The sequence below is a fragment of the Pseudomonas sp. Irchel s3a12 genome, assembly GCF_900187485.1.
Lineage (GTDB): Bacteria > Pseudomonadota > Gammaproteobacteria > Pseudomonadales > Pseudomonadaceae > Aquipseudomonas > Aquipseudomonas neuropathica.
The window spans coordinates 113,257-170,927 of sequence record NZ_FYDN01000014.1 but is presented as its reverse complement, the minus strand read 5'-3'; the positions used below and the strand labels follow the sequence as shown (position 1 = coordinate 170,927).

52 protein-coding genes, 1 tRNA gene and 2 pseudogenes (2 of these 55 only partly in view) are annotated in these 57,671 nt (G+C 59.2%); 32 read left to right on the top strand and 23 right to left on the bottom strand.

What is annotated here, in order from left to right; all coding sequences use genetic code 11:
• A protein-coding gene (locus CKW14_RS23075) for an OprD family porin (RefSeq protein ID WP_095126192.1) crosses the window boundary here: on the bottom strand, positions 1-220 show its 5' portion. The gene continues 1,145 nt to the left of window position 1, outside the view; the window shows 220 of its 1,365 coding nt (coding positions 1-220); its start codon is at positions 218-220; the stop codon falls past the left edge of the window.
• Between the two features lie 891 nt (positions 221-1,111).
• Here CKW14_RS23075 and CKW14_RS23070 point away from each other — a divergent pair.
• Positions 1,112-1,537 (top strand): HIT domain-containing protein, encoded by a 426-nt coding sequence (locus tag CKW14_RS23070; RefSeq protein WP_077574284.1) that lies wholly within the window; start codon positions 1,112-1,114, stop codon positions 1,535-1,537.
• Between the two features lie 3 nt (positions 1,538-1,540).
• On the top strand, positions 1,541-1,747 hold the full coding sequence (locus CKW14_RS23065; protein ID WP_093430493.1) for a SlyX family protein: 207 nt from the start codon (positions 1,541-1,543) through the stop codon (positions 1,745-1,747).
• A 70-nt stretch (positions 1,748-1,817) separates the two neighbouring features.
• On the opposite strand, the gene CKW14_RS30320 is transcribed toward CKW14_RS23065, so the two are convergent.
• Positions 1,818-2,420: a cold-shock protein gene (locus CKW14_RS30320; protein ID WP_008080216.1), complete on the bottom strand. Its 603-nt coding sequence runs from the start codon at positions 2,418-2,420 to the stop codon at positions 1,818-1,820.
• Positions 2,421-2,732: 312 nt separating this feature from the next.
• Here CKW14_RS30320 and CKW14_RS23055 point away from each other — a divergent pair, with 312 nt between their 5' ends.
• The 19 genes from CKW14_RS23055 to nadA all read left to right on the top strand — a co-directional run bounded on the left by CKW14_RS23055 (position 2,733) and on the right by nadA (position 17,799).
• Complete coding sequence (locus CKW14_RS23055) at positions 2,733-3,203, top strand: Dps family protein (protein WP_038366640.1); 471 nt, start codon at positions 2,733-2,735, stop codon at positions 3,201-3,203.
• A gap of 184 nt (positions 3,204-3,387) precedes the next feature.
• Positions 3,388-3,726, top strand: coding sequence for a ribbon-helix-helix domain-containing protein (locus CKW14_RS23050; protein ID WP_095048215.1), 339 nt, complete (start codon positions 3,388-3,390; stop codon positions 3,724-3,726).
• 131 nt (positions 3,727-3,857) lie between these two features.
• Positions 3,858-4,079 (top strand): FmdB family zinc ribbon protein, encoded by a 222-nt coding sequence (locus CKW14_RS23045; RefSeq protein WP_093430491.1) that lies wholly within the window; start codon positions 3,858-3,860, stop codon positions 4,077-4,079.
• A gap of 100 nt (positions 4,080-4,179) precedes the next feature.
• Positions 4,180-5,955, top strand: coding sequence for an aspartate--tRNA ligase (gene aspS, locus CKW14_RS23040; RefSeq protein WP_093430490.1), 1,776 nt, complete (start codon positions 4,180-4,182; stop codon positions 5,953-5,955).
• A gap of 130 nt (positions 5,956-6,085) precedes the next feature.
• On the top strand, positions 6,086-6,832 hold the full coding sequence (locus CKW14_RS23035; protein WP_007912738.1) for a YebC/PmpR family DNA-binding transcriptional regulator: 747 nt from the start codon (positions 6,086-6,088) through the stop codon (positions 6,830-6,832).
• Between the two features lie 158 nt (positions 6,833-6,990).
• Positions 6,991-7,518: a crossover junction endodeoxyribonuclease RuvC gene (gene ruvC, locus CKW14_RS23030; RefSeq protein WP_007962095.1), complete on the top strand. Its 528-nt coding sequence runs from the start codon at positions 6,991-6,993 to the stop codon at positions 7,516-7,518.
• Positions 7,519-7,632: 114 nt separating this feature from the next.
• A complete protein-coding gene (ruvA, locus tag CKW14_RS23025) occupies positions 7,633-8,241 on the top strand; it encodes a Holliday junction branch migration protein RuvA (protein ID WP_034153418.1) in 609 nt (202 codons plus the stop codon).
• On the top strand, positions 8,242-9,303 hold the full coding sequence (gene ruvB / locus CKW14_RS23020) for a Holliday junction branch migration DNA helicase RuvB (RefSeq protein WP_007912736.1): 1,062 nt from the start codon (positions 8,242-8,244) through the stop codon (positions 9,301-9,303).
• A 127-nt stretch (positions 9,304-9,430) separates the two neighbouring features.
• A complete protein-coding gene (ybgC, locus tag CKW14_RS23015; protein ID WP_095048214.1) occupies positions 9,431-9,898 on the top strand; it encodes a tol-pal system-associated acyl-CoA thioesterase in 468 nt (155 codons plus the stop codon).
• On the top strand, positions 9,888-10,583 hold the full coding sequence (gene tolQ, locus CKW14_RS23010) for a protein TolQ (RefSeq protein ID WP_008080223.1): 696 nt from the start codon (positions 9,888-9,890) through the stop codon (positions 10,581-10,583). Before ybgC ends, tolQ begins: the two co-directional genes overlap by 11 nt.
• A 23-nt stretch (positions 10,584-10,606) precedes the next feature.
• On the top strand, positions 10,607-11,059 hold the full coding sequence (gene tolR / locus CKW14_RS23005; RefSeq protein WP_161806672.1) for a protein TolR: 453 nt from the start codon (positions 10,607-10,609) through the stop codon (positions 11,057-11,059).
• Complete coding sequence (gene tolA, locus CKW14_RS23000; RefSeq protein ID WP_095126191.1) at positions 11,059-12,135, top strand: cell envelope integrity protein TolA; 1,077 nt, start codon at positions 11,059-11,061, stop codon at positions 12,133-12,135. The genes tolR and tolA overlap by 1 nt, the downstream gene beginning before the upstream one ends.
• 17 nt (positions 12,136-12,152) lie before the next feature.
• Positions 12,153-13,433, top strand: a complete 1,281-nt coding sequence (gene tolB / locus CKW14_RS22995; RefSeq protein WP_095126190.1) for a Tol-Pal system beta propeller repeat protein TolB — start codon at positions 12,153-12,155, stop codon at positions 13,431-13,433.
• Positions 13,434-13,485: 52 nt separating this feature from the next.
• A complete protein-coding gene (pal, locus tag CKW14_RS22990; protein ID WP_003178634.1) occupies positions 13,486-13,983 on the top strand; it encodes a peptidoglycan-associated lipoprotein Pal in 498 nt (165 codons plus the stop codon).
• Between the two features lie 6 nt (positions 13,984-13,989).
• The gene (gene ybgF, locus CKW14_RS22985) at positions 13,990-14,823 is read left to right on the top strand and encodes a tol-pal system protein YbgF (protein WP_007912724.1); all 834 of its coding nucleotides are present in this window, start codon (positions 13,990-13,992) and stop codon (positions 14,821-14,823) included.
• A gap of 166 nt (positions 14,824-14,989) precedes the next feature.
• Entirely contained in the window at positions 14,990-15,637 is a 648-nt protein-coding gene (gene queE / locus CKW14_RS22980; protein ID WP_095048211.1) for a 7-carboxy-7-deazaguanine synthase QueE, read from the top strand.
• Between the two features lies 1 nt (position 15,638).
• Positions 15,639-16,331 (top strand): 7-cyano-7-deazaguanine synthase QueC, encoded by a 693-nt coding sequence (queC, locus tag CKW14_RS22975; protein WP_095048210.1) that lies wholly within the window; start codon positions 15,639-15,641, stop codon positions 16,329-16,331.
• Positions 16,332-16,393: 62 nt separating this feature from the next.
• Positions 16,394-16,469: transfer RNA gene (locus CKW14_RS22970), tRNA-Lys, on the top strand.
• A 271-nt stretch (positions 16,470-16,740) separates the two neighbouring features.
• Complete coding sequence (gene nadA / locus CKW14_RS22965; protein WP_016773509.1) at positions 16,741-17,799, top strand: quinolinate synthase NadA; 1,059 nt, start codon at positions 16,741-16,743, stop codon at positions 17,797-17,799.
• 135 nt (positions 17,800-17,934) lie between these two features.
• On the opposite strand, the gene CKW14_RS22960 is transcribed toward nadA, so the two are convergent.
• From CKW14_RS22960 to arcD (CKW14_RS22905), 12 genes are all read right to left on the bottom strand, one after another.
• Positions 17,935-18,423, bottom strand: a complete 489-nt coding sequence (locus tag CKW14_RS22960; RefSeq protein WP_095048209.1) for an RDD family protein — start codon at positions 18,421-18,423, stop codon at positions 17,935-17,937.
• Positions 18,424-18,519: 96 nt separating this feature from the next.
• Positions 18,520-18,732: a cold-shock protein gene (locus tag CKW14_RS22955; RefSeq protein ID WP_003227496.1), complete on the bottom strand. Its 213-nt coding sequence runs from the start codon at positions 18,730-18,732 to the stop codon at positions 18,520-18,522.
• Positions 18,733-19,135: 403 nt separating this feature from the next.
• Positions 19,136-20,260: a glycine cleavage system aminomethyltransferase GcvT gene (gcvT, locus tag CKW14_RS22950; protein WP_095048208.1), complete on the bottom strand. Its 1,125-nt coding sequence runs from the start codon at positions 20,258-20,260 to the stop codon at positions 19,136-19,138.
• A gap of 134 nt (positions 20,261-20,394) precedes the next feature.
• Entirely contained in the window at positions 20,395-21,771 is a 1,377-nt protein-coding gene (locus CKW14_RS22945; protein ID WP_095048207.1) for an L-serine ammonia-lyase, read from the bottom strand.
• Between the two features lie 201 nt (positions 21,772-21,972).
• A complete protein-coding gene (gcvP, locus tag CKW14_RS22940) occupies positions 21,973-24,825 on the bottom strand; it encodes an aminomethyl-transferring glycine dehydrogenase (protein ID WP_095126189.1) in 2,853 nt (950 codons plus the stop codon).
• A gap of 11 nt (positions 24,826-24,836) precedes the next feature.
• Positions 24,837-25,220, bottom strand: a complete 384-nt coding sequence (gene gcvH / locus CKW14_RS22935) for a glycine cleavage system protein GcvH (protein ID WP_095126188.1) — start codon at positions 25,218-25,220, stop codon at positions 24,837-24,839.
• 437 nt (positions 25,221-25,657) lie between these two features.
• Positions 25,658-27,166: a sigma-54-dependent transcriptional regulator gene (locus CKW14_RS22930; protein ID WP_007908048.1), complete on the bottom strand. Its 1,509-nt coding sequence runs from the start codon at positions 27,164-27,166 to the stop codon at positions 25,658-25,660.
• A gap of 403 nt (positions 27,167-27,569) precedes the next feature.
• Positions 27,570-27,932: a DUF5064 family protein gene (locus tag CKW14_RS22925; protein WP_095048204.1), complete on the bottom strand. Its 363-nt coding sequence runs from the start codon at positions 27,930-27,932 to the stop codon at positions 27,570-27,572.
• A gap of 62 nt (positions 27,933-27,994) precedes the next feature.
• On the bottom strand, positions 27,995-28,924 hold the full coding sequence (arcC, locus tag CKW14_RS22920; protein WP_034153407.1) for a carbamate kinase: 930 nt from the start codon (positions 28,922-28,924) through the stop codon (positions 27,995-27,997).
• A gap of 141 nt (positions 28,925-29,065) precedes the next feature.
• Complete coding sequence (locus CKW14_RS22915; RefSeq protein ID WP_008086805.1) at positions 29,066-30,076, bottom strand: ornithine carbamoyltransferase; 1,011 nt, start codon at positions 30,074-30,076, stop codon at positions 29,066-29,068.
• 69 nt (positions 30,077-30,145) lie between these two features.
• Positions 30,146-31,402: an arginine deiminase gene (gene arcA, locus CKW14_RS22910; protein ID WP_038366599.1), complete on the bottom strand. Its 1,257-nt coding sequence runs from the start codon at positions 31,400-31,402 to the stop codon at positions 30,146-30,148.
• A gap of 33 nt (positions 31,403-31,435) precedes the next feature.
• Positions 31,436-32,863, bottom strand: coding sequence for an arginine-ornithine antiporter (gene arcD / locus CKW14_RS22905; RefSeq protein WP_095048202.1), 1,428 nt, complete (start codon positions 32,861-32,863; stop codon positions 31,436-31,438).
• A gap of 438 nt (positions 32,864-33,301) precedes the next feature.
• Here arcD (CKW14_RS22905) and arcD (CKW14_RS22900) point away from each other — a divergent pair, with 438 nt between their 5' ends.
• Both arcD (CKW14_RS22900) and CKW14_RS22895 read left to right on the top strand, forming a co-directional pair.
• Positions 33,302-34,729: an arginine-ornithine antiporter gene (gene arcD / locus CKW14_RS22900; protein WP_095048201.1), complete on the top strand. Its 1,428-nt coding sequence runs from the start codon at positions 33,302-33,304 to the stop codon at positions 34,727-34,729.
• Complete coding sequence (locus tag CKW14_RS22895; protein WP_095126187.1) at positions 34,726-35,589, top strand: DNA-3-methyladenine glycosylase; 864 nt, start codon at positions 34,726-34,728, stop codon at positions 35,587-35,589. The genes arcD (CKW14_RS22900) and CKW14_RS22895 overlap by 4 nt, the downstream gene beginning before the upstream one ends.
• Positions 35,590-36,058: 469 nt before the next feature.
• Here the strand turns inward: CKW14_RS22895 and CKW14_RS22890 are convergent, their stop codons facing one another.
• The 9 genes and pseudogenes from CKW14_RS22890 to gap all read right to left on the bottom strand — a co-directional run bounded on the left by CKW14_RS22890 (position 36,059) and on the right by gap (position 46,723).
• On the bottom strand, positions 36,059-37,408 hold the full coding sequence (locus CKW14_RS22890; RefSeq protein ID WP_095126186.1) for a CoA transferase: 1,350 nt from the start codon (positions 37,406-37,408) through the stop codon (positions 36,059-36,061).
• A gap of 206 nt (positions 37,409-37,614) precedes the next feature.
• Positions 37,615-38,142 (bottom strand): annotated as a pseudogene (locus tag CKW14_RS30560) (methyl-accepting chemotaxis protein); the annotation flags it as partial.
• Between the two features lie 378 nt (positions 38,143-38,520).
• A pseudogene (locus CKW14_RS30555) lies at positions 38,521-39,480 on the bottom strand (chemotaxis protein); the annotation flags it as partial.
• Positions 39,481-39,965: 485 nt separating this feature from the next.
• Entirely contained in the window at positions 39,966-40,355 is a 390-nt protein-coding gene (locus CKW14_RS22880) for a YbaN family protein (RefSeq protein ID WP_095048197.1), read from the bottom strand.
• A gap of 166 nt (positions 40,356-40,521) precedes the next feature.
• Positions 40,522-41,118: a biliverdin-producing heme oxygenase gene (locus tag CKW14_RS22875; protein WP_095048196.1), complete on the bottom strand. Its 597-nt coding sequence runs from the start codon at positions 41,116-41,118 to the stop codon at positions 40,522-40,524.
• A 111-nt stretch (positions 41,119-41,229) separates the two neighbouring features.
• Positions 41,230-43,815 (bottom strand): TonB-dependent receptor, encoded by a 2,586-nt coding sequence (locus CKW14_RS22870; RefSeq protein WP_095126184.1) that lies wholly within the window; start codon positions 43,813-43,815, stop codon positions 41,230-41,232.
• 121 nt (positions 43,816-43,936) lie between these two features.
• Positions 43,937-44,902, bottom strand: a complete 966-nt coding sequence (locus tag CKW14_RS22865; RefSeq protein ID WP_095048194.1) for a FecR domain-containing protein — start codon at positions 44,900-44,902, stop codon at positions 43,937-43,939.
• A gap of 101 nt (positions 44,903-45,003) precedes the next feature.
• Complete coding sequence (locus tag CKW14_RS22860; protein ID WP_064391734.1) at positions 45,004-45,531, bottom strand: RNA polymerase sigma factor; 528 nt, start codon at positions 45,529-45,531, stop codon at positions 45,004-45,006.
• Between the two features lie 190 nt (positions 45,532-45,721).
• Positions 45,722-46,723: a type I glyceraldehyde-3-phosphate dehydrogenase gene (gene gap, locus CKW14_RS22855; protein ID WP_095048193.1), complete on the bottom strand. Its 1,002-nt coding sequence runs from the start codon at positions 46,721-46,723 to the stop codon at positions 45,722-45,724.
• Between the two features lie 220 nt (positions 46,724-46,943).
• Here gap and edd point away from each other — a divergent pair, with 220 nt between their 5' ends.
• The 9 genes from edd to CKW14_RS22810 all read left to right on the top strand — a co-directional run.
• On the top strand, positions 46,944-48,770 hold the full coding sequence (gene edd, locus CKW14_RS22850; RefSeq protein ID WP_095048192.1) for a phosphogluconate dehydratase: 1,827 nt from the start codon (positions 46,944-46,946) through the stop codon (positions 48,768-48,770).
• Entirely contained in the window at positions 48,767-49,726 is a 960-nt protein-coding gene (locus CKW14_RS22845) for a glucokinase (RefSeq protein ID WP_095126183.1), read from the top strand. Before edd ends, CKW14_RS22845 begins: the two co-directional genes overlap by 4 nt.
• A gap of 179 nt (positions 49,727-49,905) precedes the next feature.
• Complete coding sequence (locus CKW14_RS22840; RefSeq protein ID WP_003227460.1) at positions 49,906-50,637, top strand: response regulator; 732 nt, start codon at positions 49,906-49,908, stop codon at positions 50,635-50,637.
• Positions 50,627-52,096, top strand: coding sequence for an ATP-binding protein (locus CKW14_RS22835; RefSeq protein ID WP_095048190.1), 1,470 nt, complete (start codon positions 50,627-50,629; stop codon positions 52,094-52,096). The genes CKW14_RS22840 and CKW14_RS22835 overlap by 11 nt, the downstream gene beginning before the upstream one ends.
• Before the next feature lie 326 nt (positions 52,097-52,422).
• Positions 52,423-53,682, top strand: coding sequence for an AGE family epimerase/isomerase (locus CKW14_RS22830; RefSeq protein WP_095126182.1), 1,260 nt, complete (start codon positions 52,423-52,425; stop codon positions 53,680-53,682).
• Between the two features lie 130 nt (positions 53,683-53,812).
• Positions 53,813-55,114 (top strand): ABC transporter substrate-binding protein, encoded by a 1,302-nt coding sequence (locus CKW14_RS22825; protein WP_016983700.1) that lies wholly within the window; start codon positions 53,813-53,815, stop codon positions 55,112-55,114.
• Positions 55,115-55,268: 154 nt separating this feature from the next.
• The gene (locus CKW14_RS22820) at positions 55,269-56,177 is read left to right on the top strand and encodes a carbohydrate ABC transporter permease (protein WP_095048188.1); all 909 of its coding nucleotides are present in this window, start codon (positions 55,269-55,271) and stop codon (positions 56,175-56,177) included.
• Complete coding sequence (locus tag CKW14_RS22815) at positions 56,170-57,015, top strand: carbohydrate ABC transporter permease (RefSeq protein WP_093430462.1); 846 nt, start codon at positions 56,170-56,172, stop codon at positions 57,013-57,015. The genes CKW14_RS22820 and CKW14_RS22815 overlap by 8 nt, the downstream gene beginning before the upstream one ends.
• A 2-nt stretch (positions 57,016-57,017) precedes the next feature.
• A protein-coding gene (locus tag CKW14_RS22810) for an ABC transporter ATP-binding protein (RefSeq protein WP_095048187.1) crosses the window boundary here: on the top strand, positions 57,018-57,671 show its 5' portion. It continues 507 nt past the right edge of the window; the window shows 654 of its 1,161 coding nt (coding positions 1-654); it begins with the start codon at positions 57,018-57,020; its stop codon lies off the right edge, out of view.

Genomic DNA, 57,671 nt, shown 5'->3' with positions numbered 1-57,671 from the left:
AGTTGCCCAGCAGACCTTGAGTCCAGTCTTTTACGTCAGCATTACCGTTCTTGTTATCGCGGTTGAAGTAATAGTTACGTACCAGCAGGTCGAGCTTGGCGTCTTCAACAAAACCTTTGGCTTCAGACTGGTCACTTACAAACGGGGCGGCCGTAGCCACTTGAGTACTGGCGGCTGCAGCAACTGCCAGTGCGATCATGCTCCACTTCATCACGCGCATCGTGATTTGCTCCTTTGGTTTTAGAAGAGTACTGCCGTCCCACCTGTTTTATTATCTGGGCGGCTCTTTCTTTTTGTGTCGGCGCAAACTTATATCACGCCGACAATGTTGGCGATACTTGCTATTCCAACCTTTCAGCTTCTTTACGACGGTGTCGCAAATGACGTGGTGGATGTCGCAAATTCACAGTACCGACGCAGCCGGACTGACAACTTTCTCGCTGTTTATGGGCCTTTTTGCATCGGTAAAAAAGAGTCCCTGGCAAAACACTTGAATCTCCATCGGGCAACCCTGCCACTGTTCTTATGGGGCTTAAGGCATCCACTTCCAGTGGTGCGCTTATAGTCCATATGGGTACGAATGCAACAAGCGTGCACAAACCGCAATTTCGCTGCGGTTATTTTTCTGAACACCCGCCTGCGTTTGTGAAAACCTCGTGAAAGCTGGGCTTCAAGCCTGATTTTTTCATTGCTTGACGCCATTCCTCCTATGGTGTTGTCACGCCGAGAAACGCGCGTGACATCCAAAAACGTTACCGGTTCACCCCGCCAGTGAGTATTTGGCGGATGCCCGACGCAGTGAGCGTAGACGCACTGTGCGGTTTTGGTGCAAAAAAATTTGCAGCTGTTCTGAATTCATACAGCTTGCAGGGGCATGACGCTGCACGTCTCTGCTGATTCTGGTCATTTTTTTGTGCTGAACGTCGATGTTGGTTCCGTGCTGGTGCGTCGCGCTCGCAAATGTCACATCTCGGGGCGTTGGCAGAGCGACGGGGTTCACCGTCGTCGTGAAGGCTGGCGCATTCGCAGGTATGCTGCCGTCCTGTCGCTTGGTGCGCTGTCCATCGGGATGGCCGCTAAGCTGAATAATGATCAGCCGGGAGTGCGCGCAGTGTTTGCTTTAGATTCACGACTTCAACAGGACACGCTGACCATCGGTGATTTCCCTCTCTGCCGACTGCTGTTGTCCAATGATGCCAATTACCCTTGGTTCATTCTGGTGCCTCGTCGGGACGATATCAGTGAGTTGTTTCAGTTGGATGTCGCTGATCAACAGCAGTTTTGGCAGGAAACCACCGCGCTTGCGGAGCTGCTCAAGGACCTGTTCGATGCCGACAAAATGAACGTCGCGACCTTGGGTAACGTTGTCAGTCAGATGCACATGCATGTGATTGTGCGCAAACGTGACGACGCAGCCTGGCCGGCGCCGGTCTGGGGCAAACACCCGGCCAAGCCTTACAGTACCGAGCAGGTCGCTGCCATTCGCGAACGATTGCGACTGGTGTTGACCGAGCATTTCACCTTTGTGGAGGGCTGAGTCATGAATCTGGAAGAACGTGTTACCGATCTGGAAAGCCGTCTGGCGTTTCAGGATGACACCATTCAGTCGTTGAACGACGTGCTGGTGGCGCAGCAGCGCGTGGTCGAGCGCCTGCAATTGCAGATGGCGGCGCTGCTCAAGCGTCAGGAGGAGATGGTCGGCCAGTTCGAGTCCTTCGAGGATGAGGCGCCACCGCCGCACTACTGAGACCGGTACTTTTCAGCAGGCGTAAAAAAACCGCGAACAGCACGCTGCTCGCGGTTTTTTTATGCCTGGATCAGCGTCGCGGCAGCGCGGCGATCACGTCCTCGGCTTGCAGGCCCTTGTCCCGGTTCATTACCGAGAACTCCACGCGCTGGCCTTCGACCAGGACGCGGTGACCTTCGCCACGGATCGCGCGAAAGTGCACGAAGATATCATCGCCGGAATCCCGGGAGATAAAGCCGAAGCCTTTGGAGGTGTTGAACCACTTGACGGTACCGGTATCACGATTGGTCATGTCATAGCTGGTTGGAGCAGCAGCCGGTGAAGAACGATAGAAGCTGACGGCCAGGTGCAGAACCACGGCAACCAGCGCGATCACCAGAGTGAACAGCACGGCTGGCTGACCGGCGATGACGGGCATCGGGGCGATCAGGGTCAAGGTTTGCAGGACGACGGTCAGTACCAGCAGCGCGCTGACCAGGTTTTGCAGATGCTGACGAGGGCCTTTGTTCCAGTAAGGAATCACTGGGGCAATCACCAGGTTCAGCAGGCCGAAAAAGGCCAGGTAAAGTGCATCGGGTTGTTGCAGGTAGGGAACGGCTTCGGATTTCAAGCTGGGTATGAACGACAGCAGCAAAGCCGCTGCGCCCATTAGCAGGTGGACGATTTTCAACATTTTGATTGGCTCACGTTTATGACGGCTCACAAGGAAGAGCTGAAGGCGCACGGTTCGCTTCGGAACAAAATAAGAGGCGGTGGACACGTTCACGGCATCAGCCTATGCGCCACGCCCCGAAAAATGGGGCATGGCGACACACTGCCTATTTAACAGCAAAGCCTGCGGCTACTCAAATCAGCCCGGCCAGCGGCATCGCCTCGGTCGATTTGTCGCAGTGTGGGCACCTGATCGGGGCTGCGGGGTGTCGACAGCCTTGCTAGAGTGGGTCTGCACCTGTTGGATGAATTCAATCGCCGTTAGGGGGTAAACATGGCAATCGATATCGGTATCAGTGAAGAAGATCGCAAATCCATCGTCGAAGGCTTGTCGCGTCTGCTGTCGGACACCTACGTGCTGTATCTGAAAACCCACAACTTCCACTGGAACGTCACCGGCCCGATGTTTCGTACGCTGCACTTGATGTTCGAAGAGCAATACAACGAGCTGGCGCTGGCCGTGGACTCGATCGCCGAGCGTATTCGCGCATTGGGCTTTCCGGCGCCTGGCGCCTATGCCACGTACGCGCGCCTTTCTTCTATCAAGGAAGAGGTGGGTGTGCCGAGTGCCGAGGACATGATCAAACAATTGGTCGATGGTCAGGAAGCCGTGACCCGCACGGCCCGTGGCATCTTCCCGCTGCTCGACAAGGTCAGCGATGAACCGACCGCAGACCTGCTGACCCAGCGCATGCAGGTTCACGAAAAAACGGCGTGGATGCTGCGCTCGCTGCTGGAAGCGTAATCCCCCTAGTGCGCGGGCCCGCCAGCGGGGCTCGTGCGCTGTCCGCAATCCTACCTGTGTCGTTGGCTTATCCTACGGAGTCGGTCAATAAGTCGTCTGGCTATAACTTTGTGTCTGCGCTTTTATGAAAGCCACAGGATGTGACTTTTCAAACAAGCAGAGATGGCAAAGGAGTGTCACTGATATGGCAGAGGGAGACAGGCGAGGCGACAGGATTGTCGGCTTGCCCCATGAGTTGAAAGTTGATCCGTTCATCAGCGAGTTCGACATGGCACTGGTTCAGCCATCGTCACGATCCGTGCGTCTGAACGGTTATGCGACCTGTCTGCGGCTGGAGCGGGTCTACTGGAACATCCTCGGCAACATGGCCGCAGATAACTGCTGTTCGATCAGCTCGCTGTTGTCCCACGTCGACCGCGAAGTGCATCTGCGTCACGGCGGGGTGAGAAATTTCAGCGCGCTGGTGCGGGTGGTGTGCGTCATGAACGGCGTCAAGCAGGCAGCAGCTGCCGAATCGCTCTGAAACGGCGGTTGCAAACGAGGTCTCGGCCTGTGCAGTCTTACGGCTGCACAGGCCGCATTTAATCGATATAATCCCGCTCTTTCGCCGCAAAGCCCTGCGCGCGGTGGCAATCTGATCGCCGAGACACCCCCATGCCGATGTACGATTACCAATGTGCTTCCTGTGGTCATCAGTTGGAAGCCATTCAAAAGATCAGCGATGCACCGCTGGTCGACTGCCCTGCCTGCCAGGCGCCAGAGCTCAAGAAACAGCTGTCCATGCCAGGCTTTCGCCTCAGCGGCAGCGGTTGGTACGAAACCGATTTCAAGACCGGGACCAAGAAGAATCTGGCCGGTGGCGACAAATCTGACTAGGGTTCAACCCCAGGTTGAACGACACGCGTGAGTTTCCGCATTGCTTTGAAAGCAACGGGATCTCCACCGAATATCGAATGACGAGAAGCGAACCATTATCATGATGCGCAGCCACTATTGCGGCCAACTGAACGAAAGCCTGGAAGGCCAGGAAATTACCCTTTGCGGATGGGTTCACCGTCGCCGCGACCACGGCGGGGTGATTTTCCTCGATATCCGTGATCGTGACGGTCTGGCCCAGGTGGTATTCGATCCGGATCGCGCCGAGAGCTTCGCCGCTGCCGATCGCGTGCGCAGCGAGTACGTCGTGAAGATCACCGGCAAGGTGCGTCTGCGTCCGGCCGGTGCGACCAACGCCAACATGGCGTCGGGCATGATCGAAGTGCTGGGTTATGAACTGGAAGTGCTGAACGAGTCGGAAACTCCGCCGTTCCCGCTGAACGAGTTCTCCGACGTTGGTGAAGAAACCCGTCTGCGTTATCGCTTCCTCGACCTGCGTCGTCCGGAAATGGCCGAGAAGCTGCGTCTGCGCTCGCGCATGACCACCAGCATCCGTCGCTTCCTCGACGAGAACGGCTTCCTCGACGTTGAAACGCCGATCCTGACCCGTGCCACCCCTGAAGGTGCGCGTGACTATCTGGTGCCAAGCCGTACCCACGCCGGTTCGTTCTTCGCCCTGCCGCAATCGCCACAGCTGTTCAAGCAACTGCTGATGGTTGCCGGTTTCGACCGTTACTACCAGATCGCCAAGTGCTTCCGCGACGAAGACCTGCGTGCTGACCGTCAGCCTGAATTCACCCAGATCGACATCGAGACCAGCTTCCTCGATGAAAAAGAGATCATGGGCCTGACTGAAGAAATGATCCGCAACCTGTTCAAGGAAGTGCTGGGTCTGGAATTCGGCGATTTCCCGCACATGACTTTCGAAGAAGCCATGCGCCGCTACGGTTCCGACAAGCCAGACCTGCGTAACCCGCTGGAACTGGTCGACGTTGCCGATCAACTGAAAGAAGTTGAATTCAAGGTGTTCAGCGGCCCGGCTAACGATCCGAAATGCCGTATCGCCGCACTGCGCGTTCCAGGCGGGGCGAGCATGCCACGCAAGCAGATCGACGATTACACCAAGTTCGTCGGCATCTACGGTGCCAAGGGCCTGGCGTACATCAAGGTCAACGAGCGCGCTGCCGGTGTTGACGGTCTGCAATCGCCGATCGTGAAAAACATCCCTGAAGACAAGCTCAACGTGATCCTCGATCGCGTTGGCGCAGTCGATGGCGACATCGTGTTCTTCGGCGCCGACAAGGCCAAGATCGTCAGCGAAGCTCTGGGCGCACTGCGCATCAAGCTCGGTCACGACCTCAAGCTGCTGACCTGCGAGTGGGCGCCAATGTGGGTCGTCGACTTCCCGATGTTCGAAGAAAACGACGACGGCAGCTTCTCCGCGTTGCACCACCCGTTCACCGCGCCGAAATGCTCTCCTGAAGAGCTGGAAGCCAACCCGGCTGGCGCTCTGTCCCGCGCCTACGACATGGTATTGAACGGCACCGAGCTGGGTGGCGGTTCGATCCGTATCCACCGCAAGGAAATGCAGCAGGCGGTGTTCCGTCTGCTGGGTATCAATGAAGCAGAACAGGAAGAGAAATTCGGCTTCCTGCTCGACGCGCTGAAGTACGGTGCTCCGCCGCACGGTGGTCTGGCCTTCGGTCTGGACCGTCTGGTGATGCTGATGACCGGCGCCCAGTCGATCCGTGAAGTGATCGCCTTCCCGAAAACCCAGAGTGCTGCCGACGTCATGACGCAAGCGCCGGGTGTGGTGGATGCCAAGGCACTGCGCGAGCTGCACATTCGTTTGCGCGAAACGCCAAAGGCTGAGTAAGACGGGCCTGAAGGCGCATCTTCGGATGCGCCTTTTTTCTTTCTATAAAGAGCAGGTCGAGATTTTTTTTGTTTGCTGGCCGCTGCATGAGCAGGGCGGGCAACGTTTCAAAGAGAATTCGGAGCGAGTTATGGCAGGTCATTCCAAGTGGGCGAACATCAAGCACCGCAAAGAACGTCAGGATGCCAAGAGAGGCAAGATCTTCACCAAGTGGATCCGCGAGCTGACCGTTGCAGCCCGTCAGGGCGGCGGTGATCCGGGTTCCAACCCGCGTCTGCGTCTGGCCTTGGACAAGGCGCTGAGCGCGAACATGAGCCGCGACATCATCGACCGTGCCGTGGCGCGCGGCGCTGGTGCCACCGAAGCGGATAACGTTGAAGAGCTGACCTATGAAGGTTACGGCCCGGGCGGCGTGGCGGTGATGGTCGAGTGCATGACCGACAACCGCAACCGTACTGCTGCTGCTGTGCGCCATGCGTTCAGCAAGTGCGGTGGTAACCTCGGCACCGACGGTTCGGTAGCTTACTTGTTCGAGCGCAAAGGCCAGATCAGCTTCGCGCCGGGCGTTGATGAGGACGCACTGACCGAAGCGGCGCTGGAAGCCGATGCCGATGACGTGGTCAGCCACGAAGACGGCTCGATCGATGTGTTCACCTCGTTCACCAGTTTCTATGCCGTGCGTAACGCGCTGGAAGCCGCTGGATTCAAGGGCGATGACGCGGAAATCGTCATGCAGCCGACCACTAGCGCCGAACTGGATCTGGAAGGCGCGGAAAAGGTGCTGAAGCTGATCGACATGCTTGAGGATCTGGATGACGTGCAGAACGTTTATTCCAACGCGGATATTCCGGAAGACGTGGCCGCTCAGCTCGGTTAAGAGCGGCTACGATTCAATGTGGGAGCGAGCCTGCTCGCGAAGGCGGATTTTCAGGCAACATCGTTGCTGATGATGAAACCGCCTTCGCGAGCAGGCTCGCTCCCACATTTGTTATGGGTTGATTTGAAAATCGTGCTTTTACCGAATCTGCAGGCGTTATGACTTTAATTCTTGGTATCGACCCCGGTTCGCGCATCACCGGTTACGGGATTGTTCGCGATACCGGGCGTGGCGGCTGTATCTATGTGGCATCCGGCTGCATCCGCACTGGTGCGGGCGAGCTGCACGAACGCCTGCAAATCGTCTATCGCGGCGTGCGCGAGATCATCCAGACCTACGGACCGGTGACCATGGGCATCGAAAAGGTGTTTATGGCGAAAAACGCCGACTCGGCGCTGAAGCTGGGGCAGGCGCGCGGTGCAGCGATCGTCGCCGGTGCGGAAGAGTGCCTGGAGATCGCCGAATATACGGCCACGCAGGTCAAGCAAGCCGTTGTCGGCACCGGCGCCGCCAATAAAGAGCAGGTGCAGATGATGGTCATGCACATGCTCAAACTCACCAGCAAACCGCAAATCGATGCCTCTGACGCTCTGGCCATTGCCATTTGCCACGCGCACACACGTTCCAGTCTGCTGCCGCACGGCCTGGGAACGGCACGCAGTCGTGGCGGGCGCCTGCGTCTCTGATAGCATCAGCATCAATTTTCCTGAAAGCCGGTTTTTGCGCCTGGGTCGTCGGCCCGAAATCCGCCTTTCGACAGTCGCCAGCCCACGGCTGGCCAACGCTCAAGGATCTGAAACGTGATTGGACGCTTGCGCGGCACCCTGGCTGAAAAACAGCCGCCGCACCTGATTCTGGATGTAAACGGCCTCGGGTATGAGCTGGAAGTGCCCATGACCACGCTTTATCGCCTGCCGTCGGTCGGTGAACCGCTGACCTTGCACACGCATTTGGTCGTACGCGAAGACGCGCAATTACTCTATGGTTTTGCCGGCAAGCGTGAGCGAGACTTTTTTCGCGAGTTGATCCGTCTCAATGGTGTCGGGCCAAAATTGGCCCTGGCCTTGATGTCGAGTCTGGAAGTCGACGAGTTGATCCGCTGCGTGCAGTCTCAGGACACCTCGGCGTTGACCAAGGTGCCGGGTGTCGGCAAGAAAACCGCCGAACGCCTGCTGGTCGAACTCAAGGATCGCTTCAAGGCCTGGGAAACTACGCCAGCCATGTTCGCGCTCGTGCCGAACCAGCCGGATGGCCCGGCGCCGGTTAACACCGCCGAGAACGATGCGGTCAGTGCGCTGATTTCCCTGGGCTACAAGCCGCAGGAAGCGAGCAAGGCGATTACCGCCATCAAGGACAAGAATTTGAGCAGTGAAGACCTGATCCGCCGCGCCCTGAAGGGAATGATTTAAGTGATTGAAGCTGATCGTCTGATCACCGCCGCGCACAGCCCGCGCGAGCGCGAAGAAGTCCAGGACCGGGCCATTCGCCCGGTCAGCCTGGCCGACTACATCGGCCAGCCGACCGTGCGCGAGCAGATGGAGCTGTTCATCCAGGCCGCCCGTGGCCGAAGCGAATCCCTCGACCATACGCTGATCTTCGGCCCGCCGGGTCTGGGCAAGACCACGCTGGCCAACATCATCGCTCAGGAAATGGGCGTATCGATCAAGAGCACTTCCGGGCCGGTGCTTGAACGTCCGGGTGATCTGGCGGCGTTGCTGACCAATCTTGAGCCGCACGATGTGTTGTTCATCGACGAAATCCATCGCCTGTCGCCGATCGTTGAAGAAGTGCTGTATCCAGCGATGGAGGACTTTCAACTCGACATCATGATTGGCGAAGGGCCGGCAGCGCGTTCGATCAAGCTCGATCTGCCGCCATTCACGCTGGTCGGCGCGACGACTCGCGCCGGCATGCTGACTAACCCGTTGCGTGACCGCTTCGGTATCGTCCAGCGTCTGGAGTTCTACAGCACGGCTGATCTGGCGACGATTGTCAGCCGTTCCGCAGCCATCCTCGGTCTGCCGCTGGATCCGGAAGGCTCGTTCGAAATCGCGCGCCGCGCCCGGGGCACCCCGCGGATCGCTAACCGTCTGCTGCGCCGTGTGCGCGACTTCGCCGAAGTGCGTGCCAAGGGCCATATCACCAAAGCGGTGGCGGACCTGGCGCTGAACCTGCTGGATGTCGACGAACACGGTTTCGATCATCAGGATCGCCGCCTGCTATTGACCATGATCGAGAAGTTCGATGGCGGCCCCGTCGGTATCGACAGCCTCGCCGCTGCAATCAGCGAGGAACGCCACACAATTGAAGATGTGCTGGAGCCGTATCTGATCCAGCAGGGTTACATCATGCGCACTCCACGGGGCAGGGTGGTGACGCGCCATGCGTACCTGCACTTTGGTTTAAACATCCCGTCACGAATGGGTGAAATGCCCGTGGCAGACGAGTTTCTCGATGCCGTGGACGATTGATACACATTTTTTGTCGATTTATTCAGGGTTTGTACGGTCATAGGACGGTACTTTTGCGGTAAAGCCCTGAAACCATGAAAAACAGTTGCCTGGCCGGATTGGCAACCTGAGGAGTAAGCACTAGAGTATGCGCGCGCAAAACGGGCTTGAGTCGTTCGCACATCGTTGTCGCGTTTATTACGAGGACACCGATGCGGGCGGCATCGTGTATTACGTTAATTACCTCAAGTTTATGGAACGGGCTCGAACCGAGCGGCTTCGCGAGCTGGGCTTTGCCCAATCGCAGCTGGCAGGGGAGGACCTGTTGTTTGTCGTGCACTCCAGCGAAGCGCGCTATCACGCGCCGGCGCGACTGGACGACGAACTGCTGGTAAGCGCTGATGTAATCGAATTGAACCGGGTCAGCCTGCGCTTCAAACAGCAGGTCAGGCGGGCAACGGATAATGTGCTGCTCTGTGAGGGGCAGTTTTTGGTGGCCTGTGTGCGCACTAACAGTTTGAAACCCCGGGCCCTTCCCGAAGACTTGCGTGCGGCCTTTGCCGACGCGGTCGGCCCGGGTACACACTCAAAGCAGGAGATAAAGCGTGGAAGCTAACGTCGTCGACCATTCCTCCATGTGGAGCCTGGTCAGCAATGCCAGCATCGTGGTGCAGTTGGTAATGTTGACCCTGGTGGCCGCATCGGTGACCTCATGGATCATGATCTTTCAGCGCAGCAATCTGCTGCGCGCCGGTCGACGCGCCCTGGAGAGCTTCGAAGAGCGCTTCTGGTCGGGTATCGACCTGTCCAAGCTGTACCGTCAGGCGGGCAGCAACCCTGACCCTGATTCGGGTGTGGAGCAGATCTTCCGCGCCGGTTTCAAGGAATTCTCCCGTCTGCGTCAGCAGCCAGGTGTCGATCCTGAAGCAGTGATGGAAGGCGTGGCCCGTGCCATGCGCGTCGCCATCTCCCGCGAAGAAGAGAAACTGGAGCAGAGCCTGCCGTTCCTCGCCACCGTCGGTTCGGTCAGCCCGTACATCGGTCTGTTCGGTACCGTGTGGGGCATCATGAACTCCTTCCGCGGTCTGGCCAGCGCCCAGCAAGCAACCCTGGCCACTGTGGCCCCGGGTATCGCCGAAGCTCTGATCGCTACTGCGATCGGTCTGTTCGCCGCGATCCCTGCCGTAATCGCTTACAACCGTTTCGCCGCTCGCAGCGAAACCTTGTTGGGCCGCTACTACACCTTCGCCGATGAATTCCAGGCGATCCTGCACCGCAAAGTGCACACCAGCGAAGAATAAGCAGGTAATTTCCAATGGCTTTAATCGCTCGAGCTCGCAAAAAGCGCAAGCCGGTTGCCGAGATGAACGTGGTGCCTTACATCGACGTGATGTTGGTACTGCTGGTCATCTTCATGGTGACCGCGCCGATGCTCAATCAGGGCGTGAAAGTTGATCTGCCCAAGGTTTCCAGCGAAGCCTTGCCGCAGGACAACAACACTCAGGTCCTGACCATTTCGATCAAGGCTGACAAGACCTACTACTGGAACCTTGGCAGCGAAGTCGATACCGAGAAGCAACAGGACAGGGCCATGACTCTGCCGCAAATGACCGACGCGGTGACCAAGATCATTCGTGCCGGCACTGAAGGCGGCAAGCGTACCCAGGTCTTCATCCGCGGTGACAAGACCGTCGACTATGGTTCCGTCATGGGCGCCATGGGCGGGCTGCAGAAAGCCGGGGTCGGTAATGTTGGTTTGATTACCGAGGCCCCCTGATGCAGCAACAGCGAGAGCCGTCCGCCTCGGAAAGCTACTTCTGGCCTAGTGTTCTGGCAATTGTCCTGCACGTGCTGGTGTTCGGCATGCTGTTCGTCAGTTTTGCCTTTACCCCAGAGCTGCCGCCGGCCAAACCGATTGTCCAGGCGACCCTGTATCAACTGAAATCGAAAAGTCCGGCAACCACCCAGACCAATCAGAAGATTGCGGGTGAGGCGAAGAAAACCGCCGCGCGCCAGACTGAAGTCGAGCAGTTGGAACAGAAAAAGGTCGAGCAGGAAGCGGTGAAAGCTGCGGAACAAAAGAAAGAAGATGCGGCTCAAAAGGCCGAGGAAGCGAAGAAGGCCGACGAGGCGAAGAAAGCGGACGAGGCAAAAAAGGCTGACGAAGCCAAAAAAGCCGACGATGCGAAGAAAGCCGAGGCCAAAAAGGCTGAAGAGAAACAATTGGCTGATATAGCCAAGAAGAAAGCCGAAGACGAAGCGAAAAAGGCTGTTGAAGAAGAGGCCAAGAAAGCCGCTGCTGAAGAAGCCAAGAAAAAGATTGTAGAGGACGCCAAGAAAAAAGCGGCCGAGGACGCCAAGAAGAAATCTGAAGCGGAAGAGGCGAAGAAGAAAGTCGCTGAAGACGCCAAGAAGAAAGCCGCCGCCGATGCCGCCAAGAAAAAGGCCCAGGATGCAGCTCGTAAATCAGCCGAGGACAAAAAAGCCCAGGCGCTGGCTGAGTTGCTTTCGGACAAGACGGATCGTGCAGCGACCAAGGCAGATGAACTCGGCGACAGTGTGGCGGGTGATTTCGATGACTTGATCAGGCTGCGTGTTTCGGAAGGCTGGAATCTTCCGCCTTCAGCGCGTAAAGGCATGAAGGTAGAGCTTCGGATCAGTATGTTGCCGGACGGTACAGTAACGGGTGCCACGGTCACGAAGTCCAGCGGCGATGCGCCTTTTGACGCTTCAGCGGTTGCCGCCGTAAAGAATATAGGGCGATTGACGGAGATGCAGGGCTTGAGCCCAAGTGATTTTGCTCCTTATCGTTCATTCAAGATGACATTCAATCCTGAGGATTTAGGCTTGTGAGAAATATTCTTCGATCAATGCTTGTCGTTATCTGCTGCCTGGCAGGGATCGCGGTAGCAGACGAAAAAAACATCCTGATCAGCAGCGGCAGCGATCGGGCTACCCCGATCGCCGTCGTACCGTTCGGCATGCAGGGCGGTGCCGTGCTGCCGGACGACATGGCAGAAATCATTGGTAACGATTTGCGTAACTCGGGCTACTACTCGCCGATTCCAAAGCAAAACATGATCAGCCAGCCAAGTCAGCCGAGCGAAATCATCTTCCGTGACTGGAAGGCGGTGGGTGCTCAATACATGATGGTCGGCAGCATTGCGCCAGCCGGCGGTCGCCTGCAGGTGCAGTGGGCACTGTTCAACGTGGCCACCGAACAGAAAGTGGCTGACGGCAGTGTTTCCGGCACCACCGAGCAACTGCGTGACATGGCGCACTTCATCTCCGACCAGTCGTTCCAGAAACTGACCGGTATTGAAGGTGCGTTCTCGACGCGTCTGCTGTACGTGACGGCTGAGCGCTTCTCCGAGAAGAACACCCGTTACACCCTGCAGCGTTCGGACTACGACGGTGCTCGCGCCGTGACCTTGCTGCAATCGCGTGAGCCAATCCTGTCGCCGCGTTTTGCACCGGATGGCAAGCGCATCGCCTATGTGTCGTTCGAGCAGAAGCGCCCACGCATCTTCATGCAGAACATCGACACCGGTCGCCGTGAGCAGATCACCAACTTCGAAGGTCTGAACGGCGCGCCAGCCTGGTCGCCGAACGGTGATCGCCTGGCGTTCGTGCTGTCGAAGGACGGTAACCCGGATATCTACGTGATGAATCTGGCTTCGCGTCAGATTACCCGTGTGACCGCAGGTCCTGGCATCAACACCGAACCGTACTGGGGCAAGGATGGTTCGACCATCTACTTCACCTCGGACCGCGGCGGCAAGCCTCAGATCTACAAAACCAGCGCCAGTGGCGGTGGTGCCGAGCGTGTGACGTTTGTCGGTAACTACAACGCCAACCCGAAACTGTCGGCGGATGAAAAGACTTTGGTGATGATCCATCGTCAGGATGGCTTCACCAATTTCAAGGTGGCAGCTCAGGATCTGCAGCGAGGGAGTGTAAAGATCCTCACTGATAGCACTCTGGACGAGTCACCTACTGTTGCGCCCAACGGCACCATGGTAATCTACGCCACCCGCCAACAGGGCCGGGGAGTCTTGATGCTCGTGTCCATTAATGGACGCGTTAGGCTCCCGCTTCCTACCGCTCAAGGCGAAGTCAGAGAACCGTCCTGGTCCCCTTACCTGAAGTGAGCGGGCGCTACACGTTTTACTTAACACACTGGGGTTCATTAGGAGTTTCACGATGGAAATGCTGAAGTTTGGTAAATTTGCTGCGCTGGCTCTGGCCATGGCTGTAGCTGTAGGTTGCTCGTCCAAAGGCGGCGACAACGCCGGTGAAGGCGCTGTTGATCCAAACGCTGGTTACGGCGCAAACACTGGTGCCGTTGACGGTTCCCTGAGCGAAGAAGCTGCTCTGCGCGCAATCACCACCTTCTACTTCGAATACGACAGCTCGGACCTGAAGCCAGAAGCCATGCGCGCTCTGGACGTTCACGCCAAAGACCTGAAAGCAAACGGCGCTCGCGTTGTTCTGGAAGGCAACACCGACGAACGTGGTACTCGTGAGTACAACATGGCACTGGGCGAGCGTCGTGCGAAAGCCGTTCAGCGCTACCTGGTACTGCAAGGTGTTTCCCCAGCTCAGCTGGAACTGGTTTCCTACGGCGAAGAGCGTCCAGTTGCTACCGGCAACGACGAGCAGTCCTGGGCTCAAAACCGTCGCGTCGAACTGCGTAAGTAATTCGATATGCGAACGTGCCGTCGTGCTGTAACTGTTCTGGCTCTCAGCCTTGCGCCGCTTGCGGCGTGGGCTGCGGTTCCTGTGGTCGATGACAACTCCGGTTATAACAATAGCGGGAGCAGTTATCCGCCTGCAGGTTACGGTACGAACGGCGCCTATGCCGGGGGAGCGGCTTCGGCCCCTGCCTCGGCACAAGGCATGCTGTTCAACCAATTGCAACAGATGCAGGATCAGATTTCTCGCCAGCAAGGCGTGATCGAAGAACTGCAGAATCAGGTTGCGCGCATGAAGCAGGAATCCCTGGAGCGATACCAGGATCTTGATCGGCGCATAGGATCCGGCGTTGCACCTGCCGCGACTCCTGAGAATTCTTCTGCCGGTGGCGATGCAAGTGCTGCTGCCGGTGCTGCCGCTGGCGCCGGGGCTGCTGCCCAGGCACCTGCTGCAAGCAGCGAACCGGGTGATCCGGCCAAGGAAAAGCTGTATTACGATGCCGCTTTCGACCTGATCAAAGCCAAGGATTTCGACAAGGCCAGCCAGGCTTTTGCCGCTTTCCTGCGCAAATACCCGAACAGCCAATACGCGGGCAACGCCCAGTACTGGTTGGGTGAAGTGAATCTGGCCAAAGGTGATCTGCAAGGCGCAGGTCAGGCTTTCGCCAAGGTTTCGCAGCTGTATCCAAAGCACGCCAAAGTGCCAGACTCGCTGTACAAGCTGGCTGACGTAGAGCGCCGCCTTGGTCATACCGACAAGGTCAAAGGCATTCTGCAGCAGGTGGTGGCCCAATATCCGGGTACCTCCGCCGCTCAGTTGGCTCAACGCGATCTGCAACGCATGTAAGGTCGTTTTACCCGTTTAGAAGAAACCCGCGCTTGTCGCGGGTTTTTTCGTTAGAATTCACGCCCTTTTTCTGAAACACGCTTCTTGCGGTCTACGCGTTGGCGGGATTGCCTGAAGTGCCTGACGGAGGCGGACAGCCTGTTTAGCTGTTACGCCCGTGGCGACTATGCAAGACACATTGAGAATCACCGAAGTTTTCTACTCGTTGCAGGGGGAAACGCGGACTGCCGGGCTGCCCACGGTTTTTGTGCGCCTGACCGGTTGCCCTCTGCGTTGCCAATACTGCGACAGCGCCTATGCGTTCAGTGGCGGCACCATCCGCACCCTCGACGACATCCTCGAGCAAGTGGCCGGATTTCGTCCGCGCTACGTCTGTGTCACCGGCGGTGAGCCGCTGGCGCAGCCGAACGCCATTCCTTTGCTCAAGCAGTTGTGTGACGCCGGTTACGAGGTTTCGCTGGAAACCAGTGGCGCACTCGACATTTCGGCCGTCGATCCGCGCGTCAGTCGGGTTGTCGATCTGAAAACGCCGGACTCGAAAGAAGCCCATCGCAACCGTTACGAGAACATCGAACTGCTGAGCCCCAACGATCAGGTGAAGTTTGTCATCTGCTCGCGCGACGACTATGACTGGGCCGTCTCCAAACTGATTCAGTACGGTCTTGATCGGCGTGCCGGCGAAGTGCTGTTCTCCCCAAGTCACCATGACCTCAATGCTCGCGATCTGGCGGACTGGGTGGTGGCGGACAACCTGCCGGTACGCTTGCAATTGCAGTTGCATAAATATCTTTGGAACGACGAGCCGGGGCGCTGATATGACCGAACAACTGAACACCCTCGAAAAACGCGCGGTCATCCTGCTGTCCGGTGGCCTGGACTCGGCGACCGTCGTGGCCATGGCACGAGCCGAAGGCTACCGCTGCTACACCATGAGCTTCGACTACGGCCAGCGCTCGCACGCCGAACTGCACGCCGCTGCCCGCGTCGCCCGCGACTTGGGTGTGATCGAACACAAGGTGATTGGCCTCAACCTGAATGGTATGGGCGGCTCGGCACTGACCGACAGCAGCATCGATATTCCGGAGGAGCTGGGCGAAGGCATTCCGGTGACGTACGTGCCGGCGCGTAACACGGTGTTCCTTTCGCTGGCGTTGGGCTGGGCAGAAGTGCTGGGTGCGCGTGACATCTTTATTGGTGTCAACGCCGTGGACTATTCCGGTTACCCGGATTGCCGTCCCGAGTTTATCGAGTCGTTCGAGCGCATGGCCAACCTGGCGACCAAGGCCGGTGTGGAAGGCAACGGTTTCCGCATTCAGGCGCCCCTGCAGAACCTGAGCAAGGCGCAGATCGTCCAGGCGGGCGTGAAGCTCGGCGTTGATTATGGCCTCACCGTTTCCTGCTATCAGGCCGACGATGACGGCCGCGCGTGCGGTAAATGCGACAGCTGCCGCCTGCGCGCAGAAGGCTTCGCGGCCGCTGGTGTGGACGATCCAACACCTTATTTTTGATTATTTTCAAAAAGGTGTTGAATAGTCCTTAAAAATCAGTATTATACGCGCCACCACACAGCGGGTCGTTAGCTCAGTTGGTAGAGCAGTTGGCTTTTAACCAATTGGTCGTAGGTTCGAATCCCACACGACCCACCATATTTGGCGGTTTAGAAAATCCGGAAGGCCCACGAAAGTGAGGATTTCCGGGTTTTTTTTTGCCTGTAATTTCGCTCCGCGTTATTTCAATACCCGCAGCGCTGACGCAGGTCAGAATCATCTTTTGTATCAACGGGATATTCTGTAGCCTTGCGCAGCTTCAATGCTGTCCGTGCCTGATAATACTCACTCTCCCGGCGGTACCCTCAAGCGGTCCGGAGCCGGGTGTATACTCGACTTTCGCGCGAACGCGCCTGCAGGTCTTGCGAACATGACGCAGATTTCCGAACGCCTTCTGGTTCAAGCTCACCTCGATGCCAAACAGCCCAAACCGCTGACGGCCGAGGAGGAGGCTTATTACCGTTCTGCCATCGCCGCCGAGCTCAAGGCTCAGGACGCGGTGCTGGTGGCCCACTTTTATTGCGATCCGGTGATTCAGGCTCTGGCCGAAGAAACCGGCGGTTGCGTCTCCGATTCCCTGGAAATGGCCCGCTTCGGCAATGCTCACCCGGCCAAAACCGTGGTGGTCGCCGGCGTGAAGTTCATGGGCGAGACCGCGAAGATTCTCAACCCGGAAAAACGCGTGCTGATGCCGACCCTGGAAGCGACGTGCTCGCTGGACCTGGGTTGCCCGGTCGACGAGTTCTCGGCGTTCTGCGATCAGCACCCGGAGCGCACGGTGGTGGTCTATGCCAACACCTCCGCAGCCGTTAAGGCTCGGGCTGATTGGGTGGTGACTTCGAGTTGCGCGCTGGAGATCGTCGAAAGCCTGATGGACAACGGCGAGACCATCATCTGGGGGCCGGACAAGCATCTGGGCACTTACATCCAGCGCAAGACCGGCGCGGACATGCTGCTGTGGGACGGTGCCTGCATCGTTCACGAAGAGTTCAAGTCCAAGCAGCTTGAAGACATGAAAGCGTTGTACCCGGACGCTGCGATTCTGGTGCACCCGGAGTCGCCAACGTCGGTGATCGAACTGGCGGACGCCGTGGGTTCCACCAGCCAGTTGATCGCTGCCGCGCAATCGCTGCCGAACAAGACCCTGATCGTTGCGACCGACCGTGGCATCTTCTACAAGATGCAGCAGCTGTGCCCGGACAAGGTCTTCATCGAGGCGCCAACCGCTGGTAACGGCGCGGCGTGCCGCAGTTGCGCACATTGCCCGTGGATGGCCATGAACACCCTTGAGCGCACGCTCAAGAGCTTGAAGGAAGGGACCAACGAGATCTTTGTTGATCCGGCGTTGATTCCGCAGGCGATCCGGCCATTGAAGCGCATGCTCGACTTTACTCAAGCGGCGCGGATGAAGCTGGCCGGTAACGCCTGAGGTCTTTCAGGCAATAAATAAACCTGTAGGAGTGAGCCTGCTCGCGATAGCGGTGTGTCAAACAACGAAAATGTTGACTGACACACCGCTATCGCGAGCAGGCTCACTCCTACAGTGGTTTTCGGCGTCTGAAAATTATTTGGTCTTCTTCGGGATCCGGACGAGGCGGGTATCGGAATAGATGTCATGCCACGTGCGCTTCTGCTTGTCGTACAGCGACCAGAGGAATCCCAACCCCACGCACAGCCACGACGCAATCGACACCATAAACCGCAACAACGCCTGCCACAGGCTGATCGCCGTGCCATTGGCGTTCTGCACGCGAATGCCCCACACCTGCATGCCCAGCGTCTGACCGCCGTGGGTCCAGAACTTGGCAAAAAATGCGAACAGAACCAACACCAGCACGGTCGAGTAGAGCGGATCACCGTCGAGCTTGCCGGCATCGGTCATCACTCGCAGGCGCTCTTCACCAATGATCGCTGCCTGAATCATCTTGTAGATGCCACCCGTGACGATCAGCAGGGCGGTGCATAGCAGAAAGTCATAGAACATCGCCGCCAGACGCCGGCCTAGACCAACGGCGGGAAAATCGCCCTGTGGGGTGAGCAGGTTTTTCGACATGGCAGCCTCTGGACGCAAAATGAAGCGCCATTTTACGGATTCGCGCGCACAAAAAAGCCCCTGATATCAATATCAGGGGCTTTTTCGTAACAGAAATCAGGCTTCTGCTTGTACTTCGTCAGCCTGCATGCCTTTCTGGCCCTGCACAGCAACGAAGGTCACTTTCTGGCCTTCTTTCAGGCTCTTGAAACCGTTGCCCTGAATGGCGCGGAAATGTACGAACAGATCCGGACCGCTTTCTGGAGTGATAAAACCAAAACCTTTCTCGTCGTTAAACCACTTGACGGTACCGCTCTGACGTGTGGACATTTCTTATTTCCTTTGACGCAAAAATTAATGACAGTCTCTTTCTCATGAAAGAGTACTGGGGCTGGTTGCAGGAGAGTAAGAAGACGTCGAACGGGATGTAGCTAACTTGTAGGCTACTGCCCAGGTCACGATTCCAAGCTGACCCATGCAAACACAGTGGAGAAACTCTACGCCAACTACGGGAGAAAAAACAAGCCCTGCGAAGCCCCCGGTTTTACTGAGCTTGAGCAAGTTAATCCTCTCGCTAGTGCGGTCTTAGACGATTAGCCTGTTCAATTGTTTTCGATCGTTATAAGCAAAGTTCATATTCGAATCAGTTGATAGAAAATGCACTTTTTTGTGGCGATTGCGTTACACATTAGTGCACGCATAACGCAATCGCGTTACTTATAGAAACAGTCAATCAGCCGCGATAGTAGCGTTGTGGAACAAATGGCATTTTGCTTACAAGCATTTGCACCTTTTTCCCACGAACGATGGCCCAAACCGGTGTGTCGAGGGTGACATATGCGCTGTCGAGGTAACCCATCGCCAACGGCCCGCCCAAGGTCGGACCGAAACCACCGCTGCACACGCTGCCGATGATTTCGCCGGCTTCGTTGACGATTTCTGCGCCTTCACGCACGGGAGTGCGCTCCTGCGGCAGCAAGCCGACGCGTTTGCGTGCCACGCCATTCTGTTGCTGGGCGAAAATATTCTCCGCGCCCGGGAAACCGCCGGCCCGCGCGCCATCAGCGCGACGTGGCTTGGAGATCGCCCATAACAGGCTGGCTTCGATCGGCGTGGTCTCGGTGTTCATGTCGTGGCCGTAGAGGCACAGACCGGCTTCCAGACGCAGCGAGTCGCGAGCGCCGAGGCCAATGGCCTGGACTTCCGGTTCGGCGAGCAGGGCGCGGGCAAGTTTTTCGGCATCTGCAGCTGGTACGGAGATTTCGAAACCGTCTTCACCGGTGTAACCCGAACGGCTGACAAAGCAGTCGACGCCGAGCAGATTGACACGGGCGAACTGCATAAAAGTCATTTTTTCAACGGATGGTGCCAGCCGCGCCAGCACGGTGACCGCCGCCGGACCTTGCAATGCCAGCAGAGCGCGCTCTTCGAACAGCGCCGTAATGGTGCACTGATCGCCGATGTGTTTTTGCAGGTGGGCAAGGTCCTGATCCTTGCACGCGGCGTTGACCACCAGGAACAATTCGTCATTACCGAGGTTTGCCACCATCAGGTCGTCGAGAATGCCGCCGTTGTCGTTGGTGAACATCGCGTAACGCTGCATGCCCACCGGCAGGTCGATGATGTCTACCGGCACCAGGCTTTCCAGGGCTTTGGCGGCGTTGGCGCCGGTCAGGCGAATCTGGCCCATGTGCGAGACATCGAACAGCCCGGCCTGCTCACGGGTGTGCTGGTGTTCTTTCATCACGCCGAGTGGGTATTGCACCGGCATGTCGTAGCCGGCGAACGGCACCATGCGAGCGCCGAGTTCGATGTGCAGAGCGTGCAGCGGGGTTTTCGACAGTTGTTCGGTGGACATGCGTGGCTCCTTGAAAATTAGAGTTTGGGGGTAAGAGGCAAGATCAAGATCAAAAGCCCCTCACCCCAGCCCTCTCCCGAAGGGAGAGGGGGCTAATTACTTTTCTCTCCCAGAGGGAGAGGGCTGGGGTGAGGTCAGCATTCGATAATGTTGACCGCCAGACCGCCGCGGGCGGTCTCTTTGTATTTGCTTTTCATGTCGGCGCCGGTCTGGCGCATGGTGCGGATGACTTTGTCGAGGGAGACGAAATGCTGGCCGTCGCCACGCATGGCCATGCGCACCGCGTTGATGGCTTTTACCGAGCCCATGGCATTGCGCTCGATGCACGGCACTTGCACTAACCCGCCAATCGGGTCGCAGGTCAGGCCGAGGTTGTGCTCCATGCCGATTTCCGCAGCGTTCTCGACTTGCTGCACGCTGCCGCCAAGCACTTCGCACAACGCACCGGCCGCCATCGAACAGGCCACGCCGACTTCACCTTGGCAGCCGACTTCAGCGCCGGAGATCGATGCGTTCTCCTTGTAGAGAATGCCGATGGCCGCAGCGGTCAGCAGAAACCGTACGACGCCGTCGTCATTCGCGCCTGGGATAAAACGCATGTAGTAATGCAGCACCGCTGGAATGATCCCCGCCGCGCCGTTGGTGGGGGCAGTGACCACACGTCCGCCATTGGCGTTTTCTTCGTTGACCGCCAAAGCGTAGAGGTTGACCCAGTCGAGCACTGACAACGGATCGCGCAACGCCGATTCCGGGTTCTTGCACAGTTGCCGATGCAACGCTGCCGCACGGCGTTTGACCTTCAAGCCGCCGGGCAAAATACCTTCGTTACGGCAGCCCGCAGCGACGCAGTCCTGCATCACCTGCCAGATTTTCAACAGGCCGGCGCGGGTTTCCGCCTCCGGGCGCCAGGCGCTTTCGTTGGTCAGCATCACCTGACTGATCGACAGACCGTAGGTGGCGCAATGACCGAGCAAGTCCTTGGCACTTTTGAACGGGAAGGTCAGCGGCGTGGCGTCTTCGACGATGCGGTCGGCACCCGCGGCATCTTCATCAACGACAAAACCACCACCGACCGAGTAGTACTCGCGGCTGCGGATCTGAATCCCGGCAGCATCGAACGCGCGAAAGATCATGCCGTTGGGGTGATAGGCCAGCGGCTTGCGGATCATTGCCAGGTGTTCTTTCTCGTTGAACGCAATGCTGTGTTCGCCGAGCAGGTTCAGTCGTCCGTTGCCGCGAATTTCTTGCAGGCGCGCGGCGACGGTTTCGGTATCAACGGTATCGGGATGTTCGCCTTCGAGGCCGAGCAGCACGGCTTTGTCGCTGCCGTGACCTTTACCGGTGGCGCCGAGGGAACCGTACAGCTCAACGCGAACGCTGGCGGTGGTGGTCAGCAGGTTTTCACGTTGCAGGCCTTCGGCGAAACGCGCAGCAGCACGCATCGGGCCGACGGTGTGGGAACTGGAGGGGCCGATGCCAATCTTGAACAGGTCGAACACGCTTAACGACATGAGTGGTTCTCCGGTTTCTTGTTATAGGAATTGGCAAAGTTTTGCGGCTGACCGCATTCCCTTGTAGGAGTGAGCCTGCTCGCGATAGCGGTCTGTCAGTCGACATCATTGGTAAATGTCAGTGCGCTATCGCGAGCAGGCTCACTCCTACAGGGGATCAGCGGTGTGTGCGGGATCAGCGATAACTGATCCCGCATCGGTTTAAGCGTAGCTTTCGATCGACGGGCAGGCGCAGACCAGGTTGCGATCGCCGAAGACGTTGTCGACACGACCGACCGGTGGCCAGTATTTGCCTTCGATCAGCGACGCGACCGGGTACACGGCTTGCTCGCGGCTGTACGGGTGGGTCCACTCGCCAACCAGTTCCGCAGCGGTGTGCGGAGCGTTTTTCAGTGGGTTGTCGTCCTTGTCCAGCGTGCCGTTTTCCACCGCGCGGATTTCTTCGCGGATGCGGATCATGGCGTCGCAGAAGCGATCCAGCTCTTCCTTGGATTCGCTTTCGGTCGGCTCGATCATCAGCGTGCCCGCGACCGGGAACGACATGGTCGGTGCGTGGAAGCCGAAGTCGATCAGGCGCTTGGCGACGTCATCAACGCTGATGCCGCTGCTGTCTTTCAACGGACGCAGATCGAGGATGCATTCGTGTGCCACCAGACCGTTGCTGCCGGTGTACAGCACTGGGTAGTGCTCTTCGAGACGACGGGAAATGTAGTTGGCATTGAGGATCGCCAGCTGCGAAGCGCGTTTCAGGCCTGCGCCGCCCATCATGCGAATGTACATCCAGGTGATCGGCAAAATGCTCGCGCTGCCGAACGGTGCTGCGCAGACCGCGCCTTCCTTGCGTTCCATCTGGCCGTGGCCCGGCAGGAACGGCGTCAGGTGCGACTTGACGCCAATCGGGCCGACACCCGGGCCGCCACCGCCGTGCGGGATGCAGAAGGTTTTGTGCAGGTTCAGGTGCGAGACGTCGCCGCCGAACTTGCCCGGTGCGCAGAGGCCAACCATTGCGTTCATGTTGGCGCCGTCGATGTACACCTGGCCGCCGTTGTCATGAATGATTCCGCAGATTTCGCGGATGCCTTCTTCGAACACGCCGTGGGTCGACGGGTAAGTGATCATCAGCGCGGCGAGGTGTTCGCGGTGCTCGATGGCTTTGGCGCGCAGGTCTTCGATGTCGACGTTGCCGCGCGCATCGCACGCGGTCACAACCACGCGCATGCCAGCCATGTTGGCGGTGGCCGGGTTGGTGCCGTGGGCGGACGACGGAATCAGGCAGATGTCGCGACGCTCATCGCCACGGCTCTGGTGATAGGCGCGGATCGCCAAGAGGCCTGCGTATTCACCTTGCGAACCGGCGTTCGGTTGCAGCGAGATCGCGTCGTAACCGGTGGCGGCACAGAGCATCGCTTCCAGTTCATCGGTCAGTTGCTGGTAACCGGCGCTCTGTGCGGCTGGGGCGAACGGGTGCAGGGCGCCGAATTCAGCCCAGGTCACCGGGATCATTTCGCTGGCAGCGTTGAGTTTCATGGTGCACGAACCCAGCGGGATCATGGTGCGATCCAGTGCCAGATCCTTGTCTGCCAGTTTGCGCAGGTAGCGCATCAGCTCGGTTTCCGAGTGATAACGGTTGAACACCGGGTGGCTGAGGATCGGCGACTGACGTACCAGCGAGGCTGGAATGGTGCTTTGTACGGAGGCGGCGAGAGCAGCGAAGTCCGGCAGGGTCTTGCCATCGGCGAACAGGCCCCAAAGGGTTTCGATGTCAGCCTGGGTGGTGGTTTCGTCGACCGACAGGCCCAGACGCTGAGCGTCGATCACGCGCAGGTTGATCTGCGCAGCGTGTGCCTTGTCGTGCAGCGCGGCGGTGTTTGCGCCGGTGGCGACGGTCAGGGTGTCGAAGAAACTGGCTTGTTCGACGTTAGCGCCCAGCGCGGTCAGACCCTTGGCCAGGATCGCGGTCAGGTGATGCACGCGGTTGGCAATCTGCGTCAGGCCTTTCGGGCCGTGGTAGACGGCGTACATGCTGGCGATGTTGGCCAGCAGCACTTGTGCGGTGCAGATGTTCGACGTGGCCTTCTCGCGGCGGATGTGTTGCTCGCGGGTCTGCATCGCCAGACGCAGCGCCGGCTTGCCGAAACGGTCAACCGAGACACCGACCAGACGGCCCGGCATATCACGCTTGAACGCATCTTTGGTGGAGAAGTAAGCGGCGTGCGGGCCACCAAAGCCCAGCGGTACGCCGAAGCGTTGTGCCGAACCGATGGCAACGTCAGCACCGAACTCGCCCGGGGCGGTCAGCAGGGTCAGGGCCAGCAGGTCGGCAGCCACGGCGACCAGAGCGTTGGCGGCGTGGAAGCGTTCGGTCAGTTCGCGATAGTCGAACACATCACCGTTGCTCGCCGGGTATTGCAGCAGCGCGCCGAAGAACGGCGTTACGTCAGTCAGTTCACGTTCGTCGCCGACCACAACTTCAATGCCCAACGGCTCGGCACGAGTGCGCAGCACGTCGAGGGTCTGCGGGTGGCTGTGGATCGAGGCGAAGAACTGGTGGCTGCCCTTGTTCTTGCTCAGGCGTTTGCAGAAGGTCATGGCTTCGGCAGCGGCGGTGGCTTCGTCGAGCAGCGAGGCGTTGGCGATCGGCAGGCCGGTGAGGTCGCTGATCATGGTCTGGAAGTTCAGCAGCGCTTCGAGACGACCTTGGGAAATTTCTGGCTGATACGGGGTGTACGCGGTGTACCAGGCCGGGTTTTCCAAGAGGTTGCGCAGGATCGGCGACGGCGTGTGGCAGCTGTAGTAGCCCTGGCCGATGTAGGTCTTGAACAACTGATTCTTGCTGGCGATCGATTTGATCATCGCCAGGGCATCGGCTTCGCTGAGGCCGTCGTCCATGCCGAGCACGCTGGTGCCCTTGATGCTTTCCGGGATGACGCTGGCGCTCAGGGCTTCAAGCGAGTCGAAGCCGAGGCTGTTGAGCATGGCTTGCTCGTCACCGGCGCGCGGGCCGATGTGACGGGCGATGAATTCGTTGGCGGTGCCAAGGTTTACTTGAGTCATGTCGGTGTTCCTCAGGCTTCGGCTTGGGCTTTGATCAGACGGTCGTACGCGTCCTGATCGAGCAATTTGCCGACAGCGGCGGCGTCGTTAGGCTGGAAGCGGAAGAACCAGCCTTCGCCCAGCGGATCTTCGTTGACCAGTTCCGGGGCGTCTACCAGCGCCGGGTTGACTGCCAGTACGTCGCCGTCGAGCGGCATGTACACGCCGCTGGCGGCTTTCACCGATTCCACGGTGGCGGCTTCGGCGCCCTTTTCGTAAGCCTGCAGCTCAGGCAGTTGCACGAACACCACGTCGCCCAAGGCGTTCTGCGCGAAAGCGGTGATGCCGACAGTAACGCTGCCGTCAGCTTCGGTGCGCAGCCATTCGTGATCTTCAGTAAAACGCAACTCGCTCATGGAAACTCCTCAGGGGGCCAGACTCGTCTGGTGGACGCGGTGGAATAGTCGGGCGCGAAGGCCCTTATTTATGAAGGGTTGATTAGCAAGAATGTGGCCAATGTTGATTTATCGTTATAAATCAATGAATTAGATATTGTGGGGGTCGAAGGTTCAGAGATGCCTGTAGCGAAATCGCTACAGCATGGAGCGAGGATAAAAGCTGAACGGGATCAAAGCCTTGCACAGCGGTGATCGGAGGTGTGTGTAGCGATATCGTTCCGCTGTAGCGCTTTCAGTACAGGTGGAGGTCGTTTTTGACGCGATTTCGAAATCACCCTCTAATCCTGTGGGAGCGAGCCTGCTCGCGAAGAGGGTGTGTCAGTCACTAATGATTCTGCTGATATAGCGCTTTCGCGAGCAGGGGGGTATTTCCCGCAGGTGAATTTGTGGTGTTTTCAGGGTTTGTTGGGGATGCCGTATTTGCGCAGGCGATGGGCAATGGCCGTGTGCGAAGTTTGCAGGCGGCTGGCCAGTTGGCGGGTCGAGGGGTAGCTGACGTAGAGTTTTTCCAGCAGGGAACGCTCAAAAGCTTCGACCGCTTGCTCGAGGCTGTCGACATCGCTGTCGGTTTGCCGCGCCACCGAGGTGCCAGCAATGTCGAGATCGCCAATATCCACCAGGCTACTCTCGCAAATCGCCGCCGCGCGGAAGATCACGTTCTGCAATTGCCGCACATTGCCCGGCCAGCGATTGCCGAGCAGCGCCGGGTAAGTTCCTGGGGCGAGACGGCAGACCGGGCGCTGGATCTGCGCGCAGGCTTGCTGCATGAAATACCGCGCCAATAGCAAAATGTCTTGCCCGCGTTCACGCAGCGGTGGCACTTCTACGTTGAGCACGTTGAGGCGATAAAACAGGTCTTCGCGGAACAAGCCTTCGCTGACCATTTTTTCCAGATCGCGGTGGGTCGCGCTGAGGATGCGCACGTTGACCTTCACTTCGCGATCACCGCCCACGCGGCGGAAGCTGCCGTCGTTCAAGAAACGCAGCAGCTTGGCCTGCAAGTACGGCGACATCTCGCCGATCTCATCGAGAAACACCGTGCCCTGGTTGGCCAGTTCCATCAGCCCCGGTTTGCCGCCGCGCGCCGCGCCGGTAAAGGCGCCGGGGGCGTAGCCGAACAGTTCGCTTTCGGCGAGGTTCTCCGGTAGGGCCGCGCAGTTGAGGGCCAGAAACGGTGCACTGTGTCGCGCGCTGATGGCGTGGCAGGCGCGGGCGACCAGTTCTTTACCGGTGCCGGTTTCGCCTTGAATCAACAGCGGTGCATCAAGAGCGGCGACTCTTTGCGCGCGGGCCTTGAGCGTACGAATCGCCGGGGACTCGCCGAGCAGCGCATCGAAACCTTCGGCGTGGTCATGGTGCAGTGCCGAGAGTTGTTCGCCGATACGGTTCGGTTGATACAAGGTCAGCAGGGCGCCGGCGTCAGTGATCGGCGTGGCGTCGAGCAGCAAAGTCTGGCCGTTGACGGTGATCTCGCGCAGCGGCAGACGGAAGCCATGTTCGAGCAAGGTGTCGAGCAGCGCGGGATCATTGAACAGTTCCGCGACACTCTCGCCGGCCGGTTCGCGACCGTACAGCGCGATCAACGCCGGGTTGGCCAGCAGCACCTTGCCGGCACTGTCGAGGGCGAGCACCGGGTCGGTCATCGCCGCCAGCAACGCATCGAGCTGCAAATGCCGACGCTGGCCGGGGAGGATGTCGACCACGGTCACAGCCTCGACGCCGAGCACGCGGAACAGCGCATCTTTAAGCTCTTCGAGCACTTGCGGGCTCAAGGTCGGGGCATCGATGTAGACGTTGGGCGGGATCATCTCCACCGCATCCAGATTGAGATTGCGCCCACCGAGGATAGCCAGGACTTCCTGGGTGATGCCGACGCGGTCGATGAAGCTGACGTGGATACGCATGGGGCGGTTCAGTGATCTGCAGTGCGGAGGGTGGCAAGTATGCCTTAAATCAAAAACACCCTCATCGGAAACGCCGCCCGCCCAGCCCTCTCCCAGGGGGAGAGGGGGCCGACCGAGGTGTCTGAGGTTTGACATCGACCTGAAAGAACCAGTCGATTATGGATTCGGTAAAGCGAGTTCAGGTCGGCGTAACTCCGAAGCATCTCCCAATCAGTCCCCTCACCCCAGCCCCCTCCCGGAGGGAGAGGGGGCTGACCGAGGTGTCTGAGGTTTGACATCGACCTGAAAGAACCAGTCGATTATGGATTCGGTAAAGCAAGGTCAGGTCGGTGTAACTCTAGAGCATCCCCCAATCAGTCCCCTCTCCCTTTGGGAGAGGGCTAGGGTGAGGGGCTTTTGCGGGTTATTCGAAATGCTCAAGATTGACCGGGTCGCCGGACTTCATATCAAGTTGCTTGCGGATGTCTTCAAACATCATGTCGTAATGCTTGTGAACCGAGCCGATCTGGCTGTGCGTCTTGGGAATGCCGTACTTCTCGGCGATTTTCGTCACATTGTTGGCAAAGTTGTAGGCCTCCTCTTTGGGCAGGAAGAAGGTCTCTTTCATGTCCTTGCCCTGAAGGTTGCCATGCATCGTGAACTGGATGCCTTTGCCTTTTTGCGGATCGCTGAACACTTCATAGTCGAGGTGCACGTTGTAACTGACGTCATCCGGCGTCAACGCGTGCCGCTCAATATGCAGATGACCGGGTTCAAACTGGGCCATGTTTTTCTCCTTTCAAGGCATGGGAGAAGGGCAGACCTCGGGCCTGCCCCCGGAGTTTCTAATTATCGGTAAGTGATGCCGGGCTTCGCAGTGGTCACGCGAGTACCGGCAGTGCCCTGGACAATCGCTTCGATGTCCGCCAGCGAACCGATCACCGCGACCTTGCCAGTATGGCGTGCAAATTCGCAGGCTGCCTGCACCTTCGGCCCCATCGAGCCGGCGGCGAAGCCGAGGCGTTCCAGCTCATCCGGGTGCGCTTCGGCAATGGCTTTCTGCGTCGGCTTGCCGTAATCGATGAACGCCGCGTTGACGTCCGTGGCGATTACCAGCAAGTCGGCTTCCAGTTGCTCGGCGAGCAGCGACGAGCACAGGTCCTTGTCGATCACCGCCTCGATGCCCTTGAGGTTACGGTTCTCGTCGTACATGGTCGGAATCCCGCCGCCACCGGCGCAGATGACGATGCTGCCCTTGTCCAGCAGCCACTTGATCGGGCGGATTTCGAAGATGCGTTTTGGCCGTGGGCTGGCGACCACGCGGCGGAACTTGTCGCCGTCCGGGGCAATCGCCCAGCCTTTTTCGGCGGCGAGTTTTTCTGCTTCAGCCTTGTCGTAGACCGGGCCGATCGGCTTGGTCGGGTTCTGGAAGGCCGGATCCTTGGCGTCGACTTCAACCTGGGTCAGCAGGGTGGCGAACGGCACTTCGAAGTCGAGCAGGTTGCCCAGTTCCTGTTCGATGATGTAGCCGATCATGCCTTCGGTTTCGGCACCGAGCACGTCCAGCGGGTAAGGGGTGACAGAGGTGTAGGCCGCCGCTTGCAGCGACAACAGGCCGACTTGCGGGCCATTGCCGTGGGCGATGACCAGTTGGTTGCCGGGATGGATCTTGGCGATTTGCTCGGTGGCGATGCGGATGTTGGCGCGCTGATTGTCAGCGGTCATCGGTTCACCACGGCGGAGCAGGGCGTTACCGCCCAGCGCTACGACGATACGCATAATGCATGTCCTTTTCGTGTTGATCGTTCCCACGCTCTGCGTGGGAATGCCGCCACGGACGCTCCGCGTCCGCTGTGACGCAGAGCGTCACGGGATGCATTCCCACGCAGGAGCGTGGGAACGATCATGGATCAGCAGTGGTTACAGATCAGCCAGGGTCGAGACCAGAATCGCCTTGATCGTGTGCATGCGGTTTTCCGCTTGCTCGAAGGCGATGCAGGCTGGCGACTCGAACACGTCGTCGGTCACTTCGATGCCGTTTTTCAGGTGCGGATACTGCTCGGCAATCTGTTTGCCGACCTTGGTATCGCTGTTGTGGAACGCCGGCAGGCAGTGCATGAACTTAGTGCGCGGGTTGCCGCTGGCTTTCATCAGTTCGGCGTTGACCTGGTACGGCAGCAGTTGCTGGATACGCTCGGCCCAGGCTTCCACCGGCTCGCCCATCGACACCCAAACGTCGGTGTGGATGAAGTCGACGCCTTTGACGGCGGCTTTCGGGTCTTCAGTCAGGGTGATACGTGCGCCACTTTCTTCCGCATATTTGTGGCAACGCTCGACCAGATCATCCAGTGGCCACAGCGCTTTCGGCGCACAGATACGCACGTCCATGCCGAGTTTGGCGCCGACCAGCAGCAGCGAGTTGCCCATGTTGTTGCGCGCATCGCCGAGGTAGGCGTAGCTGATTTCATGGATCGGCTTGTCGGCGTGTTCACGCATGGTCAGCACGTCGGCGATCATCTGAGTCGGGTGATATTCATCGGTCAGGCCGTTGAACACAGGCACACCGGCGAACTTGGCCAGCTCTTCGACGATTTCCTGTTTGAAGCCACGGTATTCGATGGCGTCGTACATGCGCCCCAGCACGCGGGCGGTGTCTTTCATGCTTTCTTTGTGGCCGATCTGCGACGAGTTCGGGTCGATATAGGTGACGTTGGCGCCTTGGTCATAGGCCGCCACTTCGAACGCGCAACGGGTGCGGGTCGAGGTTTTTTCGAAGATCAGGGCGATATTGTTGCCCTTCAGGTGTTGTTGCTCGGTGCCGGTGTATTTCGCGCGTTTAAGGTCGCGGGACAGGTCGAGCAGGTAACGCAGCTCACGTGGGGTGTGGTGTTCCAGGCTGAGCAGGTTACGGTTGTGAATGTTAAAAGCCATGATGGATCTCCTTCGGTGTCGGTTATCCCCCTGGCCGCACGTTGTAAGTGTCGGCCAGGGCTCAGAGGTTTAGTAATCGATCGGGTCGCGGATGATCGGGCAGGTCATGCAGTGGCCACCGCCACGGCCTCGGCCCAGTTCACCGGCGCTGATGGTGATGACTTCCACGCCGGCCTTGCGCAGCAGGGTGTTGGTGTAGGTGTTGCGGTCGTAGCCGATGACCACGCCCGGCTCCACAGCCACCACGTTGTTGCCGTCGTCCCATTGCTCGCGTTCGGCGGCGAAGCTGTTGCCGCCGGTTTCCACCACGCGCAACTTCGGCAGGTTGAGGGCTTTGGCCACGGTGTCGAGGAAGGTGCCTTCTTCGCGGCGGATGTCGATGCCGCCCTGTTTGCTTTCGTCTGGTCGCAGGGTGAAGGCGACGATCTGGTTCACCACTTCCGGGAAAATTGTCACCAGGTCGCGGTCGCAGAAGCTGAACACGGTGTCGAGGTGCATCGCGGCGCGGGACTTCGGTAGACCGGCGACGATGACTTTTTCCACGGCTTTGTTCTTGAACAGGTTCAGCGCCAGTTGGCCGATGGCTTGGCGGGATGAACGTTCGCCCATACCGATCAGCACCACGCCGTTGCCGATTGGCATGACGTCGCCGCCCTCGAGGGTGGAGCTGCCGTGATCCTTGTCCGGGTCGCCGTACCAGATCTCGAATTCGGCGTTGGTGAACTGCGGGTGGAATTTGTAGATGGCGGTGGTCAGCAGGGTTTCCTGACGACGCGCTGGCCAGTACATCGGGTTCAGAGTCACGCCACCGTAGATCCAGCAAGTGGTGTCGCGGGTGAACTGGGTGTTCGGCAGCGGCGGCAGAATGAAGCTGGAGTGGCCGAGGAAGTCGCGGAACATCTGGATGGTCTTGCCGCCGAAACTGTCCGGCAGATCATCGGCGGACACGCCGCCAATCAGGAATTCGGCGATGTGCCGTGGCTCAAGGCTTTTCAGCCAGGATTTGACTTCGTTGATCAGGCCCAGGCCCACCGAGTCGGCGGTGACCTTGCGCTCGAGAATCCAGTCCAGTGCTTCCGGGATGGCAACGATGTCGGTCAGCAGGTTGTGCATTTCCAGCACGTCGATGCCGCGCTCACGCATTTTGGTGACGAAGTCGAAGTGGTCGCGCTTGGCCTGGGCCACCCAGAGCACGTCGTCGAACAGCAGTTCATCGCAGTTGTTCGGGGTCAGCCGCTGATGGGCCAGACCTGGGGAGCACACCATGACTTTGCGCAGTTTGCCGGCTTCGGAATGGACGCCGTACTTAACTTTTTCCGTGGTCATTTCAGATCCTCCAGATAACAAATCAATCAGGGATTACAGAGTCAGGAAGCCGTCGTAGAGACCGTAGGCAGCCACCAGGGCACCCACGACCACTGCGGCGAAAATCAACTTCTCGACGTTAGTGAAAATCGGTTGTTTGAGTTCCAGCTTGGCCTTGGCGAACAGGATCGCGCCGGGTGCGTAGAGCAGGGCCGAGAGCAGCAAGTACTTGACCCCGCCGGCATACAGCAGCCACACCGCATAGATCAGGGCGATGCCGCCGATAATCAGATCCTTGCGCCGTTCGGCCGCGAAGCCTTCGTAACTTTCACCGCGCACCGCCAGCAGCAGGGCGTAGGCCGCCGACCACAGGTACGGCACCAGAATCATCGAGGTGGCGAGGTAGATCAGCGACAGGTAAGTGCTGGCCGAGAACAGCGTGATGATCAGGAAAATCTGCACCATCGCGTTGGTCAGCCACAGGGCGTTGACCGGTACGTGGTTGGCATTTTCCTTACGCAGGAACTCCGGCATGGTGTGGTCTTTGGCGGCGGCGAACATGATCTCCGCACACAGCAGCACCCACGACAGCAGCGCCCCCAGCAAGGAGATGATCAGACCGACGCTGATCAGCACTGCGCCCCAGTGACCGACCACATGCTCAAGCACGGCGGCCATCGACGGGTTCTGCAGTTTCGCCAGTTCCGGTTGGGTCATGATGCCCAGCGACAGCACGTTCACCAGCACCAGAAACAGCAGCACGGTTATGAAGCCGATCACGGTGGCTTTACCGACGTCCGAGCGTTTTTCGGCGCGGGCCGAGAAGATGCTCGCGCCCTCGATACCGATGAACACCCACACGGTGACCAACATCATGTTGCGCACCTGGTTCATCACACTGCCCAGATCCGGATTTTTGATGCCCCAGATGTCGGCGGTGAAGATGTCCAGTCTGAAAGCGAACACCGCGATCAACACGAACAGCAGCAGCGGTACGACCTTGGCGACCGTGGTCACGAGGTTGATGAACGCCGCTTCCTTGATCCCGCGCAGCACCAGAAAGTGCACGGCCCACAGCAGCACCGAGGCGCCAATCACCGCAGCAACGGTGTTGCCCTCACCGAAAATCGGAAAGAAATAGCCGAGGGTGCTGAACAGCAGAACGAAGTAACCGACGTTACCCAGCCAGGCGCTGATCCAGTAACCCCAAGCGGACGAGAAACCCATGTAATCGCCGAATCCGGCCTTGGCGTAGGCGTAGACGCCGCCGTCCAGGTCAGGCTTGCGATTGGCGAGGGTCTGGAAGACAAAAGCGAGGGTGAGCATGCCGACAGCGGTGATGGCCCAACCGATAAGTACCGCACCGACGTCGGCGCTGGCGGCCATGTTTTGAGGCAAGGAGAATATCCCGCCACCGATCATTGAACCGACTACCAATGCAACCAGTGCACCTAGTCGTAGTTTTCCGGGAGCTTCAGACATTTGCATGACTCCATTGCAGGAGAGAAGAGATCACAGCGTAGTTCTGTTGTCTGTTCAAACAGCTGACTTAGATCAGTGCATGGTCACATTCCATTGTTAATGAATGACTTAGGCTTCGGATGAAGGCATAAAGCTCCTGCCCGCAAGGCCCGTCCTAGAGGCGTTGTGGCTACATCTTTGGGAATGGCTATTATTACTTTCGAATTATCACGCTAGTTCTTTTTCAGCTTTTGGCAAATTTTCCGCCTCTGTTTTCAGTACAGAATTGATTTATCGGGATCAGCGCACAAAACTGTCTTAACGTGCTAGGCGTTAGCGTCATCCGCTATATATAAACAGGCGTTAATTGGCGTTACCTGATAAACGTCATCTACCTTTATCCGTTTAGTTAATCGTTGTTACAAATGCACGCTCACCACACTTCAAAGGGAAACTGAAATGTCGCAACCGACCCAAAAGCTGCGATTAGGCGCGTTGATCGCCCTGGTGGTGGGTTCGATGATTGGTGGGGGGATTTTCTCGCTGCCGCAGAACATGGCGGCACGCGCCGATGCCGGGGCGATTCTGATCGGTTGGGGGATCACGGCCATCGGCATGTTGACCCTGGCGTTCGTCTTTCAGACCCTGGCCAATCGCAAACCCGAGCTGGATTCCGGCGTATACGCCTACGCCAAGGCCGGGTTTGGCGACTACATGGGCTTCTCGTCGGCTTGGGGCTACTGGATTAGCGCCTGGCTGGGCAACGTCGGTTATTTCGTCCTGCTGTTCAGCACCCTCGGTTATTTCTTTCCGGTGTTCGGTCAGGGCAACACGCCAATCGCTATTGGCTGCGCGTCGGTGCTGCTGTGGGCCGTGCATTTTCTGGTGATGCGCGGGATCAAGGAGGCGGCGCTGATCAATCAACTGACCACGGTGGCCAAAGTCGTACCGCTGATCATGTTCATCGTTATCGCGGCGGTCGCATTCAAGGCTGACATTTTTACCCGCGACATCTGGGGCACCAGCAACCCGAACTTCGGCGGGGTGATGGATCAGGTGCGCAACATGATGCTGGTCACGGTGTTCGTGTTCATCGGCATCGAAGGTGCCAGTGTGTACTCGGCGCGGGCGGAGAAACGCAGCGACGTCGGCCGCGCCACGGTGATCGGTTTTATCGGCGTGCTGGCGCTGCTGGTGCTGGTCAACGTGCTGTCGCTGGGGATCATGAGCCAGCCGGAACTGGCGAATTTGCAGAACCCGTCACTGGCGGCGGTGCTCGAGCACATTGTCGGGCCGTGGGGCGCCTTGTTGATCAGCATTGGCCTGGCGATTTCCCTGCTCGGCGCGTTGTTGTCGTGGGCGCTGCTGTGTGCGGAGATTCTCTTCGCCACGGCGAAGGACAAGACCATGCCGGCGTTCCTGAAAAAGGAAAACAAGAATCACGTCCCGGTCAATGCGTTGTGGCTGACCAACGTGATGATCCAGATCTTCCTGTTGATCACGCTGTTTTCGGCGGGCACTTACACCAGTCTGATTTATCTGGCGTCGTCGATGATTCTGGTGCCGTACCTGTGGTCGGCGGCCTATGCAGTGCTGTTGAGCGGGCGTGGCGAAACCTATGAGCATGCCTCGGCAGAGCGCACCAAGGATTTGCTGATCGGCGGCATCGCCCTGGGTTATGCGGTGTGGTTGTTGTACGCCGGTGGGGTGAAGTATTTGCTGTTGTCGGCGTTGCTGTATGCGCCGGGGGTGATCCTGTTTGCCAAGGCTAAGCATGAACAGGGCGAGCCGTTGTTCACCCATATCGAGAAGGGCATTTTTACCTGCGTGGTTATCGGCGCGGGGCTGGCGGCGTATGGGTTGTACAGCGGTGTGCTGTCGTTGTGAGGTTGCTGCTTGATTATCGGCCGCCGTATGACTGGGCGGCGATGCTGGGGTTTCTCGCGGCGCGGGCGGTGGTCGGGATGGAGGTTGTGGTCGATGGTGTGTATTCACGCAGCATCGGTTTGAACGGGCTTCATGGCACGGTTTCAATTTGGCCTGAGGCAGGGAATGCCTTGGCCGTTGAGCTGGATTTTCCTGATCCGTTGGTGGTGCCCGAGATCGTTGTCAGGTTGCGGCGGATGTTTGATCTGGATGCGGATCTGGCGGTGATGCATGCGCATCTGGCGAATGATCCGTTGCTGGCGCGGTTGATTGCCGAGCGGCCGGGATTACGGATTCCCGGGGCGTGGGATGGCTTGGAACTGGCCTTTCGCGCGGTGCTCGGGCAGCAGATTACCGTGGTTGCGGCGATTCGCCTGGCGGGGAAACTAGTGGCGCAATATGGCGCGCCGCTTGATTCCACCGTGCCCGGATTGACGCATGTATTTCCCGAGGCGCACGTATTGGCGGCGGCAGATCTGGCGGCGCTGGGCATGCCAAAGAGTCGCGGTCGGACGCTGTCGGGGGTGGCGCAGGCGTTGCTGGAAGAACCTTCATTGTTCGAGCCGAATCGCGAGGGTGGCGTGGCGCGGTTGTTGGCGTTGCATGGGATTGGCGAGTGGACGGCGCAGTACATTGCGTTGCGGCAGTTGCGGGATATGGATGGGTTTCCGCCCGGTGATGTCGGATTGTTGCGAGCGTTGGAGGTGCTGGAGGGAGAGCGGCCGCCAGCGCGGGAATTGTCGTTACGTGCTGAGGCGTGGCGGCCGTATCGGGGGTATGCGGCGCAACTGTTGTGGACATCTTTGAGCCGGGCAGATTGATACATCTTCGCTCAACTTGAAATTGCAGCCCTCACCCCAGCCCTCTCCCAAAGGGAGAGGGGGCCGACCGAGGTGTCTTGCGTTGTACATCGACCTGCAAGACCGAGTCGATTATGGATTCACAGCCGATCGTTCAAGTCGGTGAATCTCTCGAATATCCCCCAATCAGTCCCCTTTGCCTGAGGGAGAGGGGCCGATCGAGGTGTCTTGTGCGATCCACCGACCTGAAAGCCCGAGTCGATTATGGATTCAGCGCCAATCGTACAAGTCGGTGAGTCTCTTCAATATCCCCCAATCAGTCCCCTTTGCCTGAGGGATAGGGGCCGACCGAGGTGTCTTGCGCGATCCACCGACCTGAAAGCCCGAGTCGATTATGGATTCAGCGCCAATCGTTCAAGTCGGTGAGTCTCTTCAATATCCCCCAATCAGTCCCCTCTCCCTCAGGGAGAGGGTTAGGGTGAGGGGCTTTTTAAGCCCACCGTGGTTGGTGAGAACCCAATTCCGTAGCCGGCAAAGCCCATTGAATAGATGTGCCGCTGATCTTCACCGGCACCTGCAAGCGATGCGCCGGGCCCCACGGGGTATGTTCCAGAAATGAACCCTGATCCTGCTCATCTTCCGCCCGCAATGCCTCACTTGTCCCCGGCCCATGCTCGATCAACAACTTCGCCGTCCGCGCCAGCGACAACCGCGCCGAGCCACCGCGACCCGTGTTCAAACGCTCGGTCAACAGTCGAAGCGCACTCGCCGCCAGCAAATACCCCGTCGCATGATCCAGCGCCTGCACCGGCAACGGCGTCGGTTTGTCTGCCTGCTGCCAGCGCTGCCCGGCCTCGGCAATGCCGCTGCTCATCTGCACCAGGCTGTCAAAGCCTCGACGGTTCTGCCACGGGCCGCTCCAGCCGTAGGCGTTGAGGCCGACGTCGATCAGGCCCGGCGCGATTTGGCGACGGCGCTCAACGCCGAAACCAAGATTCTCCAGGGCATCAGCACGGTAACCGTGCAGCAGAATGTCGGCGTCTTTCAACAAATTCTCGAAAACTGCACGATCCGCCGGGTCGTGCAGATCCAGCCGCGCGCAACGTTTGCCGAGGGTCATTTCCGGAACGACACCAGGCTCATTCCAGGTCGGGGAATCGATGCGCAACACGTTGGCGCCAAGGCCAGCGAGAAAACGGCTGGCGGTGGGGCCGGCGAGCACGCGTGTCAGATCCAGCACCTTGATCCCGGCCAACGGTTGCGCCACCGAGCCTTGCCATGGTTGGGCGTTTTCATCTGGCGAATCGATGAAATGCACCAGCCGCTCGGCATTCACCGCCAGCCCCTGCGGATGCGTCTGCCACTGCACCCAACTGCGCATTTGCGCGGCACAACCCTTGGCCTCGACCACCGCTTGCTCCAGATCCGTACTCGCCCATTGCGCGACTTTGGCAGCCATCGCTCCACGGTCGGCGCAGGCACCAAGCACGCGTTCAGCGGCGGCGCGGTGATGCGGGGCATTGGTATGCAGGCGGATCCAGCCATCGCGGGCCTGATAATCGCCAGCGACGGGGTCCCACAGTGGCGGGACTTGCCAGCCGATGGGACGGATTGATGTGGCGAACCAGAACGAGGCCAATCGACGATCGACTTCAACGACAGGTCGCTGACCGGTCTGCTGCCGGAGCAATTCGCTGACGGTCTGACCGGCCGCTGCGATGCTGGCGCAGGCAAGCTCAGTGACGGCGAACGCCGAGGGCAGGGCGCCTCGGTCGGTGAACGGAATCGGCGTGTGCGACAAACCGAGTTCGGCTTGAATGGACGTGAGTAAATCAGTCATCGAAGGCCCTCCGGAGCGAGAGGGCGATGATAGTGCAAAAGAATGTCGGGTCAGATGAAATCCCCGATTGCAGGGTTGCCACTTGACCCTGTGGGAGCTGGCTTGCCAGCGATAGCGGAGTGTCAGTCAACAATGTACTGACTGATGTGCCGTCATCGCTGGCAAGCCAGCTCCCACAAGGTTTTGTGGTGGATTGAGTGGCGGGGTCAGACGCGGAACTGATCCATCAACTTCATCTGCTGACTGGCCAGGGCATTGAGCTGGCTGCTGATCGCCGCCGACTCAGTGGCTTGTTCAGTCAATGTTTCGGTAACGGTGCGAATCGCCGAGACATTGCGATTGACCTCTTCGGCCACCGCACTCTGCTGCTCAGCCGCACTGGCAATCTGCAGGTTCATGTCACTGATCACCGTCACCGCGTCGCTGATTTTGCCCAGCGCATCCACCGCCTGACGAATCTGCCCGGCGTTGTTGTGCGCTTGGGTCTGGCTCGAATGCATGGTCGCGACCACGCCACGGGTGCCGGTTTGAATGCGCTCGATGACGATGCGGATTTCCTCCACTGAATCCTGCGTGCGCTTGGCGAGGTTGCGTACCTCGTCGGCAACCACGGCGAAACCACGGCCGCTCTCACCGGCGCGAGCCGCTTCGATCGCTGCGTTGAGGGCGAGCAGGTTGGTCTGTTCGGCGATGCTGCGTATCACCTCCAGCACCGAGCCGATCTGCTCGCTGTTGACTGCCAACGCTTCAACTTCGGTCACAGCTTTGCTGACTTCGTCGGCCAGTTGATTGATGTCGCGGGTACTGCGCTCGATGATCGACATGCCGTCCTTGGCCGACTGATCGGCACCTTTCGCGGCATTGGCCGCGTTGGAGGCGCTGTTGGCGACGTCGTGGGCGGTGGCGCTCATTTCGTTGGAGGCGGTGGCGACCTGGTCGATCTCGCGGAATTGCACCTGCATGCCTTCACTGGTCTGGCGGGCGATTTCCGAAGACTGGTCGGCGGTGCCACGGGCTTCGGTGATGCTCTGTTTGATCTGCGCGATGGTCGGTTGCAGCTTGTCGAGGAAACGGTTGAACCAGTTCACCAGTTCGCCCAGTTCATCTTGTTTGCTGTAGTTCAGGCGCTGGGTCAGATCGCCTTCGCCGCTGGCGATGTTCTTCAGCATCTCAGCGACGCTGTTGATCGGCCGGGTGACGCCGGACGCGGTCAGCCAGATCAGCAGCAGGCCAACCAGACCGGCGACTACAGCAACCAGCAGCGCCGTGATCACACCGGTTTCCTGAGCATCATCGAGCACCGCTTGCAGCTTGACCGAGTCAGCCAGCAGTACTTGTTTCGGCAAGTCGATGACCACGCCCCAGGCGCGCGAGTTACCAATTGGATCGACTGGGTAAACGGCGCGAATCAAATCACCTTGTTCAAGAATCTTCGGTGTGCCGGAGGTCAGCAGTTGCAGCACATCCTTGCCATCGGCGCCGAGGGTGTCGCTGATTTTCTTGCCGACCTTGGTCGCGTCGGAACTGTCGGCAGCGAGCACGCCGCTGCCAGAGACGATCAGCATGTGCCCGGCGTTGTTGAACAGATTGCGCTGGGAATCCACGGCCGCCGCTTGCAGGGCGTCGAGGGCGATGTCGACACCGACCACGCCGATGGCTTTACCGTCGACGATCAGGGGGACGGAAATGGTCGTCATGAGCATTTCCTTGCCACCGACAGTGTCGGCATACGGGTCGAGCAGGCAGGTGCGCTTGGCATCGCGAGGGCAGGTGTACCAGCTGTTGTACGGCGTGCCGCTGACGCTGAGGGTGGTTTTGGTCAGGTCTTCTTCGACCATGATGGTGTTCAGCGAGGCGCCGCCAGCGCGGCTCCAGTAGGTGGCGAAACGTCCGGCTTCGTTGGACTGGCGAGCGGCGTCGTTGGCGAATTCGCTGTCCTTGCCGTCGAGGCCGTTGGGTTCGAAGGCGAGCCAGATACCGAGCACTTTGTCGTTGCGCTCGAAGGCGGTTTTCAGGCTCAGGTTCAACTCTTCACGCAAGGCGCCGGCGTCCAGCGAACGCTTGGCGGCCATGACGCGCATGTCCTTGATCTGGTCAGCCACGGCCGTGATCACCGTCAGGCTTTCGCCGAAGGTTTTCTGCACCCGCACGGCTTGTTCGGCGGCTTTGGCTTGCAACAGATTTTGCACACTGGCGGTGAGCAATTTATTGCTGGAGTTACTGACCAGTTCGTCGTTCTGGTTGGTCTGGTAGATGTTCATGCCGACGATCAGCGCGACCACACCGAGCAGGCACAGACCGGAGAGCAGGACGATTTTCAGGCGAATGGACAGAGCGTCGAACATGGGGCGATCTCGCGAATGAATAAACGGGTGGCATTCGGGCAGGAGCTACCCGGTTCGCCAAATCCATTCAGCGCCATTCAATGCTCATCGGCGTGGAAGCAGAGGTCATGAGGCGCGTGCCGACGGACGGTCAGCGCTAAACGTTTGCGCAGGAGAAAGTGCTGAAAAAGCGAATAATTACAGGGATGTTTCAGTGTGAAGACGTTGTGGGTTCAAGCAGGGATGGCTTCCGGTCGCGACCAGATCCACAGATTACCCAGGCTCATCCCGGCAATCGCCAGATAGACCGGCCAGCCGTGGTCGAGCATCACCAGCATCAAGGTTGCGCAGAGCAACATGCTCACCGTCGCGCTGACCTTGGCCTTGCGCGCGATGATCTTGCCGTTGCGCCAGTTGCTCAGGATCGGCCCGAACAAGCGATGGTTTTCCAGCCAGGCACTCAGGCGCGGCGAGCTGCGAGTCGCGGCCCAGGCGGCGAGAAGGATGAACTCGGTGGTCGGCAGGCCGGGCACGACAATGGCGATCAGGCCGATGCCGAGGCTGACGTAGGCCAAGAGGCCGAACAGCACGCGGGCGAGTTTCGAGGAGGCGGGTTGCGGCATGGGCTCGGGATTGCTGTGAGGCGAGATGGGGATCTTACAGATTTGTGAAGATCCCTGTGGGAGCTGGCTTGCCAGCGATAGCGGTCGATCAGTGACTACAAAGTTGACTGACATACCGCCATCGCTGGCAAGCCAGCTCCCACAGGGTTTTGTGGTGTGTCGGGAATCAGGCAGGTTCGGCTTCGGTGGCGTAAGCCTGTTCCAGCAGCACGGTAAAGCGGTTGAACGCGTCGATCGCGCCTTGCTCGACTTCGGCTTCTTCCTCGGCAGTGAACTGCAGCGAATCGAGGGTGCGCACGAAGCTTTTCCAGCCTTCGGCACGGCCACCTTCAGGCTCGCCGAGGTGACGGGCGCCAAAGGTTTCGCTCAGCTCCAGCGCCACCGCGCGTTTGATCAGGAACGCCGCACCGAGCTTCGAACCTTCGGAGACAAAGATCCAGCCCAGTGCGCGAGCCTTGCTCGGATTTTTCACTGCGCCTGCGACCGCTGCCGGTACTTCAGTGTCGAGATCGGCGAGGTCAGCCTTGGCCGCTTCGGCGCGGCAACGGGCCGGCAGATCCGGGACGATGGCGGTCAGTTCGGCGTCGTTATACAGATCGACCAGTTCCGACTGGAACAGGTACTGCGCGACGACAAAACGGGCGAAATTGGCGCGGGTCTCGAACGGCGCGTGGGCTTTGACCAAGGCGTCGAGCTTGTTGTGCGGCTCGTGGGTGATCTGGTTCAGGCGTTGTGAACGCAGGGCTTTTTCCGAAGTGGTCATGACATGTCCTTGATAAAAGAGGCGCTTGATAACGAGACGAACAAGGCGACGTGCAAGCGTAAAAAAACCTCACGGCGCGGTGCCTGAACACGCGCCGTGAGGTTGGCCGGATCAGATGTCCCAGATCAGATTGATCGCGAAGTTGCGACCCGGTTGGGTCAGGCGATCGAGGTTGGCCGGTTGCGTCACCGAGGCTTCGCCGACGCTGTCGTAACCGCGCACGTCATCCCAGAGCCAGTATTTCTTGTCGGTCAGGTTGTAGATGCCGCCGCTGACGGTGACGTCGTCGGTGACTTTGTAATAACCGGCCAGATCAAGAATGCCGAAGCCCGGGGTTTTGAATTGGCTGCTGACGCCATCCGGCGACTTGAAGTTACTGTCGTCGACGCGATCCTTTTTCTTCACCAAGGTCCAGCTCAGCAGGCCGCCGTAGTTGTCCTGGTCGTAACCCAGACCGAACACGCCGGTCAGCGGGTTGACGCTGTTGATCGGCTCGCCGTTGTCGTTGTTGCGACCGTAGGCGTAGGCAATCGAGCCCTGGGTGTAGAGGCCTTGCGGCGCGCCAAACGCATCCAGGTTCAGGCGACCTTTGACTTCCGCACCCTTGATGGTGGCGTGCTTGATGTTGGCCGACTGGAAGGTCAGCTCGTTGCGTCCCGGGGTCACAGCGTCTTCGTTGATGAAGTCGCGATACTTGTTATAGAACACCGCCACGTCGAACGAGCCGTGTTCGAAGTTGCCGCGCAGACCGGTTTCATAGCTTTTGCTTTTTTCCGGTTCGAGGTCCGGGTTCGGCGCCACGCTGTAGCCGGTGGTGGTGTTTTCGAAGCGACCGTACAGGGCTTTCGCGGTTGGGGTGCGGAAGCCTTCGGCGTACTGACCGTACCAGGTGTAATTCTCGGACAGGGCGTAGGTCAGGCCGAATTTCGGCGAGACTTTGTGCCAGGTCTTGTTCTCGTCGCTGACCGTGCCTTGGCCGTCCGCCGCCACGGTGTTGAGGAATTCCTGAGTGATGTGCGGCTTGAGCTGGGTGTAGTCGTAGCGCAGGCCCGGCAGGAAGGTCCAGTTGTTCCAGCTGATCTGATCCTGAGCGAACAAGCTGTAGGTGTTGATAGTCGGGTCCGGGAAGTCGGTGGCCTTGGCCAACACGTCAGCGGTGCTGGTTGCGCCGATCGCGGTGCAGCCGCGACCGACGGCCAGGCAAGTGCCGTCGCCGCTGCGCGAACCGGTGACTTTCTGTTGCTTGATGGTGGTGCCGTAAGTCAGTACGTGATCGGTGTTTCCAATGGCGAACGCCTTGTCCAGTTGCGCATCGAAGACCCATTGTTTCTCTTCGTAAATGGTGTCGCGAGTACGCAGCACCTTACGAGTGATCGGGTAGTAGAACTCGGTGGTGCTCTGGTCGGTCTTGGCGATCTGATGGTTGAGGCTCCACTTCACGTTGTCGACCAGCAGGCTGTCGAGGGCGAACGAGTGTTCGATGCCGAAACGCTCACGGGTGATGGTGTCGTTACCGGTGCGCCACTGGTACATGCCGCCGGGCAGCACGCTGTTGGGGATGGTCGGCGCGCCGTTGAAGTACGGGCCGCCGTAAGCGCTTTTCTGATCGGTGGCGCGATCATCCTTGTACTTTTCGTAGGTCAGGCCCAGACGCGAATCGTCGTTGTAGTTCCAGCCGATCTTGGCCAGCACGTTGTAGGCGTTGACGTCTTCCGGGTTGGCGGCGGTGCGCTCTAGGCCAGTGCCATTGTTGCTGCCGTAGGAATCGGTTTCGTGGCCGTCGCGCTGGCTGTAGTGCAGCAAGCCGTCGAACTGGTCGGCACGGCCGGCGACGGTGGCGGACTTCAGCCAGCTGTCATCGGCGGAGCTGTAACCGGTTTTCAGGCGCGCACCGACGTCTTTGCCCGGCTTGATGATGTCGTCGGCATCAAGGGTGTAGTAGCTGACGGCGCCGCCGATGGCGTTGCTGCCGTACAGCACCGAGGCCGGGCCACGGAGAATTTCCACGCGTTTGACGATTTCCGGATCGACGTAGTTGCGCTGGGTCTTGGCGTACGGGCCGTTGAAGAAACCGTCCGGCACTTCGACGCCGTCAACCTGAGTCAGGATGCGGTCGCCGTCGATGCCGCGAATGTTATAGCCGCTGATGCCGCCACGCTGACCGGCGCCGCCGACGGACACACCCGGCTCGTAGCGGACCAGATCCTTGATGGTGTTGACATTGTTGCGGTCCAGATCCTGACGGGTCTGCACGGTGACGGTGGCCGGCACGCTGTTGACCGACTGCTCCTGACGGGTGGCGCTGATGGTCACCTGATCCAGATTGAGCGTGCCGCTGGCGTTGCGCTTTTCCAGCACGACGTTGTTGTTGCTGATTTTGCGGAAGCTCAGGTTGGTCCCCACCAACAGGCGCTCCAGGGCTTTTTCGGGTGGCAGCGAGCCACGCACGCCCGGCGACGACACGCCCTGACCCAGTTCTGCCGGCAAGCCGACTTGCCAACCGGTCACGGCGGTGAAGGCATTGAGCGCCGACACCAGCGGCTGCTGGCCGATGGCGAACGAGTAATCGCCCATGTTGCGCGTCGGTTGCTCGGTGGCCGCCATCAGCGGCGCAGTGCCCGCCATCAGGATGGCCGCTGTCAGCAGCGACAGTACGCGGGAAGGGGAAGAAGTCTGGCGGGTAAGGCGTGAGGACATCGATAGCGCTCCGTGTCGCACGAATCTTTATAGGTGCTGATTGACTCGCTTGTTGCGAATCAATTGCATTGGCTATAACGAGACGTACTAACGTTGGCTATCGAGTAAAAATAATTCTCATTTAGTTCAGGATGACCAGGGCGGGGAATTCTTTCAGTTGCGCCGAGGTGATCTGAGCGAGGGATCGAACCACATCAAGCGGCTGGTCGAGACGGTAATTGCCGGTTACGGCGACGTCGGCCAACTGCTCGTTGTTGTTGATGATCCAGCCCGGGTAGTAGCGGCGCAATTCGGCCAGCACCTGATTCAGCGGGCAGTTCTCGAACACCAGTCGGCCCTGGACCCAGGCCAGGTCCGTGTTGGCATCGAGTTTGGCCGGGCGGTCGAAACCGTTGGGGCCGATACGAATACTCTCACCCGCCGTCAGACGTACGCGAGCGTCGTTATGCGTCGCCTGCAGATCGACATCGCCGCGCTGCACGTTGACCTGCGCCACGCCATCGAGATAACGCACGGCAAATGCGGTATCGCGCACGCTGGCGCGAACCGGACCGGCGTCGATTTCCAAGGGTTGGCTGCGGCCACTGGCAATCTCGAAAAACGCTTCGCCCTGGTATAGCCGCGCGACACGTTTTTGATCGTTGATGGTGCTGGAGAATGCCGAGTTGGTATTGAGCAGGACTTTCGAACCGTCCTCCAGTTGCAGACGCTGGCGCTCGCCAACCACCGTGAGGTGATCTGCCTGAAGGCGCATCGGCAAATTGCTGAAACTGAACAAACCGAGGATCAGCACGGCGGCAGTGGCCAGTGGTTTCCAGTGCGGACGCAGACGCTTGAGAAAAGTGACCTTCGCAGGTTTGGCCGCCAGGCTTTGCGCGCATTGGGCGACTTGCGGACCATCCCAGATCGCCTGGGCCTTGGCGAACGCTTCGGCATTCAACGGATCGGCCGCCAGCCAGGCATGAAATTGCCGGGTCTGCTCCTCGTCCGGGCTGCCGAGCACGATGAGCCAGTCCAGAGCCTGGTCCATTGCGTTTGCAGCGTCCTGCACCGAATCCGGCGAAGGCGAGCGGTGGGTGTCCGTCACGGTGTTTCCTCGGGCTTCTGGCGAAGCAGTTTCTAGCGTCAAGCTGCAAGCTGCAAGCCAGATGCGTGTACTGCTTTTCGTTTTTACTTGGAGCTTGAAGCTTACAGCTTGCCGCTGCTGTCGTGTCGTTCGGCGACGCCGATACAAATGCTCATGATCAGCTTCAGTTCTTTCTGCACGGTGCTGAGGGAAACATTCAGCTCGTCGGCGATTTCCTGATAACTGTTCCCGTGCAAACGGCTGAGGATGAAAATCTGCTGCTGGCGGGGGCTGAGTTGACTGAGGCTCACGTTCAGGCGCTCCAGCATCTGTTCGGCGTGGGCGGCATCTTCGGCGCTGCTGGCGGGGGCGGCAATGCTGTGCACGACATCCTGCGGCACGTCATCGACCATGGTCCGCGAATGGATCTTGCGCGCACGCAAATGATCCAGCGCAAGATTGCGTGCGGTCTGGAAGACAAAAGGTTCGAGGTGATCAATGGCCCGCTCGCTCAACGCCCGCGTCACACGCAGGTAGGTCTCCTGCAACAGGTCTTCAGCGGTGCTGTGATTGTTGACCATCCGTTCCAGCGTTCGCAGCAAGGATGTGCGCTGGGTGAGGAAGACGTGGTTGAAGCGCGATTGACTCACGGGAGGACCTGATCCATTTCGAGCGAATGATAATGCTTATCATCTAGTCGAATGGTCAAGCCCTGATTTTAAATACAGCACAAAACCCTGTAGGAGTGAGCCTGCTCGCGATAGCGGTAGATCAGCTACAACATCTGTGACTGACAGATAGCAATCGCGAGCAGGCTCACTCCTACAAGGGATACGGGATTTACTCCGCGTTACACAGCGCCAGGCAGTTATCCAGCATGCGGTTGGAGAAACCCCACTCATTGTCATACCAGGCCAGCACTTTCAGCAGTTTGCCGCTGGCTTTGGTGTGGTTGGCGTCGAAGATCGACGACAGCGGGTTGTGGTTGAAGTCGCTGGACACCAGCGGCAAGGTGTTGAAACCGAGAATCTTCGAGTGCTGGCTCGCGGACTTCATCAGCGCGTTGACTTCCTCGGCGCTGGCTTCTTTTTTCAGCTGCACGGTCAGGTCCACCAGCGACACATTGATCACCGGCACGCGCACGGCCATGCCGGTCAGTTTGCCCGCCAGTTCCGGCAGCACCAGGCCCACGGCTTCAGCAGCGCCGGTCTTGCTCGGGATCATGTTCTGCGTGGCCGAACGCGCGCGGTACGGGTCGGTGTGATAGACGTCGGTGAGGTTCTGGTCGTTGGTGTAGGCGTGAATGGTGGTCATCAGACCGCTTTCAATGCCCAGCTCGCGGTGCAGCACTTGCGCCACTGGCGCCAGGCAGTTGGTGGTGCACGAAGCGTTGGAGATGATCTGGTGCGACTGGCGCAGAATGTCGTGGTTCACACCATAAACCACAGTGGCGTCGGCACCTTTGGCCGGGGCCGAAATGATCACTTTGCGCGCGCCGGCAGTAATATGCGCGGCCGCTTTGGCGCGATCGGTAAAGAGACCGGTGCATTCGAACACCACATCAATCTTTTCCGCCGCCCATGGCAATTCGGCCGGGTTGCGAATCGCGCTGACCGCAATGCGGTCGCCGTTGACGGTCAGACTTTCGTTGTCATGCTCGACCTGAGCGTCGAACGTGCCGTGAACGGTGTCGTATTTGAGCAGATGAGCATTGATCGAGCTGTCGCCCAGATCATTGATGGCGACGATCTGCAGATCCTGTCGATAGCCTTGGGTATACAGTGCGCGCAGGACATTACGGCCGATGCGGCCAAAACCATTGATTGCGATTCGAAGAGTCATGGAACAGCGCCGCCGTCGTTTTGTTGTTGGAATTACAAGATTATTCGCATAAAAATAGAAAACAAGCCTTTTTAATGGCAATATTTTGTTTTATCTACAACGAGTGACCTGAATCAACTGGTCCGAATGGTCAAAAAAGCCGTCTGTCATTCCAACAACAACGGCGTTTGATCAGCATAGACAATCAGGTCGCCACATCCGTTAGCCTGGAGTTCTACACATGCATCCCCGCGTCCTTGAGGTCACCGAACGGCTTATCGCCCGCAGCCGCGCCACGCGTCAGGCTTACCTTGCACTGATTCGCGGCGCCGCCACTGACGGGCCGATGCGCGGCAAGCTGCAATGCGCCAACTTCGCCCACGGCGTGGCCGGTTGCGGCAGCGAAGACAAGCACAGCCTGCGGATGATGAACTCGGCGAACATCGCCATTGTTTCTTCGTATAACGACATGCTCTCGGCGCACCAGCCGTATGAAGTCTTCCCGGAACAGATCAAGAACGCCCTGCGCGAAATCGGCTCGGTCGGCCAGTTTGCTGGCGGCACGCCGGCGATGTGCGACGGTGTGACCCAAGGCGAGCCGGGCATGGAACTGAGCCTGCCGAGCCGCGAAGTGATCGCCATGTCGACCGCTGTGGCGCTGTCGCACAACATGTTCGACGGCGCGCTGATGCTCGGCATCTGCGACAAGATCGTGCCGGGCCTGATGATGGGCTCGCTGCGTTTCGGTCACCTGCCGACGATTTTCGTCCCGGGCGGGCCGATGGTCTCGGGGATTTCCAACAAGGAAAAAGCCGACGTCCGTCAGAAGTACGCCGAAGGCAAAGCCACCCGCGAAGAGCTGCTGGAATCGGAGATGAAGTCCTACCACAGCCCGGGTACCTGCACCTTCTACGGCACTGCCAACACCAACCAGTTGCTGATGGAAGTCATGGGCCTGCACTTGCCGGGGGCCTCGTTCGTCAACCCGAACACGCCACTGCGTGATGCGCTGACCCGTGAAGCCGCGCATCAAGTCACGCGTCTGACCAAACAAAATGGCAACTTCATGCCGATCGGTGAAATCGTCGACGAGAAGTCGCTGGTCAACTCGATCGTTGCGCTGCATGCCACCGGCGGCTCGACCAACCACACCCTGCACATGCCGGCCATCGCCATGGCGGCGGGCATTCAACTGACCTGGCAGGACATGGCCGACCTCTCCGAAGTCGTGCCGACCCTGAGTCACGTTTACCCGAACGGCAAAGCCGACATCAACCACTTCCAGGCAGCGGGCGGCATGTCGTTCCTGATCCGCGAACTGCTCGGCGCCGGCCTGCTGCACGAAGACGTCAATACCGTGCTCGGCCACGGCTTGAGCCAGTACACCAAAGAGCCGTTCCTCGATAACGGCCAGTTAGTATGGCGCGAAGGCCCGACGGACAGCCTCGACGAAAACATCCTGCGTCCAGTGGCGCGTGCGTTCTCGGCGGAGGGTGGTCTGCGCGTAATGGAGGGCAACCTCGGTCGCGGTGTGATGAAGGTTTCTGCGGTCGCGTTGGAAAACCAGATCGTCGAAGCGCCAGCCATGGTGTTCCAGGATCAGCAGGACTTGGCCGATGCATTCAAGGCCGGTTTGCTGGAGAAGGATTTTGTCGCCGTGATGCGCTTCCAGGGCCCGCGTTCCAATGGCATGCCGGAACTGCACAAGATGACGCCGTTCCTCGGCGTGCTGCAGGATCGCGGCTTCAAAGTCGCGCTGGTGACGGACGGGCGGATGTCTGGCGCCTCGGGGAAAATCCCAGCGGCGATTCACGTCAGCCCCGAAGCTTATGTCGGTGGCGCTTTGGCGCGCGTGCAAGAGGGCGATATCATCCGCGTCGATGGCGTCAAAGGCACCTTGGAACTCAAGGTCGATGCCGCAGAATTTGCAGCGCGCGAACCCGCCAAAGGCCTGTTGGGCAACAACATCGGCAGCGGTCGCGAACTGTTTGGCTTTATGCGTTTGGCCTTCAGCTCGGCGGAGCAGGGCGCCAGCGCCTTCACTTCTGCCCTGGAGACGCTTAATTGAAACTGGCTTTGGTCGGTGATATCGGAGGCACCAACGCGCGGTTTGCGTTGTGGAAAAACCAGCAACTGGAATCGGTTCAGGTGCTGGCCACGGCCGACCACGCCAGCCCGGAAGAGGCGATCAGCCTCTATCTGAGCGGGCTCGGTCTGGTGCCGGGTTCGATCGGTTCGGTGTGCTTGTCCGTGGCAGGTCCGGTCAGTGGTGATGAATTCAAATTCACCAACAATCACTGGCGCTTGAGTCGCACAGCGTTCTGCAAAACCTTGCAGGTCGAGCAGTTGTTGCTGGTCAACGACTTCTCGGCGATGGCGCTGGGCATGACCCGTTTGCAGCCCGGCGAATTCCGCGTGGTCTGCGAGGGCACGCCAGAGCCGTTGCGTCCGGCGGTGGTGATCGGCCCGGGCACTGGCCTTGGCGTCGGCACCTTGCTCGATTTGGGCGAAGGCCGTTTTGCGGCATTGCCGGGTGAGGGCGGGCATGTTGATTTGCCGTTGAGCAGTCCGCGTGAAACGCAGCTGTGGCAGCACATCCACAACGAAATCGGCCATGTCAGCGCCGAAACTGCGTTGAGCGGCGGTGGATTGCCACGGGTTTACCGGGCGATCTGTGCGGTGGATGGGCATGAGCCAACGCTTGATACGCCGGAAGCGATCACGGCGGCAGGTCTTGCGGGTGATCCGATTGCACTGGAAGTGCTGGAGCAGTTCTGCTGCTGGCTCGGCCGTGTGGCTGGCAACAACGTGCTGACCACGGGCGCACGTGGCGGGGTGTATATCGTCGGTGGTGTGATTCCACGCTTCGCCGATTTCTTCCTCGAAAGCGGTTTCGCCCGCAGCTTCGCTGACAAAGGTTGCATGAGCGATTACTTCAAACGCATCCCGGTGTGGCTGGTGACAGCGCCGTATTCCGGGCTTGTCGGCGCTGGCGTGGCCCTGGATCAATCAACCCCAACCTGAAATGCAATCAAACTGTAGGAGTGAGCCTGCTCGCGATAGCTGTCTTGGATTCAACACATTCGTTGACTGACAAACCGTTATCGCGAGCAGGCTCACTCCTACAGTTGTTTTGTGGTGTTTGTAAAATCAGTGCTTAAGGCATAATCCGCCCCAATTCCAACAACAAGGATGCCTTCGAAGTGAGCTCAGTCAACAAGTCGATATTGTTGGTCGATGACGACCAGGAAATACGCGAGTTGCTGGAAACCTACCTGACCCGCGCCGGGTTTCAGGTACGGGCCACCGCCGACGGTGCCAGTTTCCGTCAGGCCCTCAACGAGGCGCCGAGCGATCTGGTGATCCTCGATGTCATGCTGCCCGACGAAGACGGCTTCAGCCTGTGCCGTTGGGTGCGTCAGCATCCGCGTCAGGCGCAGGTGCCGATCATCATGCTCACCGCCAGTTCCGACGAAGCCGACCGCGTGATCGGTCTGGAACTCGGCGCCGACGACTACCTCGGCAAACCCTTCAGCCCCCGCGAACTGCAAGCGCGCATCAAGGCATTGCTGCGTCGTGCGCAATTCGGTCAGGAGCGCAGCGGCAGTGACGTGCTGGCCTTCGACGAGTGGCGGCTGGACATGGTCAGTCACCGGCTGTTTCACACCGACGGCGAGGAAGTGATTCTCTCCGGTGCCGACTTCGCCCTGCTGAAACTGTTTCTCGATCACCCGCAGGAAATTCTCGACCGCGACACCATCGGCAACGCCACCCGTGGCCGCGACCTGATGCCGCTCGATCGCATCGTCGACATGGCCGTCAGCCGTTTGCGCCAGCGTCTGCGCGACACCGAGAAACCGCCACGACTGATTCGCACGGTGCGCGGCAGCGGCTACCAACTGGCAGCCAACGTGGTTGCCGGCAATGGTCACTGAGTCGCTGCGCAAATTCGCCGCCAAAGTGCCGATGCCGCGTTCGCTGCTCGGGCGGATGTTGCTGCTGACGTTGCTCGCGGTGCTGTTCGCGCAAACATTGTCGAGCGTGATCTGGGTCTCGCAACTGCGCGCCACCCAGCTCGAAGGCCTGGTCACCAGCGCCCGTAGCCTCGCCCATTCGATGACCGCCAGCGTCAGTTACTTCCGCTCGTTGCCGGTGGCTTATCGGCCGTTGGTGCTCGATCAATTGCGCAGCATGGGCGGCACGCGATTCGTGGTGACGCTCAACGACAAGCCGTTGGGCATGGACGTGCTGCCGGTGACGCCGCGCAAAGCGGCGGTGATGAAAGCCGTCGACGAGGTGCTGCGGCAGACGTTGGGCCATGACACCGATATTTCGGTGACCTTCGTCAGTCCTGAGGATCTGCGCATCTTCAATGCTGGGCTGAAACTCGATGAGCTGCCACGCTCCTGGGCGCATTACGCGTTGACCCTGGAGCCGGTGAATCCGCCCGTGTTGGTCACGCAGATTCAAATGGCCCCGGGCGAATGGCTGTACATCGCCTCGCTGTTGCCGGAGCCGTACACCAGTCTTGAAGAGCAAGGCCTGCCCTCGCAACAGGTGTGGTTCATCGTCCTCACCAGTGGATTCCTATTGCTGTTTATCGGCCTGCTGGTGCATTGGCAGAGCCGGCCGCTCAAGCGTCTGGCGCGGGCGGCGCGGGATTTGTCGCTAGGTGCCGACGTCGAGCCAGTGGCTGAGGGCGGCGGCAGTGAAGTGGTCGAAGTAGGCCGCGCCTTCAACACCATGCGCGAGCGCATCAGCCGCTACCTCACCGAGCGCAGTCAGTTGTTCAGCGCGATCTCCCATGACCTGCGCACACCAATCACCCGTTTGCGCTTGCGCGTCGAATTGCTTGAAGACGAAAAGCTGCAGGCCAAGTTCGGCCGTGATCTGGATGAGTTGGAACTGCTGGTCAAAGGCGCGCTGCAATGTGTGAAGGACACCGACATCCACGAGAACATCGAACCGGTGGACTTGAACCATGTACTCGACTGTCTGGTGGAACCGTATCTGGCGCCGAACGGCAATGGCCGCGTGACGCAGCAGGGCAAGGCGCTGGCGGCTTATCCGGGCAAGCCGCTGGCGTTGAAACGCTGCATCGGTAACCTGATCGACAATGCGTTGAAGTACGGGCAAAACGCGCATTTGCACATCGACGACGATGAGCGCGCGTTTGTTCTGCACGTCGACGATGAAGGGCCGGGTGTTCCAGAGCAGCGGCTGGAGCAAGTGTTCGAACCGCACTTCCGTCTGGCGGGGCAGCAGCAGGGTTATGGCTTGGGGTTGGGCATCGCGCGCAATATTGCCCACAGCCATGGTGGGGAAGTGACGCTGCAGAATCTGCGTGAGGGTGGGTTGCGGGTGACCTTGCAGCTGCCGCGTTCGGCGGATTGAGTCAAAAGCTTTCCCTCACCCTAGCCCTCCCGAAACGTCGGACCGCCCAGAGGGAGAGGGGACTGATCGCGTTGTTCATTCGAATTGCGCCGACCTGATGCATTGAGTCGATTATGGATTCGGTACAGCTCTTTCAGGTCGGCGCAACTCTTCAGCAGTCTGCGATCGGCCCCCTCTCCCTACGGGCGGTCCGACGTTTCGGGAGGGTTGGGGTGAGGGGTAGCTCTTTGTCACCGCTCAGTGACAAACCCCGCCCCCTTCGTTACAAGCCCACCCCGACCCGTTGTTTAGACTCCCCGCAGTCATAACAACAAAAAAGGCCACCCATGGATCTCTTCCACCCAGGCTTCAGCAGTTGGCTGAACGCCCCTGCTCACCAGCAATGGCTTGCCGCCGAAGGCCTGCGTCTGCTGGATTTTGCCAAGGCATCGAAACTGCCCGAAGGCTTTGGCAACCTCGACGAGCGCGGCCGTCTGCCAGCGAACGTACAAGCCGAAACCATGAACACCGCGCGCATGACCCACAGCTTCGCCATGGCCCACATTCAGGGTTTGCCGGGTTTTGCCGAATTGGTCGATCATGGCATCGCCGCCCTGCGCGGGCCGTTGCGTGATGCCCTGCACGGTGGCTGGTTTGCGGTCGCCGAACACCGCGATGACAACACCGGCAAGAACGCCTATCTGCATGCCTTCGTTGCGCTTGCGGCCAGCTCTGCGGTGGTCGCACAGCGCCCTGGCGCACAGGCGTTGCTGGATGATGCGATTGACATCATCGACACGTATTTCTGGAGCGAAGAAGAGGGCGCGATGCGCGAATTCTTCAATCGCGACTGGAGCGAAGAAGAAGCCTATCGCGGCGCCAACAGCAACATGCACGCGACCGAAGCGTTCCTTGCGCTGGCCGATGTCACCGAAGATCCGCGCTGGTTAATTCGCGCGCAACGCATCGTCGAACGCGTCATTCACGGGCACGCCGCCGCCAACGGTTACATGGTCATCGAGCACTTCGACCGCGACTGGCAGCCGCTACGCGAATACAACCACGACAATCCCGCCGACGGCTTCCGCCCTTACGGCACCACGCCGGGCCACGGTTTCGAATGGGCGCGGCTGCTGCTGCACCTCGAAGCGGCGCGGGTGCAGGCCGGCATGCTCACGCCCGGTTGGCTCGCCACCGATGCGCAAAAACTGTTCGAGAACAATTGCCGCAACGGTTGGGACGTCGATGGTCTGCCGGGCATCGTCTACACCCTCGACTGGGACAACAAAGCCGTCGTTCGCCATCGCCTGCATTGGACGCACGCCGAGGCCAGTGCCGCTGCCAGCGCCTTGCTCAAACGCACCGGCGATGCGCAATACGAAACCTGGTACCGGCTGATCTGGGAATTCTGCGAAACGTATTTCATCGACCGTTGCGACGGCAGTTGGCGCCACGAGCTCAATCCGCAAAACCTGCCAAGTGCCGATATCTGGCCGGGCAAACCCGATCTGTATCACGCCTGGCAAGCCGTGCTGATCCCTCGTCTACCCTTGTCACCGAGTATGGCAACGGCTCTGGCGCAGTTGTCCCAGAGCGTTGCCATGTGACCAATCATGTAACCATGTAGTGACATTTGCGCGTCCCTTCGTTACCTGCGAAGGGAAACGTCCTGTTTAAACTCCTGTGCAGCGCAAGCACCAGACTTGCATGCATAACAACAAGAAAGGTACATCTCAGATGAATGCGATTTCTCGCCTCGCTACTGTCATTTCTGTCGCCTCCCTGTTCCCGCTCGCAATTCTGCCTCTCAGTGTTTCCGCTGCCGAATCCAAAGGTTCGGTCGAAGTCGTGCACTGGTGGACGTCCGGTGGCGAAAAAGCTGCCGTTGATGTGCTCAAGGCGCAAGTCGAAAAAGACGGTTTCACCTGGAAAGACGGCGCTGTCGCCGGTGGTGGCGGTGCGACTGCCATGACCGTGCTGAAAAGCCGTGCCGTTGCCGGCAACCCGCCAGGCGTAGCCCAGATCAAAGGCCCGGACATCCAGGAATGGGCGTCGACCGGCCTGCTCGACACTGACGTGTTGAAAGACGTCGCCAAGTCGGAAAAGTGGGACAGCCTGCTCGACAAGAAAGTCTCCGATACCGTGAAGTACGACGGTGATTACGTGGCCGTGCCGGTGAACATTCACCGCGTGAACTGGCTGTGGATCAATCCGGAAGTATTCAAGAAAGCCGGGATCACCAAGAACCCGACCACCCTCGAAGAATTCTATGCCGCTGGCGACAAGCTGAAGGCTGCGGGCTTCATTCCGCTGGCCCACGGCGGTCAGCCTTGGCAGGACAGCACCGTGTTCGAAGCCGTGGTGCTCTCGGTCATGGGTGTCGATGGCTACAAGAAAGCCCTGGTTGACCTGGACAATGCCGCGCTGACCGGCCCGGAAATGGTCAAGGCGCTGACCGAGCTGAAGAAAGTCGCGACCTACATGGACGCCGATGGCAAAGGTCAGGACTGGAACCTGGAAGCGGCCAAGGTCATCAACGGCAAGGCCGGCATGCAGATCATGGGTGACTGGGCCAAGTCCGAATGGACCGCTGCCAAGAAAGTCGCCGGCAAGGATTACGAGTGCGTAGCTTTCCCGGGCACCGACAAGGCGTTCACCTACAACATTGACTCGCTGGCCGTGTTCAAGCAGAAGGACGCAGGCACTGCGGCCGGTCAGCAGGACATCGCCAAAGTCGTGCTGGGTGAAAACTTCCAGAAAGTCTTCAGCATCAACAAAGGCTCGATCCCGGTTCGCAATGACATGTTGAACAACATGGACAAGCTCGGTTTCGACTCCTGCGCACAGACTGCAGCCAAAGACTTCCTGGCGGACGCCAAGTCCGGCGGCCTGCAGCCAAGCATGGCGCACAACATGGCGACCACGCTGGCGGTGCAAGGCGCGTTCTTTGATGTCGTGACCAACTACATCAACGATCCGAAAGCCGACCCGGCCGACACCGCCAAGAAACTGGGCGCAGCGATCAAGTCGTCCAAATAAGCGTCGGTAGCACAGGCTTCTCCTGTGGGAGCGAGCCTGCTCGCGAAGGCGTTGTGTCAGTTGCTCCATCCGTCGACTGACACCGCATTCGCGAGCAGGCTCGCTCCCACAAGGGATCTCACTGTAGTTTTTATTCCCTGTACTGGATTTCCCCATGAGTTCTGTTGCTGTGTTCAGCAAGGCCTCGCCGTTCGATGCATTGCAACGCTGGCTACCCAAACTGGTGCTGGCGCCGAGCATGTTCATCGTGCTGGTGGGCTTCTATGGCTACATCCTGTGGACGTTCATTCTGTCGTTCACCACCTCGACCTTCCTGCCCAACTACAAGTGGGCCGGTCTGGCGCAATACGCGCGGTTGTTCGACAACGACCGCTGGTGGGTCGCGAGCAAAAACCTCGCGGTGTTCGGCGGCATGTTCATCGGTATCACTCTGGTGATCGGCGTGTTGCTGGCGGTGTTCCTCGACCAGCGCATCCGTCGCGAAGGCTTTATCCGCACCATTTACCTGTACCCGATGGCGCTCTCGATGATCGTTACCGGTACCGCGTGGAAATGGCTGCTCAACCCGGGCATGGGCCTGGACAAATTGTTGCGTGACTGGGGCTGGGAAGGCTTCCGTCTCGACTGGCTGATCGACCCTGATCGCGTGGTTTACTGCCTGGTGATCGCCGCTGTCTGGCAAGCCTCGGGCTTCATCATGGCGATGTTCCTCGCCGGCCTGCGTGGCGTTGATCAATCGATTATCCGCGCTGCACAGATCGATGGCGCGAGCATGCCGACGATCTACTGGAAAGTGGTGCTGCCAAGCCTGCGTCCGGTGTTCTTCAGTGCGGTGATGATTCTGGCGCACATCGCGATCAAGAGCTTCGACCTCGTCGCGGCGATGACCGCTGGTGGCCCTGGTTATTCCTCCGACCTGCCGGCGATGTTCATGTATTCCTTCACCTTCAGTCGCGGCCAGATGGGCATGGGCTCGGCCAGTGCGATTCTGATGCTCGGTGCGATCCTCGCGATCATCGTGCCTTACCTGTATTCCGAGCTGAGGACCAAGCGCAATGACTAGTCTCGCTGCCAAACCTGCTATCAGCCTGAGTCGCATCGCGATCTACGCGGTGCTGATCATCGCCGTACTGCTTTATCTGGTGCCGCTGGTGGTTATGTTGCTGACCAGCTTCAAGACCCCGGAAGACATCAGCACCGGCAACCTGCTGAGCTGGCCGACCGTGGTCAGCGGCATCGGCTGGGTCAAGGCCTGGGCCACGGTTGACGGTTACTTCTGGAACTCGATCAAGATCACCGTTCCGGCGGTAATCATCTCCACCGCCATCGGTGCGTTGAACGGTTATGTGCTGTCGTTCTGGCGCTTCCGCGGTTCGCAGTTGTTCTTCGGTCTGTTGTTGTTCGGCTGCTTCCTGCCGTTCCAGACCGTGCTGCTGCCGGCCTCGTTCACCCTCGGCAAGATGGGCCTGGCGAGCACCACCACCGGTCTGGTGTTTATTCACGTGGTTTACGGTCTGGCGTTCACCACGCTGTTCTTCCGTAACTACTACGTGAGCATTCCGGATGCACTGGTGAAAGCTGCACGCCTGGATGGCGCGGGGTTCTTCACGATTTTCCGCCGCATCATTCTGCCGATGTCGACGCCGATCATCATGGTTTGCCTGATCTGGCAGTTCACCCAGATCTGGAACGACTTCCTGTTCGGTGTGGTGTTCTCCAGCGGTGATTCGCAACCGATCACGGTGGCGTTGAACAACCTGGTCAACACCAGCACCGGCGCCAAGGAATACAACGTTGATATGGCAGCGGCGATGATCGCCGGCCTGCCGACCCTGCTGGTCTATGTGGTAGCAGGCAAGTATTTCGTGCGCGGGCTGACAGCCGGCGCAGTCAAGGGGTAATCATGGCAACGCTCGAACTTCGCAACGTCAACAAGACCTACGGTGCCGGCCTGCCGGACACCCTGAAGAATATCGAACTGTCGATCAAGGACGGTGAGTTCCTGATCCTCGTCGGCCCGTCGGGCTGCGGCAAGTCGACCCTGATGAACTGCATCGCCGGCCTGGAAACCATCACCGGCGGCGCGATCATGATCGGCGACCAGGACGTCAGCGGCATGAGCCCGAAGGATCGCGACATCGCCATGGTGTTCCAGTCCTACGCGCTGTACCCGACCATGAGCGTGCGCGAGAACATCGAATTCGGTCTGAAGATCCGCAAGATGCCGCAGTCGGCGATCGACGAAGAAGTCGCGCGCGTCGCCAAGCTGTTGCAGATCGAACACCTGCTGAACCGTAAGCCGGGTCAACTCTCCGGTGGTCAGCAACAGCGTGTGGCGATGGGCCGTGCCCTGGCGCGGCGACCGAAGATTTATCTGTTCGACGAACCGTTGTCCAACCTCGACGCCAAGCTGCGCGTCGAGATGCGCACCGAAATGAAACTGATGCACCAGCGCCTGAAAACCACCACGGTCTACGTGACCCACGACCAGATCGAAGCAATGACCCTGGGCGACAAAGTGGCGGTGATGAAGGACGGCATCATTCAGCAGTTCGGC

Coding starts and splice junctions, on each gene's coding strand:
- arcD (WP_095048202.1), bottom strand. CDS start 32,863: ATGTCTGAAGCTCCCGGAAAACTACGACTAGGTGCACTGGTTGCATTG.
- CKW14_RS22815 (WP_093430462.1), top strand. CDS start 56,170: ATGACTAGTCTCGCTGCCAAACCTGCTATCAGCCTGAGTCGCATCGCG.
- CKW14_RS23050 (WP_095048215.1), top strand. CDS start 3,388: ATGGCAGAGGGAGACAGGCGAGGCGACAGGATTGTCGGCTTGCCCCAT.
- arcD (WP_095048201.1), top strand. CDS start 33,302: ATGTCGCAACCGACCCAAAAGCTGCGATTAGGCGCGTTGATCGCCCTG.
- CKW14_RS22945 (WP_095048207.1), bottom strand. CDS start 21,771: ATGTCGTTAAGCGTGTTCGACCTGTTCAAGATTGGCATCGGCCCCTCC.
- ruvC (WP_007962095.1), top strand. CDS start 6,991: ATGACTTTAATTCTTGGTATCGACCCCGGTTCGCGCATCACCGGTTAC.
- arcC (WP_034153407.1), bottom strand. CDS start 28,924: ATGCGTATCGTCGTAGCGCTGGGCGGTAACGCCCTGCTCCGCCGTGGT.
- CKW14_RS23065 (WP_093430493.1), top strand. CDS start 1,541: ATGAATCTGGAAGAACGTGTTACCGATCTGGAAAGCCGTCTGGCGTTT.
- nadA (WP_016773509.1), top strand. CDS start 16,741: ATGACGCAGATTTCCGAACGCCTTCTGGTTCAAGCTCACCTCGATGCC.
- CKW14_RS22880 (WP_095048197.1), bottom strand. CDS start 40,355: ATGCCGCAACCCGCCTCCTCGAAACTCGCCCGCGTGCTGTTCGGCCTC.
- tolA (WP_095126191.1), top strand. CDS start 11,059: ATGCAGCAACAGCGAGAGCCGTCCGCCTCGGAAAGCTACTTCTGGCCT.
- CKW14_RS23045 (WP_093430491.1), top strand. CDS start 3,858: ATGCCGATGTACGATTACCAATGTGCTTCCTGTGGTCATCAGTTGGAA.
- gcvT (WP_095048208.1), bottom strand. CDS start 20,260: ATGTCCACCGAACAACTGTCGAAAACCCCGCTGCACGCTCTGCACATC.
- tolB (WP_095126190.1), top strand. CDS start 12,153: ATGCTTGTCGTTATCTGCTGCCTGGCAGGGATCGCGGTAGCAGACGAA.
- CKW14_RS22915 (WP_008086805.1), bottom strand. CDS start 30,076: ATGGCTTTTAACATTCACAACCGTAACCTGCTCAGCCTGGAACACCAC.
- CKW14_RS22830 (WP_095126182.1), top strand. CDS start 52,423: ATGGATCTCTTCCACCCAGGCTTCAGCAGTTGGCTGAACGCCCCTGCT.
- CKW14_RS22930 (WP_007908048.1), bottom strand. CDS start 27,166: ATGCGTATCCACGTCAGCTTCATCGACCGCGTCGGCATCACCCAGGAA.
- CKW14_RS22820 (WP_095048188.1), top strand. CDS start 55,269: ATGAGTTCTGTTGCTGTGTTCAGCAAGGCCTCGCCGTTCGATGCATTG.
- CKW14_RS22955 (WP_003227496.1), bottom strand. CDS start 18,732: ATGTCCACACGTCAGAGCGGTACCGTCAAGTGGTTTAACGACGAGAAA.
- queC (WP_095048210.1), top strand. CDS start 15,639: ATGACCGAACAACTGAACACCCTCGAAAAACGCGCGGTCATCCTGCTG.
- pal (WP_003178634.1), top strand. CDS start 13,486: ATGGAAATGCTGAAGTTTGGTAAATTTGCTGCGCTGGCTCTGGCCATG.
- gap (WP_095048193.1), bottom strand. CDS start 46,723: ATGACTCTTCGAATCGCAATCAATGGTTTTGGCCGCATCGGCCGTAAT.
- queE (WP_095048211.1), top strand. CDS start 14,990: ATGCAAGACACATTGAGAATCACCGAAGTTTTCTACTCGTTGCAGGGG.
- CKW14_RS22960 (WP_095048209.1), bottom strand. CDS start 18,423: ATGTCGAAAAACCTGCTCACCCCACAGGGCGATTTTCCCGCCGTTGGT.
- aspS (WP_093430490.1), top strand. CDS start 4,180: ATGATGCGCAGCCACTATTGCGGCCAACTGAACGAAAGCCTGGAAGGC.
- arcA (WP_038366599.1), bottom strand. CDS start 31,402: ATGACCACGGAAAAAGTTAAGTACGGCGTCCATTCCGAAGCCGGCAAA.
- CKW14_RS23055 (WP_038366640.1), top strand. CDS start 2,733: ATGGCAATCGATATCGGTATCAGTGAAGAAGATCGCAAATCCATCGTC.
- gcvH (WP_095126188.1), bottom strand. CDS start 25,220: ATGAGCGAGTTGCGTTTTACTGAAGATCACGAATGGCTGCGCACCGAA.
- CKW14_RS30320 (WP_008080216.1), bottom strand. CDS start 2,420: ATGTTGAAAATCGTCCACCTGCTAATGGGCGCAGCGGCTTTGCTGCTG.
- CKW14_RS22925 (WP_095048204.1), bottom strand. CDS start 27,932: ATGGCCCAGTTTGAACCCGGTCATCTGCATATTGAGCGGCACGCGTTG.
- CKW14_RS22890 (WP_095126186.1), bottom strand. CDS start 37,408: ATGACTGATTTACTCACGTCCATTCAAGCCGAACTCGGTTTGTCGCAC.
- CKW14_RS22835 (WP_095048190.1), top strand. CDS start 50,627: ATGGTCACTGAGTCGCTGCGCAAATTCGCCGCCAAAGTGCCGATGCCG.
- gcvP (WP_095126189.1), bottom strand. CDS start 24,825: ATGACTCAAGTAAACCTTGGCACCGCCAACGAATTCATCGCCCGTCAC.
- ybgC (WP_095048214.1), top strand. CDS start 9,431: ATGCGCGCGCAAAACGGGCTTGAGTCGTTCGCACATCGTTGTCGCGTT.
- CKW14_RS22875 (WP_095048196.1), bottom strand. CDS start 41,118: ATGACCACTTCGGAAAAAGCCCTGCGTTCACAACGCCTGAACCAGATC.
- ybgF (WP_007912724.1), top strand. CDS start 13,990: ATGCGAACGTGCCGTCGTGCTGTAACTGTTCTGGCTCTCAGCCTTGCG.
- CKW14_RS22825 (WP_016983700.1), top strand. CDS start 53,813: ATGAATGCGATTTCTCGCCTCGCTACTGTCATTTCTGTCGCCTCCCTG.
- edd (WP_095048192.1), top strand. CDS start 46,944: ATGCATCCCCGCGTCCTTGAGGTCACCGAACGGCTTATCGCCCGCAGC.
- CKW14_RS22870 (WP_095126184.1), bottom strand. CDS start 43,815: ATGTCCTCACGCCTTACCCGCCAGACTTCTTCCCCTTCCCGCGTACTG.
- CKW14_RS23035 (WP_007912738.1), top strand. CDS start 6,086: ATGGCAGGTCATTCCAAGTGGGCGAACATCAAGCACCGCAAAGAACGT.